This window comes from Nocardioides pacificus (genome assembly GCF_054775955.1).
This window is the reverse complement of sequence record NZ_BAAHCI010000015.1, coordinates 877014-920618: the sequence shown is the minus strand read 5'-3', so window position 1 is coordinate 920618 and position 43605 is coordinate 877014. Positions and strand designations below refer to the sequence as shown.

Genomic DNA, 43605 nt, shown 5'->3' with positions numbered 1-43605 from the left:
CGCGGTGAGCGCCGCGCCACCCTCGAGGCGCTACGTCGTGGGGATGTCTCGCCCGAGCAGGCGGCGGTGATCGTCGACGCGATCGAGCAGCTCCCCACCAACCCGCGCCTCCGCGCCGAGGCCGAAGCACTCCTCCTCGCTGAGGCCGGGGTGCTGGATGCCTCCGGGCTCGCCAAGGCAGCCCGCCACCTCATCCACGTCATCGACCCCGATCGCACCGAACGCGACCTCGAGAAAGCACTCGACCGCGAGGAACGCGCCGCCCACCTGGACCGGTTCCTGTCCATCGTCGACGACGGCGCCGGCGGCGTCCGCGTCAAAGGACGCGGGTCCGTCGAGGACGCCGCGATCCTCAAGGCAGCTCTGCTGCCGTTGACCAAACCCCAACCCGCGCTCGACTCCGGCGAAGAGAACGGCTCCGGCAACGGTGATGGCGGTTGTAGTGGTGAGGTGATCGATCCTCGCGATCATGGTGCCCGCTTGTGGGACGCGCTGATCCAGAACGCTCAGCACGGCCTGGACACCGACCAGGCGCCCGAGTGCCACGGCGCGAGACCGCGGGTGACGGTCACCATCGACTACCAAGCTCTGGTCGGCCACCTGAACCGGCATGCACCCAGCACCCTCGAGGGCGGGATCGACTGGCCACTGCTCGGCCTCGACCACACCGGCCTTGCCGCGGACCTGGTTGCCGGGCTCGGCGTCACCGACGAAGGACTCACGATGTCCGCGGCCACAGCACGGCGTCTGGCGTGCGATGCCGACATCATCCCCGTCGCACTCGGAGGCCCGAGCGAGCAGCTCGATGTCGGTAGGGCCTACCGCCTGGTCACCCCCGCCCTGTGGCGAGCCCTCGTCGTCCGCGACCGGCACTGCGCGTTCCCGGCCTGCACCCGGCCACCGGTGATGTGCCACGCCCACCACATCACCCACTGGGTCGACGGCGGCCCCACATCGTTGGACAACATGGTGCTGCTGTGCGGGCACCACCACCGCACCATCCACCACACCCCCTGGGAAGTCAGGCTCAACCCACGCGACGGGCTGCCCGAGTTCCAGGCGCCACCACGACGGCGACACCGAGACCCCGATCGGACACCAGCCCAGCCGCCCGAATGGGTCAGGCACCGACCACGCCGCGAATAGCGTCCGGTGAACACGGCGGGATCTCGACGTCGGGCGCTAGCGCGCCCTGCTCGATCAACGAGTGCCGCGCGCGCCCTGGTCGGGCGGGTCTCGACGTCGGTTGCTGCGCAACCTGCTCGACCGACGAAGGCGACGGGCGCGCGCGGCTCGGTCGACGGCTAGCTCCTCGTGAGCTGACGCAGATAGGCGCGCAGCATCTCCTTGAGCTGCTCGATCAGGACAGGGTCACCGTCTCGCTGCGAGCGGAAGGCCTCGTGCATCAGGGCATCGGCGGTCAGGAACATCGTGCGCGCCACGGCGCCTGTCGACTCGCCCTGCATGAGGACCCCCCGGGCGACGAGCAGCTCGCCCACTCGCTGTGCCATCCGCTCCTTGTGCGCCCGGGCCTCGCCAGTCGGCTCGGCCCGGCCCTCTCGCAGCGAGCGAATGCCCTCCTGATCGCGGTAGAGCCCCGCGAACGCATCCAGTGCCTCCCCCACCGGGTCCTCGGAGCCGACCGTCACCGACTCGGCGACGATGTCCTCCATCAGCGCCTCGAGTCGGGCGTGGTAGCGCGACGACAGGGCGCGCACGATGGCCTCCCGGTCGGGCAGGTAGGGATACACGGCTCCGACCGACAGCCCGGCCTGGCGAGCGACCGCGGTCAGGCTCAGGGAGTCCGGCCCGCGTTCGGCCAGCACAGTCTCGGCAGCGGCGAGCGCTCGCCTCACCTTGTCCCGGGAGCGCGTCTGGACAGGCGTGCGCGCCAGCACCACGTCGGCCAGATCGTCACTGCGCGTCGACATCGATTCCTCCAAACCAAACCAGATATTGATTTAGGCTATCAAGATGACCACCTCACCACCCCCGGGGACCGGCCCCAGAGCTGGCGAGCCCGACGTCGCAGCCGCGCGCCGCTCCGTGGCCGCAGCATCACGCCGCCTGGCTGCTGAGGGACTGCTCATCGGAACAGCCGGCAACGTGAGTCTTCGCGTCGGCGACCTGGTCGCGGTGACTGCGACCGGTGCCGTCCTCGCAGAGGCCACCGCGGACGACATCAGCGTCGTGACTCTCGACGGCACCCTCGTCCAGGGGCACCTCGCACCCACGTCGGAGCTGGACCTCCACCTGATGCTTCTGCGCCGCGAGGACTCCGGTGCAGTGGTGCACACCCACTCCCCCATGGCCACCACGCTCTCGCTGGTGCTCGACGAGCTGCCGTGCGTGCACTACCAGCAGCTGACGCTCGGCGGGGCCATCCGCGTCGCCCCCTTCGAGGTCTTCGGGTCCCCGAGCCTGGCCGCGTCGGTCGTGGCCGCGCTGGACGGCAAGCAGGCAGCCCTGATGGCCAACCACGGCTGCGTCGCGCTGGGCAGGGACCTCGACAAGGCGGTCGAGAACGCCCTGCTGCTCGAGTGGGCCTGCGGGCTCTACTGGCGAGCGATGGCTGCGGGGACACCACGGGCACTGACCGACGACCAGCAGCTCGCGGTCATCGAGGAGGCTCTGCGCACGGGCTACGGCACGACTCGACCGGCGGGGCCCCGATGAGCCCGGACGGTCCGATGAGCCCGAACGGCCCTGGCGAGGAGCGCCGGGAACCAGGCGCCCTGCTGGCGACCGGACGCAGCGCGGAGGTCCGTGCCTGGGGTGCCGACCGGGTCGTCAAGCTCTTCCTTCCCGGACATCCCGACGAGGAGATCCGCCTGGAGCAGGAGCACTGCACCGAGGCCTTCGACCTCGGTCTCACCACGGTGCGCTGCCACGGGACGGTCACGATCGGTGACCGCACGGGCCTGGTGCTCGATCGCGTGACGGGCGAGTCGCTGACCCGTGTGGCGGAGCGCAATCCGCTGCTGCTGCGCCGCTCGGCCCGGGTGCTCGCCCGGCTCCAGGCCGAGATGCACGAGCGGCACAGCGACACCCTGCCCGAGGTTCGCGAGAGCGTCGTCGCGCTGCTCGACACGCCACCCCTGGCCTTCCTCAGCGCCGAGGAGAGGACCGCTGCGGCAGAGCTGGTGCTGGCCCTGCCCGACGGGTCCAGCATCCTGCACCTCGACTTCCACTCCGAGAACGTCTTCGTCACCGCGGACGGTCGTCACGAGATCATCGACTGGCCCACCGCCCGGCGAGGCGCCCCCGCGGCCGACATCGCGGCGAGCATCTTCCTGCTGAGGGACGCCGAGCTCTGGCCGGGGACACCGCCGCTCAAGAAGCTCGTGTTCAACATCGCGCGGCGCTCACTGTGCGCGTTCTGGCTCGCGGAGTACGTCCGACTGACCGGCATGCCACGCGCCGAGATCGACCGCTGGCGCCTCCCCGCGCTGGTGCTGCGTCTCGGTCTGCTCGACGTCCCCAGCGAGCGTCAGCGTCTGGCCGCCGAGATCCGACAGCTGCTGACGGAGGTCACCCCATGACCCCGCTGCTGCTGGATCGGTTCGTCGAGCGTCTGGACGGCGAGGCGCTGAGTGTCGACGTACTCATCCTGGGTGGCGGGATCACCGGTGCCGCCATCGCCCACGAGGCGGCGAGCCGCGGCTACTCGGTGGCGCTCGTGGAGCGCGACGACTTCGGCGCCGCCACCTCCGCCGCCACCGGCAAGCTCGTCCACGGCGGCCTGCGCTACCTCAAGCACCTCGAGGTGCGCCTCGTGCGCGAGTCCCTGCGCGAGCGTCGCATCCTCAGCGAGATCGCACCCAACCTCGTCCACCCCTACCCGATCGTGCTTCCCGACGCCGGTCTCGTCGAGCACCTCGGCCTCACGGCGTACGACGTGCTCTCGCTGGACCGCAACCGGGTCCGCGATCCTGGCAAGCGGATCCCCCGACACCGCCGGATGAGCGCGGCTGAGGCGCGGGCCGCGCGGGTGGACTCCGGCCGCACGCCACTGCTCTACCACGACTGCGTGATGATCAGCCCGGAGCGGCTGACGCTCGCCTTCCTGCGCTCCGCGGCCACGAACGGCGCGCTGATCACCAACCACACCCGTGCCGAGCGGCTGCTCACCGAGCCCGCGGGCCCGGGCACCCGGGTCCTCGGCGCGGTGGTCACCGACCTCCTCGACGGACACGAGCACGAGATCCGGGCGCGGGTGGTCGTCAACGCGACGGGCCCGTGGGCCCACGACGTGCTCGCCCGTGACCCCGCCACCCGGGAGACGGCGGGGGCGCGCCCGCGGGTCCGCTCGGAGGGCATCTACCTCGTCACCCGCCAGCTCACCGACGTGATGACGCTGCACGTCACCCCGCACGGGCACTTCTCGTGTGCGCCCTGGCGCGGCCACAGCCTGATCGGACCGACCGAGAAGCCCTACACCGGACCCGTCGACGACTGGCGGCTGACCCGCCAGAGCCTGACCGAGTTCCTCGCGGTGATCAACGCGTCGTCGATGCTGCCGGTCGAGCTCGGGCTCGACGACGTCGTCTTCGCCTACGGCGGCCTGCGGCCCCTCACGGAGACCCAGACTGACGACGGGGCTGACGAAGGGGCCGACGACACCTACAACGCCTCCCGCGCCTCGGAGTACGTCGACCATGCCCGTGACGGCGTCGAGGGCCTCATCACGACCAGCGGTGGCAAGTACACGACGAGTCGGCACTTCGCCGAGCGGACCCTGCGCGCGGTCCAGCGCAAGGTCGGTCGCCCCGCCTCGCGGAGCCGGACGGCGCGGACCCCCCTCCACGGCTGCGACACCGGCCCGTTCGCGGACTACCTCGCGGCCAGCATCGCCGCAAACCCGGACTTCGCCCCCGAGACCGTGCGCTATCTGGTCCAGCATCACGGCACCGAGCACGGCGCCGTGCTGGAGCTGGCGCGCGAGGACCCCGAGCTCGCCCGGCGTCTGGACGCGGACGGCGAGCTGCTGGCCCAGGTCGTGGTCGCCACCCGCTGGGAGATGGCCCGCACCCTGCGCGACGTCATGCTGCGCCGCACCGGACTCGGCACCCTCGGACTCCCCGACGACGAGACCCTGACCGCGATCGCGTCCGTCGCCGCGCGGGAGCTGGGGTGGGACGCCGACCGGCAGGCCGCCGAGATCGACGACGTACGGCGTGCGCTCACCCTCCCCTCCTGACTCCCGGGTCGGCGAGAGGTGCGCAAATGTGCGAAGGCCGGTCCACCCGGACCGGCCTTCGTCTGCACTACGTTGTGGAGCTGAGGGGATTCGAACCCCTGACCCCCTCCATGCCATGGAGGTGCGCTACCAGCTGCGCCACAGCCCCATTGCTTCGGCCGGCTCACACCGCCCGGGCAACGAGAGAACATTAGCGGGCGACCCCCGCTCGTGTGAAATCGGGGTCCCCTCAGCGGGCCGACGGGGCTCCCAGGTTGTAGCCGGCCAGGCGCCACCGCTCGCCATACGCCGTCTCCTCGAGCACGGCTGCCGCGCAGTTGTCGAGGCCGCTGAGCGCGGCCGCGTGCCCGTCCTCGAGCCCGAGCATCGCCACGACCGTCACCTTCGTCGCGGCGCCGTGGCTGACGGCCATCGCCGTCGCTCCGGGCGCGGCTGAGGAGATCAGGTCGTCGATGGCCGCGCGCATCCGGACGACCACGGCGGACCGCTGCTCGGCACCGGGGACCACGTCATAGCGTCCGGTGCGGAAGACGGCATGCTCCTGCGGGTGCTGGGCCGCATAGTCGGCGTTGGTCGTCCCCTGGCGGATCCCGAGGTGGAACTCGCGCAGGCGCTCGTCGAGGACCGGGTCGAGCCCGGTCTCCTTCGCGACGTACGCCGTGGTCTGGCGCGCGCGGGCCAGGTCGGAGGACCAGAGCGCCGCCGGCGCGAACGACGCGAGGTACGACGCAGCCGCGGCCGCCTGGGCGTGGCCGGTCTCGTCGAGCTCGACGTCGGTCTGTCCCTGGACCCGACTCTCGGCGTTCCAGGCGGTCCGGCCGTGTCGGACGAGGACCAGCCGGCGCCCCGGCCGGGGGCTCATTCGCCGGCGGTGGGCCGGACGTCCTCGGGCAGGTCGATGACCGGGCAGTCGCGCCAGAGCCGCTCGAGGGCGTAGAACTCGCGCTCGTCCTCGTGCTGGACGTGCACGACGACGTCGCCGTAGTCGATGAGCACCCAGCGCCCGTCGCGCTCGCCCTCGCGGCGGATCGGCTTCGCTCCGAGCTCGCGCAGCTTGTCCTCCACGGCGTCGACGACCGCCTTGACCTGGCGGTCGTTGCTCGCGGAGGCGATGAGGAAGGCGTCGGTGATCGTGAGCTGCTCGCTCACGTCGAAGGCGACGATCTTGACTGCCTGCTTGTCGGAGGCGGCGCTGGCGGCGGCGCGCACGAGCTCGAGGGCGTGGTCGGTGGCTGTCATGGTGCTACTCCTTGGACCGTCCCGGGAACGGAGTCCGGCCCGGGATAGAGATCGTGCTTGGCGATGTACTGGACGACACCGTCGGGGACGAGGTACCAGACCGGCTCGCCGCGCTGCTTGCGCGCTCGGCAGTCGGTGGAGGAGATCGCCAGGGCCGGGATCTCGACCATCGTCACGCGGTCCTCGGGGATCGTTCCGAGCGTGTGCTCGTCCATGGTGTAGCCGGGGCGCGTGCAGCCCACGAAGTTGGCGAGCTCGAAGAGCTCGGAGGCGTCACGCCAGGTGAAGATCTCCGCGAGGGCGTCGACACCGGTGATGAAGTAGAGCTCGTCCTGCGGCCGCTGGGCGTGCAGGTCGCGCAGGGTGTCGATGGTGTACGTCGGGCCCTTGCGGTCGATGTCGACCCGGGACACCGTGAAGCGCGGGTTGGCGGCGGTCGCGATGACCGTCATCAGGTAGCGATGCTCCGCCGGCGAGACCTCGCGGTGCGACTTCTGATACGGGTCACCGGTCGGCACGAAGACGACCTCGTCGAGGCCGAACCACGCCTGCACCTCCGAGGCGGCCACGAGGTGCCCATGGTGGATGGGATCGAAGGTGCCGCCCATCACGCCCACCCGCCGGCGCACCGGCCCGGGGATCCCCGTGGCTGACACGCTCAGCTGTGCTCGCGCCCCGCGCCGAAGGCGAGCAGGCCGAGCAGCATCGCCATCAGGATCAGGAACGTGATCAGCCCGATCACGTAGGGGCTCACCGCGGGGTCGCCGTGCTCGCTCGACTCAGCGGCGAGAAGGGTCAGGTCACTCAGCGTCATAAGGCCACACCCTACCGGTCTCAGCGGACATGACCGTCCCCGGTCACGACGTACTTGGTCGAGGTCATCTCGGGCAGCCCCATCGGTCCGCGGGCGTGGAGCTTCTGGGTGCTGATGCCGATCTCGGCGCCGAAGCCGAACTCCCCGCCGTCGGTGAAGCGGGTGGAGGCGTTGACGAGCACCGCCGCGGAGTCGACGGCCGCGACGAAGCGGCGGGCGGCGCTCTGGTCCTCGGTGACGATCGCCTCGCTGTGCTGGCTGGAGTAGCGGCGGATGTGCGCCACCGCGTCGTCGAGATCGTCGACGACCGCGGCCGAGATGTCGAGGGAGAGGTACTCCTCGGCGTAGTCCTCGTCGGTCGCCGGCTCCACGTCGTCGTACTCCGCGAAGCGCTCGTCTCCGTGGATGCGCACGCCGTGCTCCTGCAGCGCCTCGATCACCGTCGGGAGGAACTCGTCGGCGATGTCGGCGTGCACCAGCAGCGACTCCGCGGCGTTGCACACGCTGCTGCGCTGGGTCTTGGCGTTGACCACGATCGCCAGCGCCTTGTCGAGGTCGGCCGCGCGGTCGACGTAGACGTGGCAGTTGCCGACGCCCGTCTCGATGACCGGCACCGTCGACTCCTCGACGACGCTGCGGATCAGGCCGGCTCCGCCACGCGGGATGAGTACGTCGACGAGCCCGCGGGCACGCATCAGCGTCTTGACGCTGTCGTGGGTGTCGCCCGGGACGAGCTGGACGACGTCCGGGTCCAAGCCGGTCCCCTCCGCTGCGGCACGGAGCACGTCCACGATGGCGGCGTTGCTGGACCGAGCGCTCGAGCTGCCGCGCAGCAGCACCGCGTTGCCCGACTTCAGGCAGATGCCGGCCGCGTCGGCCGTGACGTTGGGTCGGGCCTCGTAGATGATGCCGACGACCCCGAACGGCACGCGGACCTGGCGCAGCTCCAGCCCGTTGGCGAGCGTGCTGCCGCGCACGACCTCCCCCACCGGGTCCGGCAGGCCGGCGACGTCGCGCAGCCCCTGGGCCATCGCCTCCAGCCGCTCGTCGGTGAGCCGCAGCCGGTCGACGATGTTGGCCGGTGTGGCGTTGACCTCGGCGCGGGCGACGTCCTCTCCGTTGGCCCGGAGGATCGTCGGCGCGTGCTCCACCAGGGCCGTGGTCATGGCGTGCAGCGCCCGGTCCTTCTGGGCCCGGGTGGCGATGGCCAGGCCGTGGGAGGCCTCACGGGCCCGCTCGGCAGCCTCGATGACGTCCTGCGCAGTCGACATGTCAGGAGGGTAGTGCGTCCCTGCGCAAGATCTCACGGCGTCTCGTGAGAAGTGCGAGCCTCCGACAGGCAACGAAACCGGGCCCCGGTGCGTCACAGTCAGCAGCAACCATCATCGAAGGGATGTCTCCGTGCGCCGTCCACTCCTCACGATCGCCACCAGCCTGGCGATCGCCGCCTCCACCGCTCTGGTCGGGACCGGCGCCAGCGGGGCGTCCGCGGCTGCCGGCTCCACGGCCGCCACCTCCCCCTTCAGCCTGACCCGGGCCGCCCCCGACGCCACCGCAGGGCCGCCGGCGACCCTCTGGGCGCCGCACAAGGTGACCGCCGAGGCATCGGGCAAGCGGGTCTGGGTCGACCTCGGGGTCCGCCTGGTCGCCGGCTCGGCCCCGTTCGAGCTGCGCTCGACGCGTGCGTCGTACTCCGATCCGATCGTCACGACGTGGCACTCGCCCGACGGGCCTGTGGAGCTGCCCGGCGTGAGGATGAAGAACTTCAACGGCCGTCTCCCCGGGATGGTCCGCCTCGTCATCCGCGATCGCAGGGGCACCGTGGTGCACCGCGAGACGCGAGGCGGCTGCCTGAACAGCTGGAGCACCGAGCGGGTGCGACCCGACGCGCCGGCCCGCTCCCCCTACCCGCAGAGCTGCTACGGGAGCCTCTACAGCCTCGGCGCGGTCCAGGGCGTCCAGACCGGCTGGGCCTCCCCGCTGAGCGACTCCGGGCGGCGGCTCCCCCTGAAGCCCGGGACCTACCAGGTCACCGCTTCGCTGGGCGCGGCGTATGCGGGCCCGCTCGGGCTCACACCGGCGCAGTCCCAGCGCACGATCTCACTGGTCGTGCGTCGCGCCGACCACGACGGTGACGGGCACGCCCACGGCCGCACCGCCCGGCCCGACGGTGCACCGAGCGCCCCGTCCCCGGTCCCCGCGGCGAAGGAGCCGACCAGCCGGGCCGCCGGGGAGCCCGGAGACGTGTCCCCCGACCTGCGCTCGCTGCCCGCCTTCGGGATCCGGGTCTCGCGCAACGGTGACTTCCTGCAGTTCTCGGCGACGGTCTGGAACGCCGGCAACAGCCCGCTCGTGGTCGACGGCTTCCGCCGCGAGGGCGAGGACCTGATGGACGGCTACCAGTACTTCTTCGACAGCGACGGTGAGCAGACCGGCTACCAGAAGGTGGGGCAGCTGCACTGGCACGACGCTCCGACCCACCAGCACTGGCACTTCCTTGACTTCGCGCGCTACAGCCTGCTGCGCGCCGACAGGACCGAGGCCGTCCGCTCGCGCAAGCAGTCCTTCTGCCTGGCCAACACCGACATGGTCAACTACACCGTGCCCGGGGCCGACTGGCAGCCGGACCGGACCGACCTCGACACGGCCTGTGGCGAGCAGACCTCGCTCTCGATCCGGGAGGTGCTGTCCGCCGGCTCGGGCGACACCTACATGCAGTACCGCGCCGGTCAGTCGTTCAACCTGCGCGCGCTTCCCAACGGCGTCTACCACATCGCCGTCGAGGGCAACCCGATGCAGCGGCTGGTCGAGTCCGACCTGACCAACAACCTCGCGCTGCGCAGGATCCGGATCGGCGGCAAGCCCGGGGCGCGCACCGTGAAGGTGAGCAAGGTCGGCATCATCGACGAGCCCGCCGAGGAGCGGGGCCGCTGAGGAGAGGGGCCGCTGAGGAGAGGGGCCGCTGAGGCGCCTCTCGAACGCAGCGACGCCGCGTCGCCCCCGAGGGGGCGGCGCGGCGTCGTCGTTGGTGCGGGGTGTGGAAGCGGGTCAGCCCTTGCGCTGGTTGACCTGCTCGGTGGCGGCCGGGAGGACCGAGTGCAGGTCTCCCACCACGCCGAAGTCGACCAGCTCGAAGATCGGGGCCTCTTCGTCCTTGTTGACGGCCACGATCGTCTTCGAGGTCTGCATGCCGGCGCGGTGCTGGATCGCACCGGAGATGCCGTTGGCGACGTAGAGCTGCGGCGACACCGTCTTGCCGGTCTGGCCGACCTGGAAGGTGTGCGGCATCCAGCCCGAGTCGACCGCGGCGCGCGAGGCGCCGACGGCTGCGCCGAGCGAGTCGGCGAAGGCCTCGATCGGCTCGAAGTTGCCGCCGGTGCCACGCCCACCGGAGACCACGATCGCGGCCTCGGTGAGCTCCGGGCGACCGGTCGCCTGGCGGGGCTGCGAGGCGATGATCTGCGCAGTCTTCGCGGCGTCGGAGATCGTCGGTGCGAACTCCTCGACCGTGCCGGCGCCGGCGGTCTCCTCGGGAGCCGCCGAGTTGGGCTTGACCGTGATGATCGGCGTGCCCTGGGTGACCTTGGCGGTCACCGTGTAGTTGCCGGCGAACACCGACTGGGTGGTGACCGGGCCGGGCTGCACGTCGACCGCGTCGGTGATGATGCCCGAGTTGAGCTTGATCGCGAGGCGGCCGGCGATCTCCTTGCCCTCGTAGGAGGAGGAGATCAGGACCGCGGCAGCAGAGGACTTCTCGGCCAGCTGCTGCAGCGTCTCGGCCTTGGGAGCGACGAGGTAGCCCTTGATCTGCGCGTCGTCGACCGAGTAGATCTTCTCGGCGCCGTACTTCTTGAGGTTGTCGGCTGCGGCACCCGCCTGGTCGGCGGAGCCGATGAAGACGGCCGAGGGCTCGCCGAGGCGGCGCGCGATCGTCAGCAGCTCGTAGGTGGGCTTGCGGACAGCCCCGTCGACATGGTCGACCAGAACCAGAATCTCAGACATTCGAGGCTCCTCTAGATGAACTTCTTGGAGGCGAGGAAGTCGGTGAGCGCCTTGGCGCCCGAGCCGTCCTCGTCGGTGACGATCTCGCCGGCGGTGCGCGGCGGGCGGGCCGCGGTGTCCTCGACGGCGGTCCAGGCGACGGAGAGCCCGACCTGGCCGGCGTCGACACCGATGTCGGAGAGCGACAGCGTCTCGAGCGGCTTCTTCTTGGCGGCCATGATGCCCTTGAAGGACGGGTAGCGCGCCTCGCCGGTCTGGTCGGTCACCGAGAGGATCAGCGGCATGGTGCCCCCGATGACCTCGGTGGCGGTGTCGCCGTCGCGCTTGACGCGGACCTCCTTGCCCTGGGTCTCGACGACCGAGGCGAAGGTGACCTGCGGCAGGTTCAGCCGCTCGGCGAGCATCGCCGGGACGACGCTGCCGGAGGCGTCGGTGCTCGCCATGCCGCAGACCACGAGGTCCACGGGCGTCTCGGCACCGAGCTTCTCGATGGCCTTGGCCAGCACCAGCGACGTGGCGACGTAGTCGGAGCCCGCGATGGCCTCGTCGGACACGAGGACTCCCTTGTCGGCACCCATCTGGAGGGCCTTGCGGACAGCGTCCACAGCCTTCTCCGGGCCGATGCAGAGCGCGGTGACCTCGGCTCCCTCGTTCTTCTCCTTCAGCTGCAGGGCCTGCTCGACGGCGTACTCGTCAAGCTCGGACAGCAGCCCGTCGACGCTCACGCGGTCGACGGTGTTGTCGGACTCGAAATGCCGGTCCGCCGTGGCGTCCGGGACGTGCTTCACACAGACAACAATGTTCATGGTGGTGTGGCCGGTACGGCCCCTCCTGTGCGCTCGATGTGTTGTGCGAGGTTACTAGGTGGTCGTCCGAGGCAGAACCGGACGACCGCGTGTGGTCAGTCACAGCGATACTGTCACGAACCGAGGGGCCGTACCGCGCCGTCCTAGCGGACGGTCACCTTGGCGAGACCCTTGGAGCCCTGGACGTTCTGCGAGCCCTGGTAGGTCGCGATGACCTGGTACTTGCCCTTCTTCGTGACCTTCTTGAAGGTGACCTTGGCGGAGCCGGAGGCGCCGGTCACCCCAGTTGTCACTCCCTGTGACCGGCGTCTCGCAGGTTAGCGGTCCCTAACCCGGCTGGGAAGACCCGAGTTCCACCGCTGGGATTCGCCTCCAGCGTCAGGGGCGCAGCAGCTTGTCGAACAGCTTGCCGATCACCAGCCACGCGACGGCCCCGATCCCCCAGTTCACCAGAGCGTTGAGCGTCTCGGCGTTCTCCCCGGTGAACTCCTTGACGCCGTCCTCGCGGGCGAAGATGCCCAAGTCCACGAGGTCGGCGCCGTCGAGCACGAAGGCGACCAGCGTGTTGTCCTCGTTGGCCCCCAGCGCGATGCACAGCGCACCGACGGCGAGGAAGAGCGCGCAGACGACACACACCAGCCAGGCCAGCTGGGCGAGCGCCGAGCGGACGCCATCCGGGCTGAGGTCGCGCTTGCCCCGCTTCTTCTTGCCGGCTGCCTTGTCCGTCTTCTCGGCTTCTTCCTTCTGGGCCACTGCATTCCTCATCCGTCGTCGCGGCGAGCCTCCCGTCGGGCTCGCTCGATGCGTCATCGAAGCCGACAGGGGCTGCCTTGGCTAGTCACCGTCCCACGAAAGTGGCCTTGCCCGGCCCCTTCTCCATGAACGACTCCATGCCGATGGTGCGGTCCTCGGTGGCGAAGAGCGCGGCGAACTGCTGACGCTCGATGGCCAGCCCCGTCTCCAGGTCGACCTCGAGGCCCTGGTCGATCGACTCCTTGGCCGCGCGGACGGCGTACGTCGCGGCGCCGACGAACTGACGCGCCCACGCCAGCGCCTCGTCGTACACCTCGGCGGCGGGGACCACCCGGTCGACCAGACCGATGGCCAGCGCCTCGTCCGCCTTGACGAACCGGCCGGTGAGGACCAGGTCCTTGGCCTTGCTGGGGCCCACCAGACGCGAGAGGCGCTGGGTGCCGCCGGCTCCGGGGATGATGCCCAGCAGGATCTCGGGCTGCCCCAGCGTCGCGTTGTCGGCCGCGAAGCGGACGTCCGCGCACAGGGCCAGCTCGCACCCACCGCCGAGGGCGTAGCCGGTGATGGCCGCGACGACCGGCTTCGGGATCTGGGCGACCGCGGAGAAGGCGGACTGCAGCCCCCCGGAGCGCTTGATCATGTCGGTGTGCGACATGTCGGCCATCTCCTTGATGTCCGCCCCGGCGGCGAAGACCCGTTCGCCGCCGTAGATCACGACGGCCTTGACGTCGTCACGGGTCGTCGCCTCGGCCGCCGCGGCCCGAATCTCCTCCTGCACCTGGGCGTCGAGGGCGTTCATCTTCGGCCGGTCCAGACGCAGCGTCGCCACGCCGTCCTCGACCTCGAGTCGGACGAACTCACCCATGCTCAACACCTCACTGATCGTGGTCTCGTCCGGCGGCTGCGCCGGCCCACGCCGCATTGTGCCCGAGCGGGGACGGCGCTGTAAGGGGGCCTGGAGAGGGGGCGAAGTGGATGAATCGTGGATCATGGGCCGGGTGACCCCCGGAATGTGGACCTACGAAGGACAGACAACAGGCGTCTGGCCTGGACACCACCACCCCCTGGGCGCCACCTGGTCGGAGGAGTCGACGAACTTCGCCGTCTATGCGCCCGACGCCACCCACGTGTGGCTGTGCGTGTTCCACGAGCTCGACATCGAGATGCGCTTCTCGCTCACCGAGCAGTCGCTGGGCATCTGGCACGGCGCGCTGCCCGGGGTCGCCCCCGGCACCCGCTACGGCTTCCGCGCCGACGGTCCGTGGAACCCCTCCCAGGGGCTGCGCTTCAACCCCGCGCAACTGCTGCTCGACCCCTACGGTCGCGCCGTGTGCGGCGACGTCACGCCCCACCCGGCCATCTACGCCCACCGCCTCGACGACCCGGCCAAGCCCGAGACCACCGACTCCGCGCCGTACGTCGCGCGCAGCGTCGTGGTGGACGAGCGGTTCGACTGGGCCGGCGACCGGCCGCTTCGCCGGCGCTGGTCCGACACGGTCGTCTACGAGCTCCACGTGAAGGGGATGACCGCCCTGCACGACCAGGTGCCCGCGGAGCTGCGCGGCACCTACGCGGGACTCGCCTCCCCCGCGGTCATCGACTACCTCCTCGACCTCGGCGTCACCGCCGTCGAGCTGCTCCCGGTCCACCAGTTCTTCTCCGAGCCCTGGCTGGCCGAGAAGGGGCTGGGCAACTACTGGGGCTACAACAGCCTGGGCTTCTTCGCGCCCCACAACGCCTACTCCGCCTCGGGCGACCGCGGGGAGCAGGTCCGCGAGTTCAAGGAGATGGTCAAGGCCTTCCACGCCGCCGGGCTCGAGGTCATCCTCGACGTGGTCTACAACCACACGGCCGAGGCGGGTCCCGTCGGCCCCTCGCTGAGCTTCCGCGGGCTCGACGATCGGGGCTCCTACCGGCGCCTCCTCCCGAGCCTCGCCGACCTGGCGGCCGGCGGCCCCATCTTCGACGACACCTACTGGGACGTCACCGGCTGCGGCAACACCGTGGACACCTCCAACCCGCAGGTGCTGCGCCTGATCCTGGACTCGCTGCGCTACTGGGTCGAGGAGATGCACGTCGACGGCTTCCGCTTCGACCTGCTGCCGGCCCTGACCCGGACCGGCTACGACGTGGACATGAACTGCCACCTCCTGACCACCATCGGCCAGGACCCCGTGCTGCGTGACGTGAAGCTGATCGCCGAGCCGTGGGACGCCTCCGCCGAGGGCTACCGGGTCGGCGAGTTCCCTCCGCCGTGGATGGAGTGGAACGACCGGTACCGCGACACCATGCGCGACTACTGGCGGGGCGTGACCCCCGGTGTGCGCGCCGTCGCGACCCGGCTGGCCGGCTCCTCGGACCTGTACGCCGACGACGGGCGCTCGCCGTACGCCTCGGTCAACTTCGTCACCGCCCACGACGGCTTCACGGTGCGCGACCTGGTGTCCTACGACCACAAGCACAACGAGGCCAACGGCGAGGACAACCGCGACGGCACTGACAACAACCGCTCGTGGAACCACGGGGTCGAGGGCGAGACCGACGACCCGGGCATCCGCGCCCTGCGCCGGCGCCAGGCGGCCAACCTGATGGCGACGCTGTGTTTGTCAGCCGGTGTTCCGATGGTCACCGCGGGCGATGAGCGGGGCCGCACGCAGCGCGGCAACAACAACGCCTACAGCCAGGACAACGAGATCTCCTGGATCGACTGGAGTGCGGACGACGCCTGGCTCGACGTGCACGAGGTCACCCGGACCGCGCTGCGGCTGCGCCGCGCGCACCCGGCGCTGCGCCAGCGGCACTGGTTCGAGGGAAGGCCCGCGATCCTCGGGGGCCCGAAGGACCTCGCCTGGCTGCACCCGAGCGGCCGGGAGATGAGCGGTGGCGACTGGCAGGACGACTCGCTCGACGTGGTCGGCATGTTCGTGTCCGGGTCGCCGCTGCGCGCGCCCGGATCCCACGGCGAGCAGCTGCACGACAAGTCGTTCATGGTGTGGCTGAACGCCGGCGCCGAGCCGGTCAAGCTCCACCTGCCCGAGAACGACTGGGTCCAGGCGGGTGAGGTCGTGCTCTCGACCGACCCCGACGTGGCGGTGGGAACGCCGCTGCGTGCCGGGGAGTGGCTCGTCGTCGGACCGCGCTCGACGGTGCTCCTGCGCGAGATGTGAGCCGTCACCCGTCCGGGTCAGTCACGCCCCAGTCCCTGCTCCCGGGCGCGCAGCAGCGCGGCGGCGCGGTCCGCGGCTCCGATCTTGGTCAGCACGTTCGAGACGTGGTTGCGCACGGTCTTCGGGCTCAGCACCAGCCGGCGCGAGATCGTCGCGTTGTCGAAGCCGCGGGCCAGCAGGTCCAGGACTTCGCGCTCGCGGTCGGTCAGCTCGGGGAAGGGCACCCGCGCGGCCGTGCGCCCGCCGAGCAGCACCGACATGGCCCGCGCCGCGACCTTGGGGCCGAGGATGACCTCGCCGTTGGCCACCGCCCGGACCGCGCGCTCGACCTCGTCGGGGGTGGCGGACTTGAGCAGGTAGCCACGAGCGCCCGCCCTGACCGCGGCGACCACGGACTCGTCGTCCTCCTGCATCGTGACCACCAGCACCTTCAGGTCGGGCATGCGGCGGACCAGGTCCCGGGTGGCCTCGATGCCAGAACCCTCCCCCAGGCGAAGATCCATCAGCACGACGTCGACACGGGCGTCCACCACCGCGTGGGCCTCCTCGACCGTGGTCGCCTGGGCGACGACCTCGAACCCGGGCAGGGATCCGAGCAGTCCCACCATGCCGAGCCGGAAGACCGGGTGGTCGTCCACGACGGCGACTCGCAGCCGATCGACGGTGCTGTCCTGGGTCTCCTCAGTCATGCGCCACCTCCCGCCAGGGCAGGTCGGCGTGCACCCGCGTCCCTCCGCCCGGGTCCGACCCGACGCTGACGGTGCCGCCCTGCTCGGCGGCACGCTCGGCCATCGACCGTGTGCCGACACCGGCCCGGGAACCCTCGACGATGCCGGGACCGTCGTCTCGCACGGTGAGCCCCAGCCCGTGGTCGTCGACCCGGCTGGTGATCCAGCAGTGACGGGCCCCCGCGTGCCGTACGACGTTGACCACCGCCTCCACGGCGATCCCGTAGGCCGCGGCCGCCAGCGGTCCGGGCAGGTCGTCCGCGGGGTCGGCATCCACCGACACACGCAGCTCGCTTCCGTCGTACCTGGCCGCCAGCTCGTGCAGCGCGGCGCCCAGGCCCAGCTCCTCCAGCACCGGGGGCAGCAGATGGTGGGAGAGCTCGCGCACGGCACTCACCCGCTCGTCGAGCTCACCTTGGAGGGCGTCGAGGAGCTCCCCGGCGGTGGCCGGGTCGGTGGCGATGAGGTTGCGGGCGCCCTGCAGGCCCAGCCGCAGCCCCGCGAGGGAGGGGCCGAGCCCGTCATGGATCTCGCGGCGGATGAGTCGTCGCTCCTCCAGCCGCGCGCTGCCCAGGCGCTCGCGCAGCCGGGCGACGTCGCGCGCCGCCTCCACGACGGCGACGGCCCCGGCGACGACGGCCGACAGCTCAGCCAGGGTCCGCTCGCCCCGCGACCCCAGCGCCTCCCCCGCCGGCATCGTCACCTCCAGCAGACCCACCTCGGCGCCCCGGTGCCGCAGGGGCACCACATGGCTCGGCGGAGCGTCTGTCCTGTCGGCGCCCGCACGGAGCGGATCCGGAGTGCCCCACCGGGCCAGCGGCCCGTCGGCCCCGACGACCGTCACCGACTCCAGTCGCATGGAGCGGCCCAGGTCCTCGGCCAGGTCCGCCAGGAGCTGGTCGACGCTGCCCTGGCGTCCGAGCTGGGAGCCCAGCCGACGTACGACGTGCGCGGGATCGGCGGCCGTCCCGTAGACGAGCCGGTGCACGCGGCCCCCCAGCCACAGGCGTGCGGGCTGGACCGCGACGGCGACCGCCCCTGCTCCGAGGACGTGGGCGACGCCCCCGCCGGGGAGCACCTGCTCGAACAGCATCGTGACCACGAGGTAGAGCGCGAGCAGGACCACCGTCATCAGCCCGGCCAGCACCGCCCGACTCACCACGAGGTCGAGGCCCCACATCCTGCCGCGCAGCACCGCCACCATGACAGCGGCCGGGAAGACGGCCTGGGAGGCGAGGTGCAGCACGGGGGTGGGCCAGACGGGCAGGCCCAGGGAGGGCGGCAGCAGCAGCGGAACGAACGACACCGCCATCACCAGGGTGCCGAGCGCCAGCCAGCCGAGCCCGTTGCGCTCCTGGACCGGCCCGCGCCGTCGTCGCAGCTCGACCGCCGCGGCCGTCACCAACCCGAGCGGGATCGAGACCACCAGCGCGATGCCGACCACCGGGTCGATGCCGAGGGCCGCGCCGACCGTCATGATCACGACGAGCCCCGTCCCCGCGGCCAGCCCCCAGCGGGCCCGACCCAGCGGATGGTCGCGCACGAGCCACGGCACGATCAGGAAGATCGCCATCGTGCCCGGCACCCAGGCGGTGGAGTTGATCGCGTCCAGGGCCCACGGCAACGACCCGCCGCCCCGCTCGGCCCACCAGGCCTCTCCCGCGTACCCGAGGGCCGCGAGCCCGCCCCCGATCGCCGTGAGCCCGAGGATCCACGCGACGGGGTGGGCTCGGCGCCCCAGGGTGACCGCGGTGACGGTTCCGTAGACGCAGGCCACCGTGACATCGACGAGGAAGAACCACAGGTTCTCGTCGAGGCGTGGGCCGACCACCGCGAGCACGCACGAGGAGAGCGCGGCCAGGCCCCACGCAGTCGCGGCGACAGCCGCGGCCGCGCGGGGCCTGGTCGGAGCGTGCATCCCCTCCATGGGGCGAGAATCTATCGGCGCGTGGGCCGGTCCTCCAGAAGAACTCAGGCGTTCGCCCCAGTGGCACGGTCGCCGAGCGCGAAGCCCAGCGCCACCACGAGCAGCATCACCGGGCCGGGGAACCCGGCCATGTACTGGAGCGGGGAGATGCCGAACAGCAGCGTCAGCCCGCCCAGCACCGCTCCCACCCAGCCGATCCAGCGCGGGGCGGAGGCGTGCTTGAGCGCAGCGACGGCCAGAGCGACTCCGCTCACCCCTGCCCCCACCCACAGCCAGCCGACCGTGCCGATCCAGTGCCCGTAGAAGGCGCTCGACTCCGCCACCATCGTGTCGGTGTCGCCGAGCCCGAAGATGAACTCGGTGTCCAGCGCCGAGCCCATCAGCCCGGCGACGGAGACGAGCACCAGGCCCATCGCCGACAGGTCGGGCAGCAAGCTGCCGACCGGCGTCTGCGCCGCGAGCCGGCGGCGCAGCCCGGCGGCGAACACCAGCACCAGCACGGCCGCCACCATCGTGGCGGTGTGGAACAGGACCAGGTTCGGCACGAGCTCGCTGAGCCGCTCGGTGATCGCCTCCGCGTCCCCGGCGTACTGCTCCCCGTAGACGGCGTCGATCGTCAAGGACGCCTGGATGCCGATGACGCCGGCCAGGCCGGCGACGACCCCGGCCCAGGCCCAGGCCCGGCCGGGTCGCCCCTCATGGACGACGGCCCGGCCGGCCCCCAGCGTGCTCATGGTGCTGCTGCTCTGCTCGGCGATGGTGCTCATGCTTGTTCCTCTCGTCGGTCTGGTGAGAGGAACGCTCCCGCGCCCGGCGTCCCGGGTGCCAGGTCAGCGTGTCCCGACTGTCCGGGCACCCTGTCCGGGCACCCAGTCCGGGCACCCTGCCCGGGCGCGGGAGGGCGAGGCGGGTCAGGAGTGGGGCAGCGCCATCAGGCCCAGCTCGGCCGGAGCGGCCAGCAGGTCGTGGCGCGGCAGGATGCGCACCGTGTAGCCGAACGGGCCCGGCCGGGTGAGCGTCACGGACCCGCCGAAGGCATGACGGGCCCCCTCGTAGGACTCCTGCAGCTCCAGCGACGTGACGCTGGCGCCGGCCAGGGAGTCCTCGGCCGTGATCGCGCCGTGCACCAGCTGGATGTCGACGTCGTCCGGTGAGAGCGCCCCCAGCGCGACGAAGACGCGCACGGTGAGGACGTCGCCCAGCTCGGGGCTGTCCCCCACGCCAGAGGAGTCGATGTGCTCGACGGCCACGTGCGGCCAGGCATCGCGGACCTTGTGCTTCCACTCGGCCAGCCCGTGGGCCGCACTCTCGTCGGCGGCGATCCGACGGCGCGATTCTGCGGCGGGCGCATAGAGGGCCTCGACGTAGTCGCGCACCATCCGCGATGCCACGACCTTCGGCCCGAGCGACTTGATCGTGTGGCGCACCATCTCGATCCACCGGGCCGGCACGCCCTGGCGGTCGACGTCGTAGAAGCGCGGCGCCACCTCGTTCTCGATGAGGTCGTAGAGCGCCGTCGCCTCGATGTCGTCGCGGTGGTCCGGGTCGTCCACGACGTCGGCCGACGGGATCGCCCAGCCGTTGTTGCCGTCGAACCACTCGTCCCACCACCCGTCGAGGATGGACAGGTTGAGCCCGCCGTTGAGGGCGGCCTTCATGCCCGACGTGCCACAGGCCTCGTAGGGACGCAGCGGGTTGTTGAGCCAGACGTCGCAGCCCGGGTAGAGCGGCAGGGCCATCGCGATGTCGTAGTTGGGCAGGAACGCGATCCGGTGGCGCACCTCGGGGTCCTCCGCGAAGCGGACGATCTCCTGGATGAGCTTCTTGCCGCCGTCGTCGGCCGGGTGCGCCTTGCCCGCGATGATCAGCTGGATCGGCCGCTCGGGGTCGAGCAGCAGCCGCTTGAGCCGCGCGGGGTCGCGCAGCATCAGCGTGAGTCGCTTGTACGACGGGACGCGGCGCGCGAAGCCGATCGTGAGGACGTCGGGGTCGAGCACGGAGTCGGTCCAGTCCAGCTCGGCCGGAGCGGCGCCGCGCTCGATGCAGGACTCGCGGACCCGGCGGCGCACGTCGAGGACCAGGCGCTCACGCAGCACCCGCTTGGTCCGCCAGATGTCGGCGGAGGGCACCCGGTCGACCGCCGCGAAGGCGTCGCTCGGGTCGTCGCGCGTGGGCTCGGAGTCGGGGTCGACGCCGGCTCCGCGGGAGAGCTCGTAGACCTCGGGGGCGCACCAGGTGGGGGCGTGCACGCCGTTGGTGATCGAGCCGATCGGGACCTCGGCCTCGTCGAAGGCCGGCCAGAGGCCGTTGAACATCCCCCGTGACACGTGCCCGTGCAGCTGCGAGACGCCGTTCGCCCGCTGGGCCAGGCGCAGGCCCATCACAGCCATGTTGAAGACGCCCGGGTCGCCGTCCTCGTAGTTCTCCGCCCCCAGGGCGAGGATCCGGTCGACGGGAACGCCCGGGGTGGGGCTGTTGCCGGAGAAGTACTGCTCGATGAGCTCGCGCGAGAACCGGTCGATGCCGGCGGGCACGGGCGTGTGCGTCGTGAAGACCGTCCCGGTGCGTGACACCTCCAGCGCGGTGTCGAAGTCGAGGGCAGGCCCGCCCTCGCCGACGGTGAGCTCACGGATCCGCTCGATGCCGAGGAAGCCGGCGTGCCCCTCGTTGGTGTGGAAGACCTCGGGCTCGGGGCTGCCCGTGAGCCGGGAGTGGACGCGCAGCGCACGCACTCCGCCGACACCCAGCAGCAGCTCCTGGAGGAGACGGTGCTCGGCGGTGCCGCCGTAGAGCCGGTCGGTCACCTCGCGCAGGCGGGGCTCGTTGGCCTCGACGTCGGAGTCCAGCATGAGCAGCGGCACCCGCCCGACCTGGGCGACCCAGATCCGGGCGTGCAGCTCGGAGCCGGGGACGCCGATGGTGATCGTGGCCGGCGTGCCGTCGGCCTCGCGCAGCAGCGACACCGGGAGGCCGTCGGGGTCGACGACCGGGTAGGTCTCCTGCTGCCAGCCCGCGCGGGACAGCGACTGGCGGAAGTAGCCGTGCCGGTAGAGCAGGCCCACTCCGACGATCGGGACGCCGAGGTCGGAGGCGCTCTTGAGGTGGTCGCCGGCGAGGATGCCCAGGCCCCCGCTGTACTGCGGGAGGACCGAGGCGATCCCGAACTCCGGGGAGAAGTAGCCGATGGCGGCGGGCGAGGTCGACCCGGCGGCGGCGCGGCGCTGGTACCAGCGGTCGGCGGTGAGGTAGTCGGAGAGGTCCTCGGCGACGGCCTTGAGCTGCTTGCGGAACTTCTTGTCCTTGCGCAGCTCCTCCAGACGCTCCGGGTCGACGGCCCCCAGCAGGCGGACCGGGTCGCGACCGGTGGACTCCCACAGGTCGGGGTCGACCGTGCGGAAGAGCTCCTGGGAGTCGTGGTGCCAGCTCCAACGCAGGTTGGCAGCCAGATCGCCCAACGCGCTCAGCTCGGTCGGCAGGACAGGACGGACGGTGAATCGTCTGATGGCTCGCACAGGTCGACGGTAGCGGTCCGGCTGGATCGTTCCAACCCACAGGTCCATATCCATGGGCGGACAGCCGCTTGCTCCCGTCCGCCCCTCGTCCAGGCCGTGTGTAGCGGCCGCGGAACGGGGAACCACCCGGACAGCAGCGCCGTCGAGAGCGACCCGAGACCGGCTCCTCTCGATCACCCGGCGTTGCCTCCCTGTCACCGTAGACCGCTAGGTTGGAGAAATGGTCGGACGCATCCCCGTCATGAACGTCATGCCTCTGGTCGATCTGGGCCGTCAGCCAGCCAAGGCAACCCTCCACGAACCCTTCCCGGTCACCGCCACGGTGTTCCGGGAGGGACACGACAAGCTCGGCGCCGAGGTGGTCCTCACCGGCCCCGACGGCGTCCGGCGACCCCCGGTGCGGATGGTGAAGAGTCCCCACCTCGAGACCCCGGACCGGTACGACGCGTGGGTGACCCCCGACGCCGAGGGCGCCTGGACCTTCGAGATCCAGGCCTGGTCCGACCCCCTCGCCACCTGGCAGCACGACGCGGGACTCAAGATCCCCGCCGGCGTCGACGTGGAGCTGATGTTCACCGAGGCGCGCCTACTGTGCGAGCGCATCCTCAAGACGCTCCCCCCGTCCGACCCCCAGCGCTCGGTGCTCAAGAGCGCGATCGACGCGGCGGCCGACACCGACCGTCCGGTGGAGGCCCGGCTGGCCGTGCTGCAGTCCCCCGAGCTCGACGAGGCCTTCCTCGCCAACCCGCTGCGCGAGCTGGTCACCCTCGAGGGACCGTTCCCGTTCTTCGCGGACCGGCGCCTGGCCCTGTTCGGCAGCTGGTACGAGTTCTTCCCGCGCTCCGAGGGTGCCCGGCAGGACCCGGCGACCGGCAAGGTCGTCAGCGGCACCTTCCGCACCGCGGCCCAGCGCCTCGACGCCGTCGCCGCGATGGGCTTCGACGTCATCTACCTCCCCCCGATCCACCCGATCGGCGAGGTCAACCGCAAGGGCCCCAACAACACGCTCACGCCCGGCCCCGACGACCCCGGCTCGCCCTGGGCGATCGGCAGCCGCCACGGCGGCCACGACGCCGTCCACCCCGATCTGGGGACGATCGACGACTTCGACGCGTTCGTGGCGCGCGCCGGCGAGCTCGGGCTCGAGGTGGCCCTCGACCTGGCGCTGCAGGCGGCGCCCGACCACCCCTGGGTCGAGTCGCACCCGGAGTTCTTCACCACGCGGGCCGACGGCTCTATCGCCTACGCCGAGAACCCGCCCAAGAAGTACCAGGACATCTACCCGGTCAACTTCGACAACGACCCCGAGGGCATCTACGCCGAGGTGCTCCGCGTCGTACGCCACTGGATGGACCACGGGGTGCGGGTCTTCCGCGTCGACAACCCGCACACCAAGCCGGTGGCGTTCTGGGAGCGGCTGCTCAAGGAGATCCGCAGCACCGACCCGGATGTGCTCTTCCTCTCCGAGGCCTTCACCCGCCCCGCGATGATGCACGCGCTCGGCGCGGTCGGCTTCCACCAGAGCTACACCTACTTCACCTGGCGCAACGCCCGCTGGGAGCTGGAGGAGTACCTCCGCGAGCTCTCCGGGGAGTCGGCCCACGTGCTGCGGCCGAACTTCTTCGTCAACACCCCCGACATCCTCCACGCCTACCTGCAGTACGGCGGGCCCGCGGCGTTCAAGATCCGCGCGGCCATCGCGGCCACCGGCTCGCCGAGCTGGGGCGTCTACGCCGGCTTCGAGCTCTACGAGCACGTGGCCGTCAAGCCCGGCAGCGAGGAGTACCTCGACTCGGAGAAGTACCAGGTCCGGGTCCGCGACTGGGAGGGGGCACAGGCGCAGGGCCGCACGCTCGCGCCGTACCTCACCAGGCTCAACGAGATCCGGCGCGCCCACCCGGCGCTGCAGCAGCTGCGCAACGTCGCCATCCACAGCAGCGACGACGAGAACGTCCTGGTCTTCTCCAAGCGCAGTCCCGGGCACGATCCCGGGCAGGACGACACCGTCATCGTCGTGGTCAACGTCGACCCCCACGCCACGCGTGAGACGACCGTCCACCTCGACCTGCCCGCCCTGGGGATGGAGTGGCACGACTCCTTCCCCGTCCATGACGAGCTCACCGACCAGACTTGGACCTGGGGCGCGCACAACTACGTGCGCCTCGACCCGTCCTATGAGCCCGCCCACATCCTCACTGTCAGGAGGCCCCGTTGACCGAGCCCGCGCCACACGGATCCATGGACGGCGATCCCGCCGTCACCGCCGACCCCGCAGCGGGCACGACCGCCGCCGACAACGCGCTCTTCGCGGGGGGTGACACCCCCGACTGGTTCAAGACCGCGGTCTTCTACGAGGTCCTGGTCCGCTCGTTCCGCGACTCCAACGGCGACGGCATCGGCGACTTCAAGGGCCTCACGGAGAAGCTCGACTACCTGCAGTGGCTCGGCGTCGACTGCCTCTGGGTGCCGCCGTTCTTCCCCAGCCCGCTGCGCGACGGCGGCTACGACGTCGCCGACTACACCGGGGTGCTGCCCGAGGTCGGCACGATCGACGACTTCCACCACTTCCTGGACGAGGCGCACAAGCGCGGCATTCGCGTGATCATCGACTTCGTCATGAACCACACCAGCGACCAGCACCCGTGGTTCCAGGCGAGCCGGGAGGACCCCGACGGGCCCTACGGCGACTTCTACGTCTGGTCCGACACCGACGAGCTCTACGAGGACGCGCGGATCATCTTCGTCGACACCGAGCCGTCCAACTGGACCTGGGACCCGGTGCGTCAGCAGTACTTCTGGCACCGCTTCTTCAGCCACCAGCCGGACCTCAACTTCGACAACCCCAAGGTCCACGAGGCGATGCTGGAGGCGTTGTCCTTCTGGCTCGACATGGGTCTCGACGGCTTCCGTCTCGACGCCGTGCCCTACCTCTACGAGCGCCCCGGGACCAACGGCGAGAACCTCCCCGAGACCCACGAGTTCCTGCGCATGGTGCGCCGCTTCGTCGACGAGAAGTACCCCGGCCGGGTGCTGCTGGCCGAGGCCAACCAGTGGCCGGCTGACGTCGTCGACTACTTCGGCGACTTCGAGTCCGGTGGCGACGAGTGCCACATGTGCTTCCACTTCCCGGTGATGCCGCGCATCTTCATGGCCGTGCGCCGTGAGTCGCGCTTCCCGATCTCGGAGATCCTCGACCAGACGCCGGCGATCCCCCACAACTGCCAGTGGGGCATCTTCCTGCGCAACCACGACGAGCTCACCCTCGAGATGGTCACCGACGAGGACCGCGACTACATGTGGGGCGAGTACGCCAAGGACCCGCGGATGAAGGCCAACATCGGCATCCGTCGGCGGCTGGCGCCGCTGCTGGACAACGACATCAACCAGATGGAGCTGTTCACCGCGCTGCTGCTCTCGCTGCCGGGCTCGCCTGTCCTCTACTACGGCGACGAGATCGGGATGGGCGACAACATCTGGCTGGGAGACCGCGACGGCGTCCGCACGCCGATGCAGTGGACGCCCGACCGCAACGCCGGGTTCTCGGTCGCCACCCCCGGCAAGCTGCACCTGCCGCTGGTCCAGGACCCCGTCTACGGCTACCAGAGCGTCAACGTCGAGGCGCAGCTCGAGAACTCCTCGTCGCTGCTGCACTGGACGCGCCGGATGATCCACGCGCGCCGCAAGCACGCGGCGTTCGGTCTGGGCACCTTCGCCGACCTGGGCGGGTCCAACCCCAGCGTGCTGTCCTACGCCCGCGAGCACACCGACGAGGACGGGCGCACCGACATCATCGTGTGCGTCAACAACCTGTCGCGCTTCCCCCAGCCGTGCGAGCTCGACCTGCGCCGCTTCGAGGGCTACCAGCCCGTGGAGCTGCTGGGCGGAGTCCCGTTCCCCGAGATCGGGGAGCTCCCCTACATGCTCACCCTCGGCGCCTACGGCTTCTACTGGTTCCGTCTCACCAAGCCCGCTTCGGCGGAGGAGGGAGCGTCGACGTGACAGGTCCCACGGACGTCATGATCCCGTTCCTCGAAAGGTCGCGCTGGTTCGGCGGCAAGGGTCGCGGGTTCACCGTCGCCGAGATCCGGCGCCTGGGCGAGGTGCCCGGGGGCGTGGAGGACGGTCCCCGGGTGGTGATCGACGTGGTCGTCGTCGACTACACCGACTCCGACGAGGGCGGCGAGGAGCGCCGCGAGATGTACCAGGTCCCGCTGGCGTTCTACCCCGAGCCCCAGGAGCGCCTCGAGCACGCGCTGGTCGGCACCTGGAGCGAGCCCGAGCTCGGCACGGGCGAGCTCTACGCCTACGACGCCGTGCACGACCACGACGCGATGGCGTCCTGGCTGCGCTCCTTCGACCTCGCGGCGACCCGGACCGTCGACCCCGACAGCCCGCTGGCCTTCCACCGACTACCGGGGCACGACCTCGACCTCGGCGGCCACTCGACGCTGTTCAGCGGCGAGCAGTCCAACTCGTCGGTGGCCTTCGGCGAGGATTCGCTGATGAAGGTGTTCCGCAAGCTCACCCCGGGGGTCAACCCCGACATCGCCATCCACGAGGTCCTCACCCGCACGGGCTCCGACCACGTGGCGGGGCTCTACGGCTGGCTCGACATCCACGACGAGGCGTCCGACTCCGTCATCCAGCTCGCGATGCTGCAGCAGTTCCTGCGCACCGCCAGCGACGGCTGGGACCTCGCGCTGGTCAGCGTGCGCAACCTGTTCGCCGAGGCCGACCTGCACGCCCACGAGGTGGGCGGCGACTTCGCCGGCGAGTCGGCCCGTCTCGGGGTGGCGCTGGCGGAGGTGCACGCCGACCTCGCCGAGCACTTCCCGGTGGAGCGGCTCGGCGCCGAGCAGATGGCCGAGCTGGCCACCGCGATGCGCCGGCGACTCGACGAGGCCCTCGCGATCGTCCCGGGCCTGGAGCCGCACGCCGACGGCCTGCGCGCCGCCTACGACCGGGTGGCCGCGCTCGACGACGTCCCCGTCCAGCGGGTCCACTGCGACCTGCACCTCGGACAGACGCTGCGCACCAGCAAGGGCTGGAAGATCGTCGACTTCGAGGGCGAGCCCGCCAAGCCGCTGGCCGAGCGGATGCTGCCCGACTCGCCGTGGCGCGACGTCGCCGGGATGCTGCGCTCCTTCGACTACGCGCCCCGCGTGGTGGAGCGCACCCTGGGCGAGGGCGACGCCAACGACGACCACCAGCGCGCCTACCGCGCCGAGGAGTGGGCCGAGCGCAACCGGACGGCGTTCCTCGAGGCCTACGCCGGCCGCGAGCTCACCCCCGACGAGACGACCCTGCTCGCGGCGTACGTCGCCGACAAGGCCGTCTACGAGACCGTCTACGAGACCCGCAACAGGCCGGGGTGGGTGTCGATCCCGCTCGCCGCCGTCGCCAGGATCGGAGCCGCATCATGACCAGCGATACCCCCGCCAGCACGCCTTCGGGCACGCCCGCAGGCACACCCGCCAGCACCCCCGGGCTCAAGCCGGTCTCCCGCGAGGAGCTCGACCTGCTCGTCCAGGGTGCGCACGGGCACCCGCACGCGATCCTCGGGGCCCACGTCCACGACGGGGGCGTGAGCGTCCGGGTCTTCAAGCCCCTGGCCTCGAGCGTCGTGATCGGCCACAGCGGCACCGAGACCCGCCTCACCCACGAGTACGAGGGCGTCTGGGCCGGCGTGCTGCCGGTCGCCGACGTCCCCGACTACCGGGTGGCCGTCTCCTACGACGCCGAGCCGATCGTGCTCGACGACCCCTATCGCTACCTGCCCACCCTGGGCGAGACCGACCTGCACCTGATCAACGAGGGCCGGCACGAGAACCTGTGGGACGTCCTCGGCGCCAAGGTGCGCCACTACCCCGCCGGCGTGAGCGGCACGTCGTTCGCCGTCTGGGCGCCGTCGGCGCGCGGCGTGCGCCTCAAGGGCGACTTCAACAGCTGGGACGGCCGCGAGCACCCGATGCGCCAGCTCGGCGTCTCGGGCGTGTGGGAGCTGTTCGTCCCCGACATCGGCTCCGGGACGCAGTACAAGTTCGCGATCCTCGGCGCCGACGGCGTCTGGCGCGACAAGGCCGACCCGATGGCGTTCCACACCGAGGTCCCGCCGCTGACGTCGTCGGTGGTGTTCGAGTCCTCCTACGAGTGGTCGGACTCCGAGTGGATGCAGACGCGCCCCGAGCGTCGCCACGTCAACGAGCCGATGTCGGTCTACGAGATGCACCTCGCCTCCTGGCGCAAGGGCTGGCAGGGCGAGACGCTGGACTACCGCCAGCTGGCCGACACGCTGGTCCCCTACCTCACCGAGCTGGGCTTCACCCATGTCGAGTTCATGCCGGTGATGGAGCACCCGTTCGGCGGCTCCTGGGGCTACCAGGTCACGTCGTACTTCGCGCCGACAGCGCGGCTGGGCGACCCCGACGGCTTCCGCTTCCTCGTGGACCGGCTGCACCAGGCCGGGATCGGCGTCATCGTCGACTGGGTGCCGGCGCACTTCCCCAAGGACGACTTCGCCCTGGCCCGCTTCGACGGGACCCCGCTCTACGAGGACCCCAACCCGAGCCGCGGCGAGCACCCCGACTGGGGCACCTACGTCTTCAACTTCGGCCGCCGCGAGGTGCGCAACTTCCTCGTGGCCAACGCGCTCTACTGGCTGGAGCAGTACCACGTCGACGGTCTGCGCGTGGACGCCGTCGCCTCGATGCTCTACCTGGACTACAGCCGCGAGCCCGGCGAGTGGACGCCCAACGTCCACGGCGGGCGGGAGAACCTCGAGGCCGTGCAGTTCCTCCAGGAGATGAACGCCACCGTCTACAAGCGGGTGCCCGGCGCGATGACGATCGCCGAGGAGTCGACCTCCTGGCCCGGCGTCACCGCCGCCACCAGCGAGGGTGGCCTGGGCTTCGGCTTCAAGTGGAACATGGGCTGGATGCACGACTCGCTGGGCTACGTCCAGCACGACCCCGTGCACCGCGCCTACCACCACGGCCAGATGACGTTCTCGCTCGTCTATGCCTTCTCCGAGAACTACGTGCTGCCGATCAGCCACGACGAGGTCGTGCACGGCAAGGGCTCGCTGCTGCGCAAGATGCCCGGCGACCGGTGGCGCCAGCTGGCCAACATGCGCGCCTACCTGGGCTTCATGTGGGCCCACCCCGGCAAGCAGCTGGTCTTCATGGGCGCCGAGCTCGGCCAGGAGTCGGAGTGGGCCGAGGCCCGCGAGCTGGACTGGTGGCTGCTCGACCACCCCGAGCACCGCGGGGTGCACGACCTGGTCCGGGACATGAACACCGTCTATCGCGAGACCCCCGCGCTCTACGCCAACGACGCCGACCCGGCGACCTTCGCCTGGATCGACGCCAACGACGCGGGACGCAACGTGTTCTCGTTCGTGCGCCGGGCCCCGGGCGAGCCCGACCTGGTCTGCATCGCGAACTTCGCGGCGGTGCCCCACGAGGGCTTCCGGCTCGGGTTCCCCGAGGCGGGCGCCTGGGACGAGGTGCTCAACACCGACGCCGAGGGCTACACCGGCTCCGGCGTCGGCAACCTGGGCGCCGTCGAGGCCGCCGACGGCGAGTGGTCCGGGCAGCCGGCCCACGCCGACGTAGTGGTCCCCCCGCTCGCGACGGTCTGGTTCCGGCGCCGCGCCTGAGCAGGTCGTCCGCCTGTGAGCCCACGTCCGGCCTCCGTGCCGGGCGTGGGCTCTCCCTTGGGGTGGCACGTTGGCCGGGCGGCTAGGGTGACTGCGTGACCGACCCGTCGTCCCTCCCGGGCCACCCGACCCTCACCGTGGTCGTGGTCGCGGAGGGCATCGCCCGCATCAGCTGGCAGCCCTCTCTCACCGAGCAGCGCACAGCCGTCGACGTCGTACGACGCGAGGTCGAGGCGCTGCTCTCGGGTCACGCGCGCGTCGAGGCGCTCGTCTCTCCGGAGGACGAGGCCGGTCTGCGCATCGCCACCTGGGCCGGGCTGCGCCGCGAGGGCGTGATGCGCGGGGTGCCCCGAGACGGCGCCACCACCGACCTGGTGGTCTTCGCTCGTCTGGCCTCCGACGTGCCGGCCACCCATCCCGAGGGCTTCCGCGAGCTGCTCAACTCGTTCCTGCCCCGCAAGCGGGCGATCAGCCAGATGCTGGTGCGCGACGAGCAGGACCGGGTGCTGCTGTGTCAGCTCACCTACAAGCGAGACTGGGACCTGCCGGGCGGAGTGGTCGAGGTGGGCGAGTCCCCGCAGCTGGCCGTGGCCCGCGAGGTCGAGGAGGAGCTGGGTCTCACCATCCCCGCCGGACGGCTGCTGCTGACCGACTGGCTGCCGCCGTGGAGCGGCTGGGACGACGCGCTGTGCCTGGTCTTCGACGGGGGGCGCCACGCCGCGAGCATGCTGGAGCGCATTGTGCGCGAGGAGCGCGAGATCCGCTCAGCGGCGTTCTGCACCCTCGAGGAGGCTCGGGAGCGGTGTGCCGACTTCACCGCCCGCCGGGTCGAGGCCGCGCTCCGGCAGAGTGGGACCGGCGAGGCTCCGGCCTACACGGAGTCGGGCGCCTAGACCCGTTGTCCGGCCGGGGTGCAGCGCGACGAGGACGCCGGCCAGGAGCAGCAGGCCACCTCCGGCCTCCGGCCCGTTCGGCCGATCGCCGAGCAGCAGCCAGGCCGAGGTCATCGCCACGACCGGCGCGAGCAGCACCCAGGGCACCACCGCAGCGGGCGGGTTGCGGGCCAACAGCGCGTTGAAGATGCCGTAGCCCACCAGGGAGGCCAGCACGGCCGTGTAGACCGTCGACACCACCGCCTGGAGGCTCAGCCCTGTGAGTGCGGCACCGACGGCGTCCGGACCGTCGAGGAGCAGCGAGAGCCCGAAGATCGGAGCCGGCACGACGACCGCCGACCACACCGTCAGCGACAGCCCACCGCGCACCCCCGAGGCCCGGGACACCACGTTGCCGATCCCCCAGGACAGGGCACCAGCCAGGCACAGCACGAGCGCCGCCAGGGGCACGTCGCCGCCGCGTCCCAGGGCGACGACCCCGAGTCCGCACGAGCCGACCAGCACGCCGGCCGTCTGCCTCGGCGTGGGCCGCTCGCCCAGCACCCCGGCCGCGATCACGATCGTGAAGATGACCTGCGCCTGCAGCACGAGTGCCGCCAGGCCGGGCGGCAGGCCCGCGTGCATCGCCACGTAGAGCAGGCCGAACTGGCCGAGCGACATGAAGACGCCGACGGCCGCCACCGTCGTCCACGGAGCGCTCGGCCGCGGCACCAGCAGCACGGCCGGGAAGACCACGAGGACGAACCGAAGCGCCACGAAGAGCAGCGGCGGCACGTCGGCCATGCCCCAGTCGATCACGACGAAGTTGAAGCCCCAGATCGCGGCGACCAGGGCGGCCAGGAGGGAGTCTCGAGCAGTCACGCAGCCGAGTCTGACCTCAGTGACCATGAAGCACCAGCGAACTGAACTGCACGGCATCTTGTAGCGTTGCTTCATGATCGATCTCGCCGCCCTGGTCTCCCTGCGGGCCGTCGCCGCCCACGGCTCCGTGGTGGCCGCCGCCACCGCGCTCGGCTACACACCCAGCGCGGTCTCCCAGCAGGTCAAGCGCCTCGAGCGGCAGGCGGGCGTCGCGCTGCTGGAGCGGGTGGGCCGCGGCGTGCTGCTGACGGGCCCGGGCCGCCGGCTCGTCGAGTCCGGTGACCGGCTGCTCACCGACCTGGAGGAGATCGAGGCCGACCTGCACGCGGAGGCCGGCACCGTCACCGGGCACCTCCGGGTGACGGCCTTCTCCACCGCGACGCGCGGCCTGGTCGCGCCCGCCGTACGCACGGTGCAGCAGGCGCACCCCCACCTCACCGTGACCCTCACGGAGCGCGAGCCCTGGGACGCCGTCGAGCTGGTCGCGGACGGGCGCAGCGACGTCGCGATCGTGCACCGCTGGGGTGACGTCCCGATCGCCGTCCCCGACCATCTCGAGACCACCCAGGTGGCCCGTGACGTCGCGGACGTCATCGTGCCGACGGGACACCGCCTGGCCGAGCGCGAGCACGTGAGGCCCGCCGACCTCGTCGACGAGGGATGGATCGCCACGCCGCAGGGGACGATCTGCCGTCAGTGGCTGAACCGGATGTACGACGGCACGGGGCGGCTGCCGCTCATCGCCCACGAGTCGATGGAGTTCCCCTCCCACGTCGCCCTCGTCGAGGCCGGACTCGGCATCGCGCTCATCCCCCGGCTCGGCCGCGCAGACCTGCCCGCCGGCCTGCGCGCCGTACCCGCCCGGGACCCGGTCCCGACCCGCGACGTGCTCGCCCTGCACCGCCGCAGCATGGCCGCCTCCCCCGCCGTACGCGCCTTCCTGGCCGCGCTCGCCCCCGCCGCTGCCCCCATGTAACGCGGGGTTATGCGACCTACCACAGCGAAATATCGCTGGGGCAGTGCCCATAACCCCGCGTTACAGCCGGCGGCGCGGCGCGCGAGTCGCGTCAGAAGAGGGCGGAGGCGAGGCTCTGGCGGCCCTTGATGACGCGGGGGTCGTCGTTGCCGACGGCGGCGAAGAGCGCGATCAGGTGCTGGCGGGCGCGGTCGCGCTCATCGCCGGAGCTGCGACGGACGAGCTCGACGAGGCGGTGGAACGCGTCGTCGACGTGGCCCCCGAGCATGTCGAGGTCGGCCACCATCGTCTGGGCGTCGACGTCGTCGGGAGCGTCGGCGGCAGCGGCGCGGGCGGCGTTGAGGTCGACCCCCTGGGTGCGCTGCAGGACCTTGGCCATCGCGAGGCCGGCGGCCGCCTCGGAGTCGGCAGGATTGGCGTCGACGAGCTTCTGGTACTCGACCACGGCGCGGTCGATGTCGCCCTCGCCCAGCGCGTCCTGGGCCGGCGCGTAGCGCGGGTCGAGCTGCGGCTCGTCGTCGCCGTCGACGACTGCGGCGCCGACGGCGCGCGGCTGGTGCCGACCGGCGACGCCCTGCGCGGTGAGCTGCTGGGCGACCTGGGTCAGCGCGGTGCGCAGCTCGTCGATCGGCAGCGGGTCCTGCAGCAGCGGCATCGGGCGACCGTCGACGACGGCCACGACCAGCGGGATGGACGGGATCTGCATGGCCTGGGCGATCCCCGGTGCCGCGTCGATGTCGACCAGCCCGACCAGGAAGCGGCCGTCGAACTCGCCCGACAGGGTCTCGAGGTCGTCGGCGAGCTGACCGCTCTCCGGCATCCGGGTGCGCGAGAAGAACACCAGCAGCACCGGCGCGGTCATCGAGGTCTCGAGGATCGACTGGAAGTTCTGCTCGTCGAGCGGTACGGCGTACGCCGAGCCGCCCGCGGGAGCCCCGGCCGGGCCGCCGGCGGGCGCCCCGCCAGGAGCCGCGCCCGAGGGAGCTGCACCCGTCGGAGCGGGCGCGGGGCGCTTGAGGGCGGACAGGTCGATCGCACCCGGACGGGTGAACGGCTGCTGCGTCATGGCGCCATCTTCCCCCACGCCACAACCACCCCGGCACCCATCCCCCACCCGCGACCCGTCATCGCCTCGACCAGACACGCCGTGCCCCGCGGCGCCAGTGACGGATCGCCGCGGCAGGCCTCACGCCGTACGGCCTCGGGCGTAGTCGCAGGCAGCCACGCCACGGCGTTGGGTGGCGCGCCCATGCGCCCGCGACCCGTCACTCGCGCCGGCGGGTACGGCGTGTCTGGTCGAGGGAGTGACGGGTCGCGAGGGCTCAGAAGCGGGCGGGCTCCCGGTACTCGCCCCACTCGGCACGCAGGGCGTCGCAGATCTCCCCGAGGGTGGCCTCCACCCGGACCGCGTCGAGCATCGCCGGGATCATGTTCTCCGTGGTCCGGGCGACCTCGACCATCCGGGCCAGCGCGGCCTCCACCGCCGACGCGTCGCGCCCGGCCTTCCGCTCAGCGAGCGCGCGGACCTGCTCCACCTCGACGTCGTGGGAGACGCGCAGGATCTCGAGGTCGTGGGTGACCGACTCCTCGTGGCAGTTGACGCCGACGACGCGCTTGTCGCCCTTCTCGAGCGCGACCTGGTACTGGAAGGCCGCCTCGGCGATCTCCGACATGAACCAGCCCTCCTCGATGCCGCGCAGGATGCCGCGCGTCATCGGCCACACGCCGGCCTCGGCCTCGCCGGTGGCGCTGCGCATGGTCTCGGCGAGCTGCCCGGTGTCGGCGTGGGTCAGCGTGGAGCCGCCCATGGCGAGGATCCGGTCGAAGATCGCGTTGGCCTCGGCCTCGATCCGGTCGGTGAGCGCCTCGACGTACCACGAGCCGCCGAGCGGGTCGGCGACGTTGGCGACGCCGGTCTCCTCCATGATCACCTGCTGGGTGCGCAGCGCGATCTCGGCCGCCTGCTCCGAGGGCAGCGCGAGGGTCTCGTCGAGCGCGTTGGTGTGCAGCGAGTTGGTGCCGCCCAGGACCGCGGCGAGTGCCTCGATGCCGGTGCGTACGACGTTGTTGTAGGGCTGCTGCGCGGTGAGGGAGACCCCGGCGGTCTGGGTGTGGAACCGCATCCACTGCGCCTTCTCGGTCTTCGCGCCGTAGACGTCACGCATCCAGCGCGCCCAGATCCGGCGGGCGGCGCGGAACTTCGCGATCTCCTCGAAGAAGTCCACGTGCGCGTCGAAGAAGAACGACAGCCCAGGTGCGAACACGTCCACGTCGAGCCCGCGCGAGAGTCCGAGCTCGACGTAGCCGAACCCGTCCGCGAGCGTGTAGGCGAGCTCCTGCGCAGCCGTCGAGCCTGCCTCCCGGATGTGGTAGCCCGAGACCGAGAGCGGCTTGTAGGCCGGGATGTCGCGCGAGCAGTGCTCCATCAGGTCGCCGATCAGGCGCAGGTGCGGCTCGGGAGCGAAGAGCCACTCCTTCTGGGCGATGTACTCCTTGAAGATGTCGGTCTGCAGCGTCCCGTTGAGGACCCCGGGATCGACGCCCTGGCGCTCGGCCGCGACGAGGTACATGCAGAAGACGGGTACGGCGGGACCGCTGATCGTCATCGACGTGGTGACGTCGCCGAGCGGGATGGAGTCGAAGAGCGTCTCCATGTCCGCGGCGCTGTCGATGGCGACGCCGCAGTGCCCCACCTCGCCCAGCGACTTGGGACTGTCGGAGTCGTAGCCCATCAGCGTGGGCATGTCGAAGGCCACCGAGAGTCCGCCGCCGCCGCGGCCCAGGATCATCCGGTAGCGCTCGTTGGTCTGCTGCGCGTTGCCGAAGCCCGCGAACTGCCGGATGGTCCAGGTGCGCCCGCGGTAGCCGGTCGGGTGCAGCCCGCGCGTGAAGGGGAACTCGCCTGGCCACTCCGAGTCGTCGGTGCCGTACGCCGGCTCGACGGGCACGCCCGAGAGCGTCGTGAAGTCGGCGTCGCGCACCCGCGAGGCGTCGTACCTCGCCTGCCAGCGGGCGCGGCCGGAGTCGGCAGTCAGGTCACGGGGGGTCTCGGTCATGGGAAGATACTAGGACGTCCTACTAAATACCTCCAGCGGCCGGCACCAGACAGTTGCCCTAGGGTGCTCAGCGTGGGTGAGGTCTTCGCGGGACGCTATGAGCTGCTCGATCCGGTCGCGGAGGGCGGCATGGGCTCGGTGTGGCTGACGCACGACCGCTCCGACGGCCAGGTCAAGATCGCCAAGATCCTGCGCCAGTCCGACGCCTCCTCGCTGCTGCGCTTCGTGCGCGAGCAGTCCGTGCGCATCGACCACCACCACGTGGTGACGCCGCTGTCGTGGGCGGGCATGGACGACCGCGTCCTGTTCACGATGCCGCTGGTGCGGGGCGGGTCGGTCGCCGACCTGCTCAAGGAGCACGGGCCGCTGCCGGTGCGCTGGGTCGCGGAGCTGCTCGACCAGACACTCAAGGGGCTCGAGGCCGTCCACGCCGCGGGCATCGTCCACCGCGACGTGAAGCCGGCCAACCTCCTCCTCGAGCCGACCGGCCGGGCACTCCCCCACCTTCGGCTCACCGACTTCGGCATCGCCGCACCGGTGGACGAGCCCCGGATGACACACGCGTCGATGGCCATCGGGACCCCGGGCTACATGGCGCCCGAGCAGTGGCACGGCGCCCACCCCGATCCCCGCCAGGACCTGTACGCCGTCGCGGCCGTCGGGCTGGAGATGCTCACCGCGACCCGCCCCCCGGGGACACCGGGCCCCCTCGTCCCCCCGGACCTCTCCTCGCTGCCCGAGCCGCACGAGCCGGCCCAGCGCCTGGTCTCCGTCCTGCTCCGCTCAACGGTCGAGGACCCGGACCAGCGCCACGCCTCGGCGGCGCAGATGCGCGCCGAGCTGCGCCTGCTCGAGCTCACCGAGCTGACCTACAGCGGTGACGAGGTCGTGGTGCGCGACCACTTCGCGACCGGGTTCCCCGCGATGAGCGCCGTGTCCGACGCGCCGCCCGGCGTGGGGTTCGCGGACGGGGCGACCCGCCTGGACGGGCAGACCCGCGTGGACGGGACCGCCCTCCCCCCGACGCGCAACGCGCATCACCCGGCACCCGCGACCCGCATCCCGCTGACCCAGGCACTCTTCGGCAAGACGCGCGTGGACGCCGCTGCGGCCGGTCACCCCGACGCGTCGGCGCGACGAGCAAGTGCCGTGCCCGGCCTGGCGCTGGTGGCGCTCGGCGTCGTCCTTCTCCTCGCGGCCCTCCTGCTCGGCCTGGGCTGAGACGCGGCCAGTCCCTAGCGGCGCCTGAGCAGGACGACCCCGGCACCGAGGCTTCCTGCGCCGAGGACTCCCAGCACCCCGGCGGCCAGCAGACGCAGCAGCCCGCCACCCCCGTCGTACGACACGAGGCGAGCGGTCTCGCCCTCCGCCAGCACGAAGGGCTCGCCCTCGGCATAGTCCGGCACCCCGTCGGGATCACCGACGATCTCCACCTGGAGCGTGTAGTCGACGTCGAGGCCCTCGCCCCCGACACCCTCCGCCTCGACGACCAGGTGGTAGTCGCCGGGCAGATGCGGTCCGGGACTCGTGTCTCCGCGGCGCAGGTAGCGGACCGGGCCCACCACCTGCTCGAGGGTCGTCACCCCGGAGGTCAGCAGCGGCCTGTCCGTGGCACCGGCGGGGCCCAGCAGGGGGTCACGCACCGCCAGCTTGAGTCCGGGCAGCCCGTCCTCGAAGTCCTCCGCGACCGACTCGCTGAGCTTCGGGCTGATCAGCCGGACGAGGGCGTACTGCCCCCAGTCCAGCGAGATCCGCTGCACGGCGAGCTCACCGGTCCGCACGGTGCCCCGGTGGATCCCGGTCTCGATCTCGGGCACGGCAGCCAGCCCCGCGGCGGCCTCGGTCTCCGAGGCCTCCCCCGACACATCGGGCGCCCGGAAGTCGGTGTCCTCCTCGTGCACGGGCAGTCCCTCGAGCGTCTTCACCGGCGCCTCCTCGACGAGGCGCAGGGTGACCGGGAGATCGCCGTCGCCCTCGGCGAGGCTGGAGCGCGCCACCCGCACCAGCAGCGTCTCGGAGGCGAGACAGGGGTCCTCCTCGTCCTCCTCCGAGGCAGCCACGGGGTCGACGTCGGGGCCCACGATCGCCCGCACACCCATCAGTCGACCCCAGGCATACACGCTGCCGCTCTCGCGCGCGCAGGAGGCCTCGTCCGGGGTCGAGATCTCGAGGGCGAGGCCGTCACCCTCCTCGGCGGGACCGACCACCGCCGCGTGCACGGTGCTGCCGGGGATCTCGCGCCGCAGCCGGAACCAGCGCCCCTCGTCGGGCGAGCCGACGTCGAAGCGCCAGGTCCCCACGGTGATGTCGGCGGGCGCGCCGAGGTCGGTGCTCGTCTCGACGCTCTCACCCGGCAGATCCAGCTCGGTGTCGGCCAGCGCCGGCGCCGGCCAGCACACGGCGACGACGGCCAGCACGAGGGCCGCGGCGAGGCGAGCGGGTTGCACCGGGATCGGAAGCGCCGAGGTCATGGCCGCTGACCCTAGTGCAGGGACCACCTCAGAAGTCACCCGCGGTTGAGCGCACCGGCCGCAGCAGCGCGGACAGCTCCGCGAGGCCGTCGTCGTCCAGGGCCCCCAGCGCGAAGTCGGCGTCCACCAGGTCGCGCGTGGCGGCCTCCACGAGGGTCCGGCCGGCGTCGGTTATCTCGGCCAGCACCGCGCGCCCGTCGTCGGGATGCTGACGCCGTACGACGAGCCCGGCGGCCGCGAGCCGATTGACGATCGAGGTCACCGACGTCGGGTGCACCTGCAGCCGCTCTCCCATCTTGCCCAGCGGCAGGGAGCCTCGCGAGGAGAAGACCAGCAGCACCAGCGCCTCGTAGCGCGCGAAGGTCAGCCCGTGCGGCTTGAGGATCGCGTCGAGGCGTCCGATCACCAGCTGCTGCACGCGCATCAGCGAGGTGACCGCGTGCATGGCGGGGACGCCCGGCCAGCGCAGCCCCCACTGTCGCGCGGCCTCGTCGATCGGGTCGAAGGGCAGGGTCACGGCCGGCCACCCGGGTGCTGCGCCATCAGTTCGCGGCCATCAGTTCGGGGCCATCGGTTCGGGCCATCAGTTCAGGGTCCGCGGCCCGCGCAGGCCCGAGCGCTGCACGACGCGCTGGATGGACAGGTCGCGGTCGTCGGGGCGACCGACGTAGCGGATGTCGCGCAGCCCCTGCTCCTGGGCGGCGGACTCGAAGCAGAAGTGCCCGAAGCCGAGGATCCGCCCGTGCAGCGGCTTGGCGACGGTGATGTCGAGGATCCGGGTGAGCGGCATCGTCGCGAGCTGCTGGGAGAGGACGCCGTGCACCCGGAAGACCCGCATGTTCGTGATCACGAAGCGGTCCATGTGCTCGCGCAGCGCTCGCCACCCGGCGTGGAGCAGCAGGCCCAGCGCCACGAGGAAGGGGAACCACGCGAGGTCGACGTCCACGAACGGGAACGCGACCAGGAGCACCAGCGCGACGAGCGCCTCGAGGGCGGGGATCGTGTAGGCCACCCAGTGGTGCCGGACCTCGTCGACGATCACCTCGCCCTCCTCGCGCAGGAGGTGCTTGCCGATGTTCGGGTCGGTCACCGCCCCGATGAGCCCCACGGCGGGACCCTGCTCAGAACTCGCCGACGAAGGCGATGATGGCCTCGAAGGCGGTCGTGAGCCCGCCCCAGCCTTCGGATCCGCCCGTGCGAGCGAAGTCGGCGAGGCCCTGGGGATCGTTGTACATCCAGTAGCCGAGCAGCACGACGACGAGGGCGAGCACCGCCTTCTTGGCGTTCATGGCTGGTCCGTCCTGATGTCCGAGGGCATGGGTCCCTCCATTCCTAGCAGCCGCCCGCGCCGGATCCGCGCAGGCGCGCCCGGGACGCCGTACGTCGCATCCGCCCGCGGCGCTCGCCCCCGGGAACGGCGGACGCCCAGCGCCACCACGGCCCTGGGCGTCCGACGAATGGTGGTTCCGGCTCAGGAGACCTTGCCCGCAGCCTCGGAGAGCGCGGTGAGGAAGTCCTCCATGCCCCACGTCAGCGACAGCGCCGTGGGCGGCGAGACGGACGCGACCAGCGAGGCGCCGGTGATCTCGGCGATCGTGTCGTTCTTGGACTGCTCCATGGCCTTGGTCGAGGCCGACTCGCGGACCGTGGCGGCCTGCTCCTCGGTGTCGGCGTAGGAGACCAGCACGTCGGAGGTCAGCTTGTCGGACTCCTCGTAGGAGAGCGTGTAGAAGAACGTGTCCTCGCCGCTGTCCAGCTCGTCGACGCTCGGCGCGATCGTGAAGCCGAGGTCCTCGAGGAACTGCACCCGCGGGTCGTCGCCGGTGTAGACGTAGAGCGAGCCGAAGTCGGCGATCGCGGCGATGGACTTGCCCGCGAACTCCGGGTGCTCCTCGGCCGCCGCCGCCACGTCGGCGTCGATGTCGGCGACGAGCTGCTCGGCCTCCTCGCTCTTGCCCAGGGCGTCACCGGTGGTGGTGATGACCTCACGCCACGGGGTGGCCCACGCCTGGTCGGGGAACGCGACGGTGTCCGCGATGGCCGCGAGCTTCTTGTACTGCGCCTCGGTGATGCCGGAGTAGGTCGCCAGGATGACGTCGGGCTCGGCCTTGATGATCTCCTCGTAGGGCGGCTCCTCGCCCTCGGTGAGCAGCGTGGGCGCCTCGGCGCCCTTCTCCTCGAGCGCCTCGGCGGTCCACGGCATCATGCCGTTCTCGTCGGCGCCGTAGCTCAGGGCCGGCATCGCGACCGGGACCACGTCGAGGGCGATGGCGGCGTCGGCCGACCCCCAGCCCAGCGTGACGACCCGTTCGGGCTGCTCGTCGATCTCGGTGGTGCCGTAGACGTGCTCGATGCTGACGGGCTCGAAGTCGGCGGCCGCGGAGGCTCCCGAGTCGTCCTTGGCGCCCTCGGAGTCATCCTCCGAGCTGCAGGCGGCGAGGGACAGCAGCGAGGCAGCGAGGGCCACGCCGACCAGGCCGCGGGGGCGCAGCCCGGAGGACTTGCGCGAGAAGGCGTTCTTCAGGGACACCGTCGTACTCCAGATCACTGACACGCGCCGCCCCACTGGCAGCGCAGTAAGGTAATGCTAACCTAAGGTCGAGTCTCCGGCGTCGGCGGTCGGCCGGTGGAACCCCGACAGCGGGACCACCATCGGGTCGCCGGTGACCGGGTCGGGGACGACCACCGACTCCAGCCCGAAGGCCGCACGCACGGTCTCGACCGTCAGGATGTCCGCGGGATCGCCCTGGCACAGGATCCGTCCGCCGCCCATGACGACCATGTGGTCGGCGTAGCGCGCAGCGAGGTTCAGGTCGTGCAGGACCATCACGACCGTGCTGCCCCGGGAGTGGTTGAGCTCGGCGAGCAGGTCCAGGATCTCGACCTGGTGGGCGACGTCGAGGTACGTCGTGGGCTCGTCGAGCAGCAGGATCCGCGGCTCCTGGGCGAGCGCCATCGCGATCCAGACGCGCTGGCGCTGTCCGCCGGACAGCTCCTCGATCCGGCGTCCGGCGATGTCGCTGGTGCCGGTGGCGGCGAGGGCGTGCGCCACGATGCGCGTGTCCTCTGCGCTCCAGCGGCGGAAGACCCCCTGGTGCGGGTAGCGCCCGCGGCCGACCAGGTCGCCGACCGTGATCCCCTCCGGCGCGACCGGCTGCTGGGGCAGCAGACCCAGCACCGCGGCCACCTTGCGGGCGGACAGGCGGTGGATGTCCTCACCGTCGAGCAGCACGCGGCCCTGACTGGGACGCAGCAGCCGGCCCAGCCCGCGCAGCAGCGTCGACTTGCCGCAGCCGTTGGCGCCCACGATGACGCTCACCTTGCCGGCAGGGACCTCGAGGTCGAGGTCGTGGACCACCTGGCGCCGGTCGTAGGCGAGACCCAGCCCCTCGGCTCGCAGCGAGGGAGGCGCGGTGGACACCGGAGCCGGAAGATCCACTGCGGTGACGGTGGGTGCGCTCATGCGCTCCTCCTCAGGGGACGGGAGCTCGCGAGGAGCCAGATCAGGTAGGGGCCGCCGATCACGCCGGTGACGACACCGACCGGGACCTGCACGCCGTCGATGAGGTGCTGGGCCAGCAGGTCCGCGACGACCATGATCACGACCCCCACCAAGGCGGTGGCCACAAGAGAGAGCCGCCCGTCGGCCACGAGCCGGCGGGCGATGGGCGCTGCCGTCAGCGCCACGAACGCGACGGGCCCGGCAGCGGCCGTGGCGACCGCCGCGAGCGCCACTCCGAGCAGGATCGCGGCGAGCCGAAGCCGGGGCGCCGCGACACCGAGGGCGGTGGCCGCCTCGTCGCCCATCTCCAGCATCCCCAGCGGGCGCCCGAGCACCAGGGCGAGCGGCACCAGGACGACCAGCACCAGGGCGAGCCTGGTGTAGGCCTCGGCGTCGGCCGCCGATACCGACCCGGACAGCCAGACCATGGCCGTCTGGGCGTCGCGCGCATCGACGCGGGTCAGCACATAGCTGAGCACGCTGGTGGCGACGAAGGCCAGCGCGATGCCGCACAGCACGAAGCGGTGGCCCGAGAGCCCTCCCCGGGAGGCCAGCAGCAGGTTGGTGCCGGCCACGACGGCGGCACCCACAAGGGCGCCCACCGACACCATCGGTCCAGACAGGTCGAGCACGAGCAGGGCGACGACCGCGCCGACGCTCGCCCCCTGGGAGATCCCGATGATGTCGGGACTGGCGAGCGGGTTGCGCAGCACGGACTGGAAGAGCCCGCCCGACAGCGCGAACGCCACACCCACCAGCGCCGCCATCAGCACCCGCGGCAGCCGGAACTCGACGAGCACGAGACGCGACAGGTCGTCACCGTGGCCGAGCGCCGTCGCGAAGACGTCACCGACCCCGACCGACATCTCACCCACCGACAGGGTCAGCAGCACGGTGCCCACCGCCAGCGCCGCCAGCACGGCGTTGACCACGACCCGTCGGGTACGACGCGCCCGGGCGGTGGCGCGCAGCAGCAGCCGCGCCTCCCGCTCCCCCGCCGGGGCCGGGCGCTCGAGGACCGCACTCACATCGCCACCCCCTTCGAGCGACGAACGAGGGCGATCAGCACCGGCGCCCCCAGCACCGCGACGACCAGGCCGGCCTCGAGCTCACTGTGGGGCAGCACGAGCCGACCCACGATGTCGGCAGTGAGCAGCAGCACCGGTCCCAGCAGCATCGACCAGGGCAGGATCCAGCGGTAGTCGGGTCCGACGACGAAGCGCGCGACGTGCGGCACCATCAGGCCCACGAAGGCGATCGGGCCGACCAGGGCGGTGGCCCCGCCGCAGAGCAGGACGACGGCCAGCAGCACGATCGACCGGCCACGCACGACGTGCTGGCCCAACCCCCGGGCGAGGTCCTCGCCCAGCGACATCGCGTTGAGGAAGCGCGCGCTGGCCAGCGCCAGCACCACCCCGGCGAGCAGGAAGGGCGCGATGACGGCGACCGTCCCCAGGGGGCGGTTGACCAGCGAGCCCACCTGCCAGAACCGGTACTGCTCGAGCACGCTGCGGTCGGTGAGCAGGACCATCGTGATCAGCGAGGTCGTGGTCGCGGTGAAGGCCGCGCCCACCAGCGCGAGCTTGACGGGCGTCGGCCCCTCCCAGCCCATCGTCGCCACGCCGTACACGACGAGCGCGGCGATCGCGGCGCCGGCGAAGGCGAACCAGATGAAGCCGGCCGCCCCGGTGATCCCGAAGACGGAGATCGCCACGATGACCGCCAGCGAGGCCCCGGAGTTGATCCCGAGCAGCCCGGGGTCGGCGATCGGGTTGCGGGTGAGCCCCTGCATCAGCGCCCCGGCGAGGCCGAGGGCGATGCCGCCGAGCAGCCCGACCAGCGTGCGCGGCAGCCGCAGCTCGCGCACGACCCGGTGGTCGTTGATGGTCAGGTCGGGCCTGAGCACCGCGTCCAGCACGGTGCCGGGAGCGACGTCCCGGGTGCCCCACGCGAGGCTGGCCAGGCACACGGCGACCAGCACGACCCCCAGGGCCAGCAGGCCCAGCGTCGGGCTCGCCCCGCCGCGTCGCCCAACGTCGGG

General features: G+C 71.6%; 38 protein-coding genes, 1 tRNA gene and 1 pseudogene. 13 read left to right on the top strand and 27 right to left on the bottom strand.

The window, feature by feature from the left end; all coding sequences use genetic code 11:
* Positions 1-1146: HNH endonuclease signature motif containing protein (locus ACYU7L_RS22900; RefSeq protein WP_460801453.1), on the top strand; the 1146-nt coding region annotated here is incomplete at its 5' end.
* Between the two features lie 158 nt (positions 1147-1304).
* On the opposite strand, the gene ACYU7L_RS22895 is transcribed toward ACYU7L_RS22900, so the two are convergent.
* A complete protein-coding gene (locus tag ACYU7L_RS22895; RefSeq protein ID WP_460801451.1) occupies positions 1305-1931 on the bottom strand; it encodes a TetR/AcrR family transcriptional regulator in 627 nt (208 codons plus the stop codon).
* A 43-nt stretch (positions 1932-1974) separates the two neighbouring features.
* Here ACYU7L_RS22895 and ACYU7L_RS22890 point away from each other — a divergent pair, with 43 nt between their 5' ends.
* Genes ACYU7L_RS22890 through ACYU7L_RS22880 form a run of 3 tightly spaced genes read left to right on the top strand, consistent with a single transcriptional unit; the run spans position 1975 to position 5200 of the window.
* Positions 1975-2676 carry a class II aldolase/adducin family protein gene (locus ACYU7L_RS22890; RefSeq protein WP_460801449.1) on the top strand — a complete coding sequence of 234 codons (702 nt, stop codon included), beginning with the start codon at positions 1975-1977 and terminating at the stop codon, positions 2674-2676.
* Positions 2677-2690: 14 nt separating this feature from the next.
* Positions 2691-3542, top strand: coding sequence for a phosphotransferase (locus tag ACYU7L_RS22885; protein ID WP_460801448.1), 852 nt, complete (start codon positions 2691-2693; stop codon positions 3540-3542).
* Entirely contained in the window at positions 3539-5200 is a 1662-nt protein-coding gene (locus ACYU7L_RS22880; RefSeq protein WP_460801446.1) for a glycerol-3-phosphate dehydrogenase/oxidase, read from the top strand. Before ACYU7L_RS22885 ends, ACYU7L_RS22880 begins: the two co-directional genes overlap by 4 nt.
* Before the next feature lie 75 nt (positions 5201-5275).
* Here ACYU7L_RS22880 and ACYU7L_RS22875 read toward each other — a convergent pair.
* From ACYU7L_RS22875 to ACYU7L_RS22850, 6 genes are all read right to left on the bottom strand, one after another.
* A tRNA-Ala gene (locus ACYU7L_RS22875) sits at positions 5276-5348 on the bottom strand.
* 81 nt (positions 5349-5429) lie between these two features.
* Positions 5430-6062, bottom strand: coding sequence for a histidine phosphatase family protein (locus tag ACYU7L_RS22870; protein ID WP_460801444.1), 633 nt, complete (start codon positions 6060-6062; stop codon positions 5430-5432).
* Positions 6059-6439, bottom strand: a complete 381-nt coding sequence (gene rsfS / locus ACYU7L_RS22865) for a ribosome silencing factor (protein WP_460801442.1) — start codon at positions 6437-6439, stop codon at positions 6059-6061. The genes ACYU7L_RS22870 and rsfS overlap by 4 nt, the downstream gene beginning before the upstream one ends.
* Positions 6436-7101 carry a nicotinate-nucleotide adenylyltransferase gene (gene nadD, locus ACYU7L_RS22860; protein WP_460801751.1) on the bottom strand — a complete coding sequence of 222 codons (666 nt, stop codon included), beginning with the start codon at positions 7099-7101 and terminating at the stop codon, positions 6436-6438. The genes rsfS and nadD overlap by 4 nt, the downstream gene beginning before the upstream one ends.
* Positions 7098-7253 (bottom strand): hypothetical protein, encoded by a 156-nt coding sequence (locus ACYU7L_RS22855; protein WP_460801440.1) that lies wholly within the window; start codon positions 7251-7253, stop codon positions 7098-7100. Before ACYU7L_RS22855 ends, nadD begins: the two co-directional genes overlap by 4 nt.
* A gap of 20 nt (positions 7254-7273) precedes the next feature.
* A complete protein-coding gene (locus tag ACYU7L_RS22850) occupies positions 7274-8524 on the bottom strand; it encodes a glutamate-5-semialdehyde dehydrogenase (RefSeq protein ID WP_460801438.1) in 1251 nt (416 codons plus the stop codon).
* Positions 8525-8654: 130 nt separating this feature from the next.
* Here ACYU7L_RS22850 and ACYU7L_RS22845 point away from each other — a divergent pair, with 130 nt between their 5' ends.
* Complete coding sequence (locus ACYU7L_RS22845) at positions 8655-10187, top strand: lysyl oxidase family protein (protein ID WP_460801436.1); 1533 nt, start codon at positions 8655-8657, stop codon at positions 10185-10187.
* Between the two features lie 114 nt (positions 10188-10301).
* Here ACYU7L_RS22845 and ACYU7L_RS22840 read toward each other — a convergent pair whose 3' ends face one another.
* From ACYU7L_RS22840 to ACYU7L_RS22820, 5 genes are all read right to left on the bottom strand, one after another.
* Positions 10302-11255 (bottom strand): electron transfer flavoprotein subunit alpha/FixB family protein, encoded by a 954-nt coding sequence (locus ACYU7L_RS22840; protein ID WP_460801434.1) that lies wholly within the window; start codon positions 11253-11255, stop codon positions 10302-10304.
* A gap of 11 nt (positions 11256-11266) precedes the next feature.
* A complete protein-coding gene (locus tag ACYU7L_RS22835; protein ID WP_460801432.1) occupies positions 11267-12043 on the bottom strand; it encodes an electron transfer flavoprotein subunit beta/FixA family protein in 777 nt (258 codons plus the stop codon).
* Between the two features lie 161 nt (positions 12044-12204).
* Positions 12205-12342 (bottom strand): hypothetical protein, encoded by a 138-nt coding sequence (locus ACYU7L_RS22830; RefSeq protein ID WP_460801430.1) that lies wholly within the window; start codon positions 12340-12342, stop codon positions 12205-12207.
* A 97-nt stretch (positions 12343-12439) separates the two neighbouring features.
* Positions 12440-12826 carry a hypothetical protein gene (locus tag ACYU7L_RS22825; protein ID WP_460801428.1) on the bottom strand — a complete coding sequence of 129 codons (387 nt, stop codon included), beginning with the start codon at positions 12824-12826 and terminating at the stop codon, positions 12440-12442.
* 73 nt (positions 12827-12899) lie between these two features.
* The gene (locus ACYU7L_RS22820; protein ID WP_460801425.1) at positions 12900-13679 is read right to left on the bottom strand and encodes an enoyl-CoA hydratase/isomerase family protein; all 780 of its coding nucleotides are present in this window, start codon (positions 13677-13679) and stop codon (positions 12900-12902) included.
* Between the two features lie 133 nt (positions 13680-13812).
* Here ACYU7L_RS22820 and glgX point away from each other — a divergent pair, with 133 nt between their 5' ends.
* Positions 13813-15981 carry a glycogen debranching protein GlgX gene (glgX, locus tag ACYU7L_RS22815; protein ID WP_460801422.1) on the top strand — a complete coding sequence of 723 codons (2169 nt, stop codon included), beginning with the start codon at positions 13813-13815 and terminating at the stop codon, positions 15979-15981.
* Between the two features lie 17 nt (positions 15982-15998).
* Here the strand turns inward: glgX and ACYU7L_RS22810 are convergent, their stop codons facing one another.
* The 4 genes from ACYU7L_RS22810 to glgP all read right to left on the bottom strand — a co-directional run bounded on the left by ACYU7L_RS22810 (position 15999) and on the right by glgP (position 22148).
* Complete coding sequence (locus ACYU7L_RS22810; RefSeq protein WP_460801419.1) at positions 15999-16670, bottom strand: response regulator; 672 nt, start codon at positions 16668-16670, stop codon at positions 15999-16001.
* Positions 16663-18636, bottom strand: a complete 1974-nt coding sequence (locus tag ACYU7L_RS22805) for a sensor histidine kinase (protein ID WP_460801417.1) — start codon at positions 18634-18636, stop codon at positions 16663-16665. Before ACYU7L_RS22805 ends, ACYU7L_RS22810 begins: the two co-directional genes overlap by 8 nt.
* Positions 18637-18680: 44 nt before the next feature.
* Positions 18681-19403 (bottom strand): hypothetical protein, encoded by a 723-nt coding sequence (locus tag ACYU7L_RS22800; protein WP_460801414.1) that lies wholly within the window; start codon positions 19401-19403, stop codon positions 18681-18683.
* Between the two features lie 144 nt (positions 19404-19547).
* Positions 19548-22148 carry an alpha-glucan family phosphorylase gene (gene glgP, locus ACYU7L_RS22795; protein WP_460801411.1) on the bottom strand — a complete coding sequence of 867 codons (2601 nt, stop codon included), beginning with the start codon at positions 22146-22148 and terminating at the stop codon, positions 19548-19550.
* Between the two features lie 220 nt (positions 22149-22368).
* Between glgP and ACYU7L_RS22790 the strand changes: the two genes are divergently transcribed.
* The 5 genes from ACYU7L_RS22790 to ACYU7L_RS22770 all read left to right on the top strand — a co-directional run bounded on the left by ACYU7L_RS22790 (position 22369) and on the right by ACYU7L_RS22770 (position 30698).
* Positions 22369-24363 (top strand): alpha-1,4-glucan--maltose-1-phosphate maltosyltransferase, encoded by a 1995-nt coding sequence (locus tag ACYU7L_RS22790; protein WP_460801407.1) that lies wholly within the window; start codon positions 22369-22371, stop codon positions 24361-24363.
* Between the two features lie 23 nt (positions 24364-24386).
* Positions 24387-26147, top strand: a complete 1761-nt coding sequence (gene treS / locus ACYU7L_RS22785) for a maltose alpha-D-glucosyltransferase (protein ID WP_460801749.1) — start codon at positions 24387-24389, stop codon at positions 26145-26147.
* Complete coding sequence (locus ACYU7L_RS22780; RefSeq protein ID WP_460801403.1) at positions 26144-27571, top strand: maltokinase N-terminal cap-like domain-containing protein; 1428 nt, start codon at positions 26144-26146, stop codon at positions 27569-27571. The genes treS and ACYU7L_RS22780 overlap by 4 nt, the downstream gene beginning before the upstream one ends.
* The gene (gene glgB / locus ACYU7L_RS22775) at positions 27568-29805 is read left to right on the top strand and encodes a 1,4-alpha-glucan branching protein GlgB (RefSeq protein WP_460801401.1); all 2238 of its coding nucleotides are present in this window, start codon (positions 27568-27570) and stop codon (positions 29803-29805) included. The genes ACYU7L_RS22780 and glgB overlap by 4 nt, the downstream gene beginning before the upstream one ends.
* 95 nt (positions 29806-29900) lie before the next feature.
* On the top strand, positions 29901-30698 hold the full coding sequence (locus tag ACYU7L_RS22770; protein ID WP_460801398.1) for an NUDIX domain-containing protein: 798 nt from the start codon (positions 29901-29903) through the stop codon (positions 30696-30698).
* Positions 30699-30734: 36 nt separating this feature from the next.
* On the opposite strand, the pseudogene ACYU7L_RS22765 reads toward ACYU7L_RS22770, so the two are convergent.
* Positions 30735-31586: pseudogene (locus ACYU7L_RS22765) on the bottom strand (EamA family transporter); the annotation flags it as partial.
* A 46-nt stretch (positions 31587-31632) separates the two neighbouring features.
* On the opposite strand from ACYU7L_RS22765, the gene ACYU7L_RS22760 reads away from it, so the two are divergent.
* A complete protein-coding gene (locus ACYU7L_RS22760; protein WP_460801396.1) occupies positions 31633-32535 on the top strand; it encodes a LysR family transcriptional regulator in 903 nt (300 codons plus the stop codon).
* Between the two features lie 91 nt (positions 32536-32626).
* On the opposite strand, the gene ACYU7L_RS22755 is transcribed toward ACYU7L_RS22760, so the two are convergent.
* Positions 32627-33601: a co-chaperone YbbN gene (locus tag ACYU7L_RS22755; RefSeq protein ID WP_460801394.1), complete on the bottom strand. Its 975-nt coding sequence runs from the start codon at positions 33599-33601 to the stop codon at positions 32627-32629.
* A 256-nt stretch (positions 33602-33857) separates the two neighbouring features.
* A complete protein-coding gene (locus ACYU7L_RS22750; RefSeq protein WP_460801391.1) occupies positions 33858-35591 on the bottom strand; it encodes an acyl-CoA mutase large subunit family protein in 1734 nt (577 codons plus the stop codon).
* Between the two features lie 72 nt (positions 35592-35663).
* Between ACYU7L_RS22750 and ACYU7L_RS22745 the strand changes: the two genes are divergently transcribed.
* A complete protein-coding gene (locus ACYU7L_RS22745; RefSeq protein WP_460801389.1) occupies positions 35664-36812 on the top strand; it encodes a serine/threonine-protein kinase in 1149 nt (382 codons plus the stop codon).
* 14 nt (positions 36813-36826) lie between these two features.
* Here the strand turns inward: ACYU7L_RS22745 and ACYU7L_RS22740 are convergent, their stop codons facing one another.
* The 8 genes from ACYU7L_RS22740 to ACYU7L_RS22705 form a co-directional block, all read right to left on the bottom strand.
* On the bottom strand, positions 36827-38062 hold the full coding sequence (locus tag ACYU7L_RS22740) for a hypothetical protein (RefSeq protein ID WP_460801387.1): 1236 nt from the start codon (positions 38060-38062) through the stop codon (positions 36827-36829).
* Between the two features lie 28 nt (positions 38063-38090).
* Positions 38091-38579 carry a MarR family winged helix-turn-helix transcriptional regulator gene (locus tag ACYU7L_RS22735; protein WP_460801385.1) on the bottom strand — a complete coding sequence of 163 codons (489 nt, stop codon included), beginning with the start codon at positions 38577-38579 and terminating at the stop codon, positions 38091-38093.
* Between the two features lie 66 nt (positions 38580-38645).
* Positions 38646-39170, bottom strand: coding sequence for a PH domain-containing protein (locus ACYU7L_RS22730; protein ID WP_460801383.1), 525 nt, complete (start codon positions 39168-39170; stop codon positions 38646-38648).
* A 13-nt stretch (positions 39171-39183) separates the two neighbouring features.
* Positions 39184-39351 (bottom strand): hypothetical protein, encoded by a 168-nt coding sequence (locus ACYU7L_RS22725; RefSeq protein WP_460801381.1) that lies wholly within the window; start codon positions 39349-39351, stop codon positions 39184-39186.
* Between the two features lie 182 nt (positions 39352-39533).
* Positions 39534-40592 carry an iron-siderophore ABC transporter substrate-binding protein gene (locus tag ACYU7L_RS22720; RefSeq protein WP_460801380.1) on the bottom strand — a complete coding sequence of 353 codons (1059 nt, stop codon included), beginning with the start codon at positions 40590-40592 and terminating at the stop codon, positions 39534-39536.
* Between the two features lie 57 nt (positions 40593-40649).
* On the bottom strand, positions 40650-41525 hold the full coding sequence (locus ACYU7L_RS22715; RefSeq protein ID WP_460801378.1) for an ABC transporter ATP-binding protein: 876 nt from the start codon (positions 41523-41525) through the stop codon (positions 40650-40652).
* Positions 41522-42592, bottom strand: coding sequence for a FecCD family ABC transporter permease (locus ACYU7L_RS22710; protein ID WP_460801376.1), 1071 nt, complete (start codon positions 42590-42592; stop codon positions 41522-41524). The genes ACYU7L_RS22715 and ACYU7L_RS22710 overlap by 4 nt, the downstream gene beginning before the upstream one ends.
* The coding region (locus tag ACYU7L_RS22705; RefSeq protein ID WP_460801374.1) for a FecCD family ABC transporter permease at positions 42589-43605 on the bottom strand (1017 nt) is incomplete at its 5' end. The genes ACYU7L_RS22710 and ACYU7L_RS22705, both read right to left, overlap by 4 nt.

Coding starts and splice junctions, on each gene's coding strand:
- ACYU7L_RS22850 (WP_460801438.1), bottom strand. CDS start 8,524: ATGTCGACTGCGCAGGACGTCATCGAGGCTGCCGAGCGGGCCCGTGAG.
- ACYU7L_RS22840 (WP_460801434.1), bottom strand. CDS start 11,255: ATGTCTGAGATTCTGGTTCTGGTCGACCATGTCGACGGGGCTGTCCGC.
- ACYU7L_RS22885 (WP_460801448.1), top strand. CDS start 2,691: ATGAGCCCGAACGGCCCTGGCGAGGAGCGCCGGGAACCAGGCGCCCTG.
- ACYU7L_RS22755 (WP_460801394.1), bottom strand. CDS start 33,601: ATGACGCAGCAGCCGTTCACCCGTCCGGGTGCGATCGACCTGTCCGCC.
- ACYU7L_RS22820 (WP_460801425.1), bottom strand. CDS start 13,679: ATGGGTGAGTTCGTCCGACTCGAGGTCGAGGACGGCGTGGCGACGCTG.
- glgB (WP_460801401.1), top strand. CDS start 27,568: ATGACCAGCGATACCCCCGCCAGCACGCCTTCGGGCACGCCCGCAGGC.
- ACYU7L_RS22790 (WP_460801407.1), top strand. CDS start 22,369: ATGGTCGGACGCATCCCCGTCATGAACGTCATGCCTCTGGTCGATCTG.
- ACYU7L_RS22800 (WP_460801414.1), bottom strand. CDS start 19,403: ATGAGCACCATCGCCGAGCAGAGCAGCAGCACCATGAGCACGCTGGGG.
- ACYU7L_RS22725 (WP_460801381.1), bottom strand. CDS start 39,351: ATGAACGCCAAGAAGGCGGTGCTCGCCCTCGTCGTCGTGCTGCTCGGC.
- ACYU7L_RS22870 (WP_460801444.1), bottom strand. CDS start 6,062: ATGAGCCCCCGGCCGGGGCGCCGGCTGGTCCTCGTCCGACACGGCCGG.
- ACYU7L_RS22880 (WP_460801446.1), top strand. CDS start 3,539: ATGACCCCGCTGCTGCTGGATCGGTTCGTCGAGCGTCTGGACGGCGAG.
- treS (WP_460801749.1), top strand. CDS start 24,387: ATGGACGGCGATCCCGCCGTCACCGCCGACCCCGCAGCGGGCACGACC.
- ACYU7L_RS22890 (WP_460801449.1), top strand. CDS start 1,975: ATGACCACCTCACCACCCCCGGGGACCGGCCCCAGAGCTGGCGAGCCC.
- ACYU7L_RS22760 (WP_460801396.1), top strand. CDS start 31,633: ATGATCGATCTCGCCGCCCTGGTCTCCCTGCGGGCCGTCGCCGCCCAC.
- ACYU7L_RS22895 (WP_460801451.1), bottom strand. CDS start 1,931: ATGTCGACGCGCAGTGACGATCTGGCCGACGTGGTGCTGGCGCGCACG.
- ACYU7L_RS22855 (WP_460801440.1), bottom strand. CDS start 7,253: ATGACGCTGAGTGACCTGACCCTTCTCGCCGCTGAGTCGAGCGAGCAC.
- ACYU7L_RS22805 (WP_460801417.1), bottom strand. CDS start 18,636: ATGGAGGGGATGCACGCTCCGACCAGGCCCCGCGCGGCCGCGGCTGTC.
- ACYU7L_RS22825 (WP_460801428.1), bottom strand. CDS start 12,826: ATGAGGAATGCAGTGGCCCAGAAGGAAGAAGCCGAGAAGACGGACAAG.
- ACYU7L_RS22740 (WP_460801387.1), bottom strand. CDS start 38,062: ATGACCTCGGCGCTTCCGATCCCGGTGCAACCCGCTCGCCTCGCCGCG.
- ACYU7L_RS22750 (WP_460801391.1), bottom strand. CDS start 35,591: ATGACCGAGACCCCCCGTGACCTGACTGCCGACTCCGGCCGCGCCCGC.
- ACYU7L_RS22715 (WP_460801378.1), bottom strand. CDS start 41,525: ATGAGCGCACCCACCGTCACCGCAGTGGATCTTCCGGCTCCGGTGTCC.
- rsfS (WP_460801442.1), bottom strand. CDS start 6,439: ATGACAGCCACCGACCACGCCCTCGAGCTCGTGCGCGCCGCCGCCAGC.
- ACYU7L_RS22810 (WP_460801419.1), bottom strand. CDS start 16,670: ATGACTGAGGAGACCCAGGACAGCACCGTCGATCGGCTGCGAGTCGCC.